This is a genomic window from Rubrivivax sp. JA1055 (assembly GCF_020966565.1).
Taxonomy (GTDB): domain Bacteria; phylum Pseudomonadota; class Gammaproteobacteria; order Burkholderiales; family Burkholderiaceae_C; genus Rubrivivax; species Rubrivivax benzoatilyticus.
This window is the reverse complement of the sequence record NZ_JAJKFP010000001.1, coordinates 397,668-454,548: the sequence shown is the minus strand read 5'-3', so window position 1 is coordinate 454,548 and position 56,881 is coordinate 397,668. Positions and strand designations below refer to the sequence as shown.

The 56,881-nt window shown below is 71.2% G+C and carries 52 protein-coding genes and 1 pseudogene (1 of these 53 running past the window's edge); 42 read left to right on the top strand and 11 right to left on the bottom strand.

All coding sequences use genetic code 11. The features are described 5' to 3' along the window. From LOC65_RS01880 to LOC65_RS01780, 21 genes are all read left to right on the top strand, one after another. A protein-coding gene (locus tag LOC65_RS01880) for a DegT/DnrJ/EryC1/StrS aminotransferase family protein (RefSeq protein ID WP_230246431.1) crosses the window boundary here: on the top strand, positions 1-326 show its end. 760 nt of this gene lie to the left of the window's left edge; only the last 326 of its 1,086 coding nucleotides appear in the window; the start codon falls outside the window, past its left edge; its stop codon occupies positions 324-326. Positions 327-341: 15 nt separating this feature from the next. Then, positions 342-1,628, top strand: coding sequence for a lipopolysaccharide biosynthesis protein (locus tag LOC65_RS01875; RefSeq protein ID WP_230246430.1), 1,287 nt, complete (start codon positions 342-344; stop codon positions 1,626-1,628). Beyond that, on the top strand, positions 1,625-2,206 hold the full coding sequence (locus LOC65_RS01870; RefSeq protein ID WP_230246429.1) for an acyltransferase: 582 nt from the start codon (positions 1,625-1,627) through the stop codon (positions 2,204-2,206). The genes LOC65_RS01875 and LOC65_RS01870 overlap by 4 nt, the downstream gene beginning before the upstream one ends. A gap of 44 nt (positions 2,207-2,250) precedes the next feature. After that, positions 2,251-3,315, top strand: coding sequence for a glycosyltransferase (locus LOC65_RS01865; protein WP_230246428.1), 1,065 nt, complete (start codon positions 2,251-2,253; stop codon positions 3,313-3,315). Beyond that, a complete protein-coding gene (locus LOC65_RS01860; protein ID WP_230246426.1) occupies positions 3,312-4,538 on the top strand; it encodes a glycosyltransferase family 4 protein in 1,227 nt (408 codons plus the stop codon). The genes LOC65_RS01865 and LOC65_RS01860 overlap by 4 nt, the downstream gene beginning before the upstream one ends. A gap of 194 nt (positions 4,539-4,732) precedes the next feature. After that, positions 4,733-5,893 (top strand): DegT/DnrJ/EryC1/StrS aminotransferase family protein, encoded by a 1,161-nt coding sequence (locus LOC65_RS01855; protein ID WP_230246424.1) that lies wholly within the window; start codon positions 4,733-4,735, stop codon positions 5,891-5,893. 24 nt (positions 5,894-5,917) lie between these two features. After that, a complete protein-coding gene (locus tag LOC65_RS01850; protein WP_230246422.1) occupies positions 5,918-6,493 on the top strand; it encodes a Uma2 family endonuclease in 576 nt (191 codons plus the stop codon). Continuing rightward, positions 6,490-7,083 (top strand): sugar transferase, encoded by a 594-nt coding sequence (locus LOC65_RS01845; protein WP_164963114.1) that lies wholly within the window; start codon positions 6,490-6,492, stop codon positions 7,081-7,083. The genes LOC65_RS01850 and LOC65_RS01845 overlap by 4 nt, the downstream gene beginning before the upstream one ends. A gap of 75 nt (positions 7,084-7,158) precedes the next feature. Beyond that, positions 7,159-9,045: a nucleoside-diphosphate sugar epimerase/dehydratase gene (locus tag LOC65_RS01840; RefSeq protein WP_230246420.1), complete on the top strand. Its 1,887-nt coding sequence runs from the start codon at positions 7,159-7,161 to the stop codon at positions 9,043-9,045. A gap of 34 nt (positions 9,046-9,079) precedes the next feature. Further along, on the top strand, positions 9,080-10,144 hold the full coding sequence (gene rfbB / locus LOC65_RS01835) for a dTDP-glucose 4,6-dehydratase (RefSeq protein WP_230246418.1): 1,065 nt from the start codon (positions 9,080-9,082) through the stop codon (positions 10,142-10,144). Further along, positions 10,141-11,040 (top strand): dTDP-4-dehydrorhamnose reductase, encoded by a 900-nt coding sequence (gene rfbD, locus LOC65_RS01830; RefSeq protein WP_230246417.1) that lies wholly within the window; start codon positions 10,141-10,143, stop codon positions 11,038-11,040. The genes rfbB and rfbD overlap by 4 nt, the downstream gene beginning before the upstream one ends. After that, positions 11,041-11,922, top strand: coding sequence for a glucose-1-phosphate thymidylyltransferase RfbA (gene rfbA, locus LOC65_RS01825; RefSeq protein WP_164963118.1), 882 nt, complete (start codon positions 11,041-11,043; stop codon positions 11,920-11,922). Between the two features lie 2 nt (positions 11,923-11,924). Then, positions 11,925-12,500 carry a dTDP-4-dehydrorhamnose 3,5-epimerase gene (gene rfbC, locus LOC65_RS01820; protein WP_009856551.1) on the top strand — a complete coding sequence of 192 codons (576 nt, stop codon included), beginning with the start codon at positions 11,925-11,927 and terminating at the stop codon, positions 12,498-12,500. Then, on the top strand, positions 12,493-13,602 hold the full coding sequence (locus LOC65_RS01815) for a glycosyltransferase family 1 protein (RefSeq protein ID WP_230246416.1): 1,110 nt from the start codon (positions 12,493-12,495) through the stop codon (positions 13,600-13,602). The genes rfbC and LOC65_RS01815 overlap by 8 nt, the downstream gene beginning before the upstream one ends. 76 nt (positions 13,603-13,678) lie before the next feature. Continuing rightward, positions 13,679-15,073: a mannose-1-phosphate guanylyltransferase/mannose-6-phosphate isomerase gene (locus tag LOC65_RS01810; protein WP_310736912.1), complete on the top strand. Its 1,395-nt coding sequence runs from the start codon at positions 13,679-13,681 to the stop codon at positions 15,071-15,073. A gap of 46 nt (positions 15,074-15,119) precedes the next feature. Then, a complete protein-coding gene (locus tag LOC65_RS01805) occupies positions 15,120-16,217 on the top strand; it encodes a glycosyltransferase (RefSeq protein ID WP_230246414.1) in 1,098 nt (365 codons plus the stop codon). Beyond that, positions 16,214-17,329 carry a hypothetical protein gene (locus tag LOC65_RS01800; protein ID WP_230246413.1) on the top strand — a complete coding sequence of 372 codons (1,116 nt, stop codon included), beginning with the start codon at positions 16,214-16,216 and terminating at the stop codon, positions 17,327-17,329. Before LOC65_RS01805 ends, LOC65_RS01800 begins: the two co-directional genes overlap by 4 nt. Before the next feature lie 6 nt (positions 17,330-17,335). Then, on the top strand, positions 17,336-18,127 hold the full coding sequence (locus tag LOC65_RS01795; protein ID WP_230246412.1) for an ABC transporter permease: 792 nt from the start codon (positions 17,336-17,338) through the stop codon (positions 18,125-18,127). Then, a complete protein-coding gene (locus tag LOC65_RS01790; RefSeq protein WP_230246410.1) occupies positions 18,124-18,801 on the top strand; it encodes an ABC transporter ATP-binding protein in 678 nt (225 codons plus the stop codon). The genes LOC65_RS01795 and LOC65_RS01790 overlap by 4 nt, the downstream gene beginning before the upstream one ends. A gap of 5 nt (positions 18,802-18,806) precedes the next feature. Then, positions 18,807-20,306, top strand: a complete 1,500-nt coding sequence (locus tag LOC65_RS01785) for a glycosyltransferase family 1 protein (protein ID WP_230246409.1) — start codon at positions 18,807-18,809, stop codon at positions 20,304-20,306. 2 nt (positions 20,307-20,308) lie between these two features. Further along, positions 20,309-21,277, top strand: a complete 969-nt coding sequence (locus LOC65_RS01780; protein ID WP_230246408.1) for a methyltransferase domain-containing protein — start codon at positions 20,309-20,311, stop codon at positions 21,275-21,277. A 161-nt stretch (positions 21,278-21,438) separates the two neighbouring features. Here the strand turns inward: LOC65_RS01780 and LOC65_RS01775 are convergent, their stop codons facing one another. The 9 genes from LOC65_RS01775 to LOC65_RS01735 all read right to left on the bottom strand — a co-directional run bounded on the left by LOC65_RS01775 (position 21,439) and on the right by LOC65_RS01735 (position 35,685). After that, positions 21,439-22,539 (bottom strand): methyltransferase domain-containing protein, encoded by a 1,101-nt coding sequence (locus LOC65_RS01775; protein ID WP_230246407.1) that lies wholly within the window; start codon positions 22,537-22,539, stop codon positions 21,439-21,441. Positions 22,540-22,684: 145 nt separating this feature from the next. Then, positions 22,685-23,494 (bottom strand): class I SAM-dependent methyltransferase, encoded by an 810-nt coding sequence (locus LOC65_RS01770; RefSeq protein ID WP_230246406.1) that lies wholly within the window; start codon positions 23,492-23,494, stop codon positions 22,685-22,687. Positions 23,495-23,537: 43 nt separating this feature from the next. Next, positions 23,538-24,437, bottom strand: coding sequence for an NAD-dependent epimerase/dehydratase family protein (locus LOC65_RS01765; protein WP_230246405.1), 900 nt, complete (start codon positions 24,435-24,437; stop codon positions 23,538-23,540). Further along, entirely contained in the window at positions 24,434-25,894 is a 1,461-nt protein-coding gene (locus LOC65_RS01760; protein WP_230246403.1) for a Wzt carbohydrate-binding domain-containing protein, read from the bottom strand. The genes LOC65_RS01765 and LOC65_RS01760 overlap by 4 nt, the downstream gene beginning before the upstream one ends. A 44-nt stretch (positions 25,895-25,938) precedes the next feature. Continuing rightward, positions 25,939-26,973 carry a GDP-mannose 4,6-dehydratase gene (gene gmd, locus LOC65_RS01755; RefSeq protein WP_230246401.1) on the bottom strand — a complete coding sequence of 345 codons (1,035 nt, stop codon included), beginning with the start codon at positions 26,971-26,973 and terminating at the stop codon, positions 25,939-25,941. 8 nt (positions 26,974-26,981) lie between these two features. Then, a complete protein-coding gene (locus tag LOC65_RS19440; protein ID WP_230269377.1) occupies positions 26,982-28,223 on the bottom strand; it encodes a class I SAM-dependent methyltransferase in 1,242 nt (413 codons plus the stop codon). 9 nt (positions 28,224-28,232) lie between these two features. Beyond that, entirely contained in the window at positions 28,233-32,027 is a 3,795-nt protein-coding gene (locus tag LOC65_RS01745; protein WP_230246397.1) for a glycosyltransferase, read from the bottom strand. Continuing rightward, positions 32,015-34,453: an FkbM family methyltransferase gene (locus LOC65_RS01740; RefSeq protein ID WP_230246396.1), complete on the bottom strand. Its 2,439-nt coding sequence runs from the start codon at positions 34,451-34,453 to the stop codon at positions 32,015-32,017. Before LOC65_RS01740 ends, LOC65_RS01745 begins: the two co-directional genes overlap by 13 nt. Positions 34,454-34,527: 74 nt before the next feature. Beyond that, the gene (locus tag LOC65_RS01735) at positions 34,528-35,685 is read right to left on the bottom strand and encodes a polysaccharide biosynthesis/export family protein (protein WP_009856519.1); all 1,158 of its coding nucleotides are present in this window, start codon (positions 35,683-35,685) and stop codon (positions 34,528-34,530) included. Positions 35,686-35,794: 109 nt separating this feature from the next. Between LOC65_RS01735 and LOC65_RS01730 the strand changes: the two genes are divergently transcribed. The 3 genes from LOC65_RS01730 to LOC65_RS01720 are packed head-to-tail and all read left to right on the top strand — an operon-like array spanning position 35,795 to position 39,337. After that, positions 35,795-36,931, top strand: a complete 1,137-nt coding sequence (locus LOC65_RS01730; RefSeq protein WP_230246395.1) for a glycosyltransferase — start codon at positions 35,795-35,797, stop codon at positions 36,929-36,931. Beyond that, positions 36,928-38,379, top strand: a complete 1,452-nt coding sequence (locus LOC65_RS01725) for a DEAD/DEAH box helicase (RefSeq protein ID WP_164963135.1) — start codon at positions 36,928-36,930, stop codon at positions 38,377-38,379. Before LOC65_RS01730 ends, LOC65_RS01725 begins: the two co-directional genes overlap by 4 nt. A gap of 28 nt (positions 38,380-38,407) precedes the next feature. Further along, positions 38,408-39,337 carry a carbohydrate kinase gene (locus tag LOC65_RS01720; RefSeq protein WP_230246394.1) on the top strand — a complete coding sequence of 310 codons (930 nt, stop codon included), beginning with the start codon at positions 38,408-38,410 and terminating at the stop codon, positions 39,335-39,337. Here the strand turns inward: LOC65_RS01720 and LOC65_RS01715 are convergent. Together LOC65_RS01715 and LOC65_RS01710 are read right to left on the bottom strand one after the other, a co-directional pair. Beyond that, positions 39,334-40,068, bottom strand: coding sequence for an SAM-dependent methyltransferase (locus LOC65_RS01715; RefSeq protein WP_230246393.1), 735 nt, complete (start codon positions 40,066-40,068; stop codon positions 39,334-39,336). The two genes, LOC65_RS01720 and LOC65_RS01715, sit on opposite strands and share 4 nt — an antisense overlap. A 128-nt stretch (positions 40,069-40,196) precedes the next feature. After that, positions 40,197-40,769: pseudogene (locus LOC65_RS01710) on the bottom strand (Maf family nucleotide pyrophosphatase); the annotation flags it as partial. Positions 40,770-40,875: 106 nt separating this feature from the next. Between LOC65_RS01710 and LOC65_RS01705 the strand changes: the two are divergent. From LOC65_RS01705 to era, 18 genes are all read left to right on the top strand, one after another. Next, positions 40,876-41,427: a DUF177 domain-containing protein gene (locus tag LOC65_RS01705; protein ID WP_009856513.1), complete on the top strand. Its 552-nt coding sequence runs from the start codon at positions 40,876-40,878 to the stop codon at positions 41,425-41,427. 160 nt (positions 41,428-41,587) lie between these two features. Further along, the gene (rpmF, locus tag LOC65_RS01700; protein ID WP_009856512.1) at positions 41,588-41,770 is read left to right on the top strand and encodes a 50S ribosomal protein L32; all 183 of its coding nucleotides are present in this window, start codon (positions 41,588-41,590) and stop codon (positions 41,768-41,770) included. Positions 41,771-41,882: 112 nt separating this feature from the next. Then, on the top strand, positions 41,883-42,935 hold the full coding sequence (gene plsX, locus LOC65_RS01695) for a phosphate acyltransferase PlsX (RefSeq protein ID WP_029718510.1): 1,053 nt from the start codon (positions 41,883-41,885) through the stop codon (positions 42,933-42,935). A 4-nt stretch (positions 42,936-42,939) separates the two neighbouring features. Next, entirely contained in the window at positions 42,940-43,923 is a 984-nt protein-coding gene (locus tag LOC65_RS01690) for a beta-ketoacyl-ACP synthase III (protein ID WP_230246392.1), read from the top strand. A 36-nt stretch (positions 43,924-43,959) separates the two neighbouring features. After that, the gene (fabD, locus tag LOC65_RS01685) at positions 43,960-44,898 is read left to right on the top strand and encodes an ACP S-malonyltransferase (RefSeq protein ID WP_164963138.1); all 939 of its coding nucleotides are present in this window, start codon (positions 43,960-43,962) and stop codon (positions 44,896-44,898) included. Then, positions 44,895-45,626: a 3-oxoacyl-ACP reductase FabG gene (gene fabG, locus LOC65_RS01680; protein WP_009856508.1), complete on the top strand. Its 732-nt coding sequence runs from the start codon at positions 44,895-44,897 to the stop codon at positions 45,624-45,626. The genes fabD and fabG overlap by 4 nt, the downstream gene beginning before the upstream one ends. A gap of 87 nt (positions 45,627-45,713) precedes the next feature. Next, complete coding sequence (gene acpP, locus LOC65_RS01675; protein WP_009856507.1) at positions 45,714-45,953, top strand: acyl carrier protein; 240 nt, start codon at positions 45,714-45,716, stop codon at positions 45,951-45,953. Positions 45,954-45,960: 7 nt separating this feature from the next. Then, on the top strand, positions 45,961-47,205 hold the full coding sequence (gene fabF, locus LOC65_RS01670) for a beta-ketoacyl-ACP synthase II (protein ID WP_009856506.1): 1,245 nt from the start codon (positions 45,961-45,963) through the stop codon (positions 47,203-47,205). A gap of 7 nt (positions 47,206-47,212) precedes the next feature. Continuing rightward, positions 47,213-47,674, top strand: coding sequence for a hypothetical protein (locus LOC65_RS01665; protein WP_230246390.1), 462 nt, complete (start codon positions 47,213-47,215; stop codon positions 47,672-47,674). Continuing rightward, complete coding sequence (gene rpoE, locus LOC65_RS01660) at positions 47,671-48,279, top strand: RNA polymerase sigma factor RpoE (protein ID WP_164963141.1); 609 nt, start codon at positions 47,671-47,673, stop codon at positions 48,277-48,279. The genes LOC65_RS01665 and rpoE overlap by 4 nt, the downstream gene beginning before the upstream one ends. A gap of 38 nt (positions 48,280-48,317) precedes the next feature. After that, a complete protein-coding gene (locus LOC65_RS01655) occupies positions 48,318-48,965 on the top strand; it encodes a sigma-E factor negative regulatory protein (protein WP_009856503.1) in 648 nt (215 codons plus the stop codon). Positions 48,966-48,973: 8 nt separating this feature from the next. Continuing rightward, a complete protein-coding gene (locus LOC65_RS01650; protein WP_009856502.1) occupies positions 48,974-49,960 on the top strand; it encodes a MucB/RseB C-terminal domain-containing protein in 987 nt (328 codons plus the stop codon). Positions 49,961-50,010: 50 nt separating this feature from the next. Beyond that, the gene (locus LOC65_RS01645; RefSeq protein WP_230246388.1) at positions 50,011-51,495 is read left to right on the top strand and encodes a DegQ family serine endoprotease; all 1,485 of its coding nucleotides are present in this window, start codon (positions 50,011-50,013) and stop codon (positions 51,493-51,495) included. Between the two features lie 469 nt (positions 51,496-51,964). Next, positions 51,965-53,773: a translation elongation factor 4 gene (gene lepA, locus LOC65_RS01640; protein WP_230246386.1), complete on the top strand. Its 1,809-nt coding sequence runs from the start codon at positions 51,965-51,967 to the stop codon at positions 53,771-53,773. 8 nt (positions 53,774-53,781) lie between these two features. After that, positions 53,782-54,750 carry a signal peptidase I gene (gene lepB, locus LOC65_RS01635; protein ID WP_230246384.1) on the top strand — a complete coding sequence of 323 codons (969 nt, stop codon included), beginning with the start codon at positions 53,782-53,784 and terminating at the stop codon, positions 54,748-54,750. Positions 54,751-54,790: 40 nt separating this feature from the next. Next, the gene (locus tag LOC65_RS01630; protein WP_009856436.1) at positions 54,791-55,168 is read left to right on the top strand and encodes a DUF4845 domain-containing protein; all 378 of its coding nucleotides are present in this window, start codon (positions 54,791-54,793) and stop codon (positions 55,166-55,168) included. Continuing rightward, a complete protein-coding gene (gene rnc, locus LOC65_RS01625) occupies positions 55,168-55,872 on the top strand; it encodes a ribonuclease III (protein ID WP_230246383.1) in 705 nt (234 codons plus the stop codon). The genes LOC65_RS01630 and rnc overlap by 1 nt, the downstream gene beginning before the upstream one ends. Positions 55,873-55,888: 16 nt before the next feature. Further along, complete coding sequence (gene era, locus LOC65_RS01620) at positions 55,889-56,878, top strand: GTPase Era (protein ID WP_230246382.1); 990 nt, start codon at positions 55,889-55,891, stop codon at positions 56,876-56,878. The last annotated feature ends 3 nt before the right edge of the window (positions 56,879-56,881 follow it).

Below are 56,881 nucleotides of genomic sequence, written 5' to 3'. Positions count from 1 at the left end.
TCGGCGCGCGCTACCGCGAGCTGCTGGCCGGCGTCGAGCAGGTCACGGTGCGCCCCGACCGCAACTCGGTCTACGCCCAGTACACGGTGATGGTCGACGAGCGCGAGGCGGTGCAGGCGGCGCTGAAGGCCGCCGGCGTGCCGACCGCCGTGCACTACCCGGTGCCGCTGCACCACCAGCCGGCCTACGCCGCCTACGCCACGCCCGACGCCTGCCCGGTGGCGGCACGCCTGGCGCAGCGTGTGCTGAGCCTGCCGATGAGCGCCGACCTCAGCGAGGCCGACCAGGACACCGTCGCCGCGGCGCTGCGCCGCGCGCTGGCCTGAACCCCGGCACCCCCGATGAGCCGCGCCGTCGCCCGCGGCACCGCGATCAACCTCGCGGCCCGGCTGGCCGCCGTCGGCCTGGTGCTGGCGCTGACGACGGTCGCCGCACGCCTGGGCACCGAGCAGCAGGGCGTGTTCGCGCTGTTCACCAGCGTCGAAGGGCTGCTGCTGGCGCTGATGTCGGGCTTCGGCATCGCGCTGGCGCGCCGCGTTTCGCACCACGGCGAATCGTCGCCGGCGCTGCTGGGCGCGGTGGTCCTGGCCTGCGTCGCCGCCGGTGCCGTGGCCGGGCTCGGGCTGTGGCTGTTCTCGCGGGTCGGCCCGCCGGCCTACGCGTCGCTGTGGATGCTGGCGCTGGCCGCGCCGCTGCTGCTGCTGGCGCCCAACGTCGCCGGGCTCTGGCTGGGGCAGGGGCGCATGGCGCCGATGGCGCTGGTCTCGGTGGCGCCGCCGGCGCTGGCGCTGGCGGCGCTGGGTGCCGTCGCGCTGGCCCAGGCGCTGGCGCTGCCGGCGCTGCTGGCCTGCTGGGTGGCGGCCAAGGTCACGGTCGGCCTCGTGCTGCTGGCGCTGCTGGCGCGCGGCGGCCGGCTGGCCTCGCCCGACCTCGGCGCCTTGCGCGCCGAGCTGCCCTTCGTCGCGACGATCGCGCTGACGAACCTGGTCTCGCTGGCCAACTACCGCGTCGGCCTGTTCGTCGTCGAACGTGTGCTGGGGCTCTCGGCGACCGGCGTCTATTCGATCGCGGTGATGGTCGCCGAGCTGCTGTGGTTCGTCTCGGGCTCGCTGACCCAGGCCGTCTACGGCCGCATCGGCACGCCCGACCGCGAGCGTGCCGCGCAGACGACGCTGCGGGCGCTGCACCTCAGCTGGCTGGCGCTGCTGGTGGCGGCGCCGCTGCTGTGGGGGGCGGCGGCGCTGATCCTGCCGCGTGCGCTGGGGCCGGCCTATGCCGCGAGCCTGCTGCCGCTGGCGCTGCTGCTGCCTGGCGTGCTGGCTTTCGGCGGCGCGTCGGCGATGTCGGCCTTCTTCACCAACCACGCCGGCCAGCCGCAGGTGCCGGCGCGCATCGCCGCCGGCTCGCTGGCGGCGAACGCGGCGCTGTCCGTGCTGCTGGTGCCGCACTGGGGCGCGGCGGGCGCGGCGCTGGCGGCCTCGCTCGCCTACGGCGTGTCGGTGCTGCTGCTGGCACGGCGTTTCGCCGCCGCGGCCGGCTGGCCGCTGGCGACGGTGCTGCGCCCCGGCCGTCACTGGGCCGACGGGCTGCGGGCGCTAGCATCCCGCACCGGAGGTCCAGGGCGATGAAGGAGACGCTGCAGCGCTGGTGGCGCACGCTGTTCGGCCCGCGCATGTTCTACGGCTGGCGCCGCGGCGACGGCGTCTGGCTGGCCCACACGCGCATCAGCGGCGCTTCGCGGCTGGAGGCGCCCGAGCGGCTGCAGATCGAGGACCACGTCTACATCGGCCCGTTCAACTTCATCGACGCCTCGGGCGGGCTGACGATCGGCGAGGGCTGCCAGATCTCCACCCACTGCGTCGTGCTCAGCCATTCCAGCCACCAGGCCGTGCGCCTGGCCGGCCGCCGCTACTGGGGCGAAGCCGACCCGCCCGGCTACCGGCGTGCGCCGACGGTGATCGGCGCCTACAGCTTCATCGGCGCGCACAGCGTCGTCGCGCCGGGCAGCCGCATCGGCCGCGGCGTGCTGGTGCGCGCCTTCAGTTATGTCAGCGGCGAGGTGCCCGACTTCGCGATCGTCGCCGGCCAGCCGGCGCGCGTCGTCGGCGACACGCGCGAGGCCGACGAAGCCTGGTTCGCGGCGCACCCCGACGCCCGGGCCGACTACGACGAGTGGGTGCGGCGCACCGGCGTGGGCGGCTCCTGAGGGCGCGCGGTCGTCCTGACGCGCGCCCGAGCGTTCAATCTTCGATGACATCTCCCATCCGTTACGCGCTGATCGGCGACGCCGAGAGCCCGCACCTGCTGAAGTGGGCGCGTGCGCTGGCCGCGCTGCCCGAGCTGGAGCTCTGGGTCGCGTCCAGCCGTGGTTTCCTCTCCGGTTTCGACGGCATCGTGCCGCCCGCGCGGCGGCTGGCGCTGGCCACGCGGCCCGACGTCGGCGGCGGCAACATCGGCCTGCTGAAGCAACTGCCGCGGCTGGCGCGCTGGCTGCACCGCGTGCACCCCGAATGGCTGCACGCGCACTACCTCACCTCGCACGGCACGCTGGCCTGGCTGGCGCAGCGGCTGTACGGCGTGCGCGGCCGGCTCGTCGGCTCGGCCTGGGGCAGCGACATCCTCGTTGCACCGCAGAAGAGCACGGCGCTGCGCGCGCTGACACGCCGCGTGCTGCGCGCCTGCGTGCTGACGACCAGCGACTCGCAAGCCATGGCCGAGAAGATGCGGGCCCTGGGGGCCTTCGACATCATGGTCTTCCCGTTCGGGCTGGAAACCATGCCGCCGGTGCCGCCGCCCAAGGAGACCACGCTGTTCTTCGCCAACCGCGGGCTGGAGCCGATCTACGCGCCGGAGCGTGTGCTGCAGGCCTTCGCCGCACTGCCGGGCGACGAGCTGCGCCTGGTCGTCGCCAACGACGGCTCGCTGCGCGCCGAGCTGCAGGCGATGGCGGATGCACGCAGCACCTTCGTCGGCCGGCTCGACGCCGACACCCAGGCCGGCTGGTATGCCCGCGCGCTCTGGTACCTGAGCCTGCCGACCAGCGACTCGGTCTCGGTCTCGGTGCTGGAGGCGATGGCCCACGGCTGCATCCCCATCGTCTCGGACCTGCCGGCCAACCGCGAGCTGGTGCGCGACGGCGACAACGGCATCGTGCTCGCCGCCGGCGAGCGCCTGACACCCGAACGCCTGGCGCCGCTGGCCGCACGCGCCGACGCCATCGCCGCCGCCAACCGCGCGTGGGTCGAACGCGAGGCCTTGTTCGCGCCGCGCGTGCGCGCCTTCGTCGACCGCCTGCTGGCGCTGGAGCCGCGATGAAGCTGCTGGTGCTGAACCACTACGTCGGCTCGCCGGCAATGGGCATGGAGTACCGGCCGTATTACCTGGCGCGCGAATGGGTGCGTGCCGGGCACGAAGTGCTGCTGCTCGGGGCCGACTTCTCGCATGTGCGTACCCACCAGCCGCCCGCCGGGGACCAGCGTGTCGACGGCATCGGCTACCGCTTCTACAAGACGCCGCCGTACCAGGGCAACGGCCTGGGGCGGGTGAAGAACATCTGGGCCTATCTGCGCGCCGTCTGGGCCGACACGCCGCGCATCGTGCGCGAGTTCCGCCCCGACGTCGTCGTCGCGTCCAGCACCTACCCGATGGACATCTGGGTGGCGCAGCGCATCGCGCGCCGTGCCGGCGCGAAACTCGTCTACGAGGTGCACGACCTCTGGCCGCTGAGCCCGATCGAGCTGTCGGGCATGTCGCGCCGGCACCCGTTCATCATGCTGTGCCAGGCCGCCGAGGACCACGCCTACCGCCACGCCGACCGCGTGATCTCGATGCTGCCCAAGGTGCATGGCTACATGGCGTCGCGCGGGCTGGATCTGGCCCGGCTGCACGTCGTGCCCAACGGCATCACGCTCGACGAATGGGAGGCCGAGCCGCCGCCGCTGCGCGAGGACGTCGCCGCCGCGCTGGACGCCGCGGCCGCCGCCGGCACCGTGGTCGGCTATGCCGGCTCGATGGGGCTGCCGAACGCGCTGGACACGCTGCTCGACGCGGCGAAGCTCGTGCAGCACGAGCCGCTGCGTTTCGTGCTCGTCGGCAGCGGCCACGAGCAGGCGCGGCTGGCGCGGCGCGTGGCCGACGAAGGCCTGGCCAACGTGACGATGCTGCCGACTATCCCCAAGGCCCAGGTGCCGGCCTTTCTGGCGCGCTGCGACATCGCCTACATCGGCTGGCAGCGCGTGCCGATCTACCGCTTCGGCATCGCGCCGAACAAGCTGATGGACTACATGATGGCGCGCCGCGCCGTGCTGCATTCGGTCGAGGCCGGCAACGACCCGGTGGCCGAGGCCGGCTGCGGCCTGACCGTCGCGCCGCAGGACCCGGCGGCCGTCGCCGACGGTCTGCGCCGGCTGGCCGCGCTGCCGGCCGACGAGCGCCGCGCGTTGGGCGAACGCGGCCGCGCCTTCGTGCTCGCGCATCACACCTACCCGGTGCTGGCGCGGCGCTTTCTCGACGCGGTGGGGCCAGCCGCGGTACGGTGAGCGGCGGAGGGGGCAGCGGCGGTGGGGTCAAGCGGCGGTGGGGTCAGGTCCTCACGGGACCTGACCACAGGCTTCCGCGGGACCTGACCCCAGGCTTCTGCGCCACCGAGGCGGTCCGGGGTCAGGTCCTCTCGGGACCTGACCCCAGGCTTCCCTTGCGACAATCCCGTCTTCGCTCCCCACGGAACCGCCGCGTGACCCAGCCTTTCCTCCCCTTTGCCCTGCCGGAAATCGGCGAGGACGAGATCGCCGAAGTCGTCGACACGCTGCGTTCCGGCTGGGTGACCACCGGCCCCAAGGCGCGCCGCTTCGAGCAGGACTTCGCCGCTTTCCTGGGCGGCGAGCAGTACCACTGCATCGCCGTCAACTCGGCCACCGCCGGCCTGCACCTGGCGCTGGAGGCCGCCGGCGTCGGCCCCGGCGACGAGGTCGTCACGACGACCTGGACCTTCACCGCCACCGCCGAGGTCGTGCGCTACCTGGGCGCCGACGTGAAGCTCGTCGACCACGATCCGGCGACGCTGAACATCGACCCCGCCGCCATCGAGGCGGCGATCGGCCCGAGCACCAAGGCCATCCTGCCGGTGCACTACGGCGGCCTGGCGGCCGACATGCCGGCGATCCTGGACATCGCGCGCCGCCACGGCCTGAAGGTCGTCGAGGACGCGGCGCATGCGCTGCCCACCACCTGCGGCGGCGCGCTGGTCGGCACGCTGGCCAGCGACGCCACGGTGTTCAGCTTCTACGCCAACAAGACCATCACCACCGGCGAAGGCGGCATGCTGGTCACGCGCGACGCCGAACTGGCCAAACGCGCCCGCGTGATGCGCCTGCACGGCATGAGCCGCGACGCCTTCGACCGCTTCACCGCCAAGGTGCCGAGCTGGTACTACGAGATCGTCGCGCCCGGCTTCAAGTACAACCTGACCGACATCGCCGCGGCGCTGGGCATCCATCAGCTCAAGCGCGCCCACGCCTTCCAGCAGCGCCGCGCGGCGATCGCGGCGCGTTACGACGAGCTGCTGGCCGGCCTGCCGCTGCTGCTGCCGCCCCAGCCTGCCGCCGGCGACCTGCACGCCTGGCACCTGTACCCGGTGCGGCTGACCGACGAGGCCGGCGTCACCCGCGAGCGTTTCATCGAGCGCATGTTCGAGCAGGGCATCGGCTGCAGCGTGCACTACATCCCGCTGCACCTGCACCCGTACTGGCGCGAGCGCTACGGCCTTGACCCGGCGCAGTTCCCGCGTGCCCAGCACACCTACGAACGCATCGCCAGCCTGCCGATCTACACCCGCATGGACGACGCCGACGTCGAGTGTGTCGCGGCGGCGGTGCGCGTCGCGCTGGGGCGCTAGGATGGCGCCACGGAGGTGCCTGCGATGAACGTGCTCGCCAAGCCTGTGCTCGGTCTGGAAGCCTTTCTCGCCTGGGAGAACGAACAGCCCGAGCGCCACGAGTTCCACCGCGGCGAGGTGTTCGCGATGGTCGGGGCTCGGCGTGTGCATGCCGTCGTCGTGCACAACATTGCACGCGAGATCGGCAATCACCTGAAGGGCTCGGGCTGCCGCGCTTTCTCGGAGTCCGCCAAGCTCCAGATCGGCGACGACACCGTCCTGTATCCCGACGTCTTCGTCACCTGCGACCAGGCCGACCTGGCCACCGACATTGTCTTCCGTTCGCCGCTGCTCGTCGTCGAGGTGTTGTCGCCGTCGACCGTCGCCTACGACCGCGGGCTGAAGTTCGCGCTCTACCGCCGCATCCCGTCGCTGCGCGAGTACCTCGTCGTCGACCCGGACTCGCGCCGTGTCGAAGCCTTCCGCCGCGACGCCGCCGGCCAGTGGTTCATCCACGACATGAGCGAGTCCGACACGCTGGAAGTCGCCTGCCTGGACGGCCGCATCCCGATGAGCGAACTCTTCGACGGCGTCGACGCGCCGCCGGCCGAGATCCGTTGACCAAACGCCTGTTCGATCTCGTCGGCGCCGCCGTCGCGCTGCTGCTGCTGTCGCCGCTGCTGCTGGCTGCGGCGCTGGCCGTCAAGCTCGATTCGCCGGGGCCGGTGTTCTTCCGCCAGCAGCGTGTCGGCCGCGGCGGGGTGCCGTTTCGCATCCACAAGTTCCGCACGATGCGCGAGGGTGCGCCGGGGCTGCAGATCACCGTCGGCGACGACCCGCGCATCACGCGTGTCGGCCGCTGGCTGCGGCGCACGCGCATCGACGAGCTGCCGCAGTTCATCGACGTGCTGCAGGGCACGATGAGCCTCGTCGGCCCGCGCCCCGAGGTGCCGCGCTACGTGGCGTTCTACCCGCCCGAACTGCGCGAGCGTGTGCTGTCGGTGCGCCCGGGCATCACCGACCCGGTGTCGCTGGCCTACGCCGACGAGAGCGAGCGGCTGGCGCAAGCCGCCGACCCCGAGCGTGAATACGTCGAGGTGCTGCTGCCGCGCAAGCTGCAGGCCGCCGCCGCGTACGCCGAGCGCGCCACGCTGTGGACCGACCTGGGCGTGCTGCTGCGCAGCGTCGGCGTGCTGCTGGGGCGCTCATAAAATGACCGGCTTGCCTTCTGCCTGGCCTTGCGCGTGCCGCCCGTGTCGAACCCCGATCGCTCCTCCGACGCGCGCGTGAGCCCCGCCGGCACTCCGCCCACCCTCTGGCACCGCCTGGACCTCGCGCTGGCGCGCATCCGCCCGCACCGCGAGCCGCTGTCGCTGCTGGTGGACGCGCTGGTCATCGCGTTCTGCTGGAACGTCACCTACCTGTTCCGCCTCGGCTTCGAGCGCTGGATCGAGGCCCGGCCGAGTTACGACCCCTGGGTGATGCTGGGCGTCGTCTGCGCCTACCTGGTGGCCTTCGCGGCGCTGCGTGTGCCGCAGGCGATGTGGCGCTTCTCCGGCTTCGGCGAGGTCCAGCGGCTGACGCTGGCCTGCGTGCTGGCCGGCAGCGTCTCGGCGGCCGTCGTCATGGGCCTGGGGCTGGCCAAGGTGCCGCGTGCGGTGCTGGCGCTGCACCCCTTCGTCGCGCTGATGGGCGTGTGCGTCGTGCGCGTGGCCTACCGCATGCTCTACGAACACGCGCGCCAGCGCATCACCGGCAGCGATCGCGAGATCCGCCGCGCCGTCGTGATGGGCGCCGGGGCCGCGGCGCGGCTGCTGCTGGCCGGCATCCGCGAGCAGGGCTGGATCGTGCTGGGCCTGCTCGACGACGATCCGGCCAAACACGGCGCACGCATCGGCGGCGTGCCGGTGCTCGGGCCGCTGGACGCCATCGCCGACAAGGCCGTGCGCGGCGCGGCCACCCACGTCGTCGTCGCGCTGCCGTCGGCCACGCGGGCCCAGCGCCGGCGGGCGCTGGACCTGGCCGCCGGCACCGGGCTGCCGGTGGTCACGGTGCCCAGCGTCGACGAGCTGCGCACCGGCCAGAGCCGCATCGAGCGGCTGCGCGAGATCGAGCCCGAGGACCTGCTGGGCCGCGAGCCGGTGCGGCTGGACGACAGCGGCGTGGCCGCGGTGATCGCCGGGCGCACGGTGCTGATCACCGGCGCCGGCGGCAGCATCGGCAGCGAGCTGTGCCGCCAGGTGGCGCGTTTCGCGCCGGCGCGCGTGGTGCTGTACGAGCTCAGCGAGTTCAACCTCTACACCATCGAGCAGGAGCTGTCGCAGGCCTTCCCGAACGTCGTGCTGGTGCGCCTGATCGGCGACGTCAAGGACCTCGCGCACCTGCGGGCGGCCTGCGCCGCCTGGCGGCCCGACGTCGTCTTCCACGCCGCTGCGTTCAAGCACGTGCCGCTGATGGAGGAGGAGCACAACGCGCTGGCCGCGCTGCGCAACAACACGCTGGGCACCTACCACGCGGCGCTGGCCGCGGCCGAGGCCGGCTGCGCGCGTTTCGTGCTGATCAGCACCGACAAGGCCGTCAACCCGACCAACGTGATGGGCGCCACCAAACGCGCCGCCGAGATGGTGGTCAGCATGATGGCGGCGTCGCACCCGGGCACGCGCTTCATGGCCGTGCGTTTCGGCAACGTGCTCGGCTCCAGCGGCAGCGTGATCCCGAAGTTCAAGGAGCAGATCGCGCGCGGCGGCCCGGTGACGGTGACGCACCCGGACATCATCCGCTACTTCATGACCATCCCCGAGGCCGCGCGCCTGGTGCTGCAGGCCGCGGCGGTGGGCGAGAGCGGCCAGGTGCTGGTGCTGGACATGGGCGAGCCGGTGCGCATCGTCGACCTGGCGCGCGACCTGATCCGCCTGGCCGGCCACACGCCGCAGGAGATCCCGATCGTCTTCAGCGGCCTGCGCCCCGGCGAGAAGCTCTACGAGGAACTGCTGGCCGACGCCGACGACACGCTGCCGACGGCGGTGCCGCGGCTGCGCATCGCGCGGCTGGCCGAGGGGCCGGGCGAGATCGGCGCGCTGCTGCGCTGGGCGGCGGCAACCGGGCAGGCACGGGACGTCGAAGTGAGGGAGACTCTGCGCCAGGTGGTGTCCGAGTACCGGCCCGCGGCGTGAAAGAATGGCCGCTGGCCCCAACCAGCGACCGAACATGACGATCCTCGTGACTGGCGGCGCCGGCTTCATCGGCAGCAACTTCGTGCTCGACTGGCTGCGTGGCAGCGACGAGCCCGTCGTCAACCTCGACGCGCTCACCTACGCCGGCAACCTGGAGAACCTGGCCAGCCTGGACGGCGACGCGCGCCACGTCTTCGTGCGCGGCGACATCGGCGACCGGGCGCTGGTCGACACGCTGCTGGCCGAGCATCGCCCGCGTGCCGTCGTGCACTTCGCCGCCGAGAGCCACGTCGACCGCTCGATCCACGGCCCTGGCGAGTTCATCCGCACCAACGTCAACGGCACGTACACGCTGCTGGAGGCCGCACGCGGCTTCTGGAGCACGCTGCCCGAGGCCGTACGGGCGCAGTTCCGCTTCCACCACGTCAGCACCGACGAGGTCTACGGCAGCCTGGCGCCCGACGCGCCGGCCTTCACCGAGACCCACCCGTTCGAGCCCAACAGCCCGTACAGCGCCAGCAAGGCCGCCAGCGACCACCTCGTGCGGGCCTGGCACCACACCTACGGCCTGCCGGTGCTGACGACCAACTGCAGCAACAACTACGGGCCCTTCCACTTCCCCGAGAAGCTGATCCCGCTGCTGATCGTCAACGCGCTCGCCGGCAAGCCGCTGCCGGTCTACGGCGACGGCCGCCAGGTGCGCGACTGGCTCTACGTCGGCGACCACTGCAGCGCCATCCGCACCGTGCTCGAGCGCGGCCGGCCGGGCGAGACCTACAACGTCGGCGGCTGGAACGAGAAGCCCAACATCGAGATCGTGCACACCGTCTGCGCGCTGCTCGACGAGCTGCGGCCCGACCCGGCCGGCCCCTACGCGCGCCTGATCACGCACGTGAAGGACCGCCCCGGCCACGACCGCCGCTACGCGATCGACGCGCGCAAGATCGAGCGTGAACTCGGCTGGCGCCCGGCCGAGACCTTCGAGACCGGCATCCGCAAGACGGTGGCCTGGTACCTGGACCATGCGGACTGGGTCGCGCGGGTGCAGAGCGGCGCCTACCGCGACTGGCTGCAGCGCCACTACGGGGAGACGGCATGAAGCTGATGCTGCTGGGCTGCGGCGGCCAACTCGGCTGGGAGCTGCAGCGTGCGCTGGCGCCGCTGGGCACGCTGGTGGCCCTGGACCGCGACACCGGCGCCGATTTCTCGCGCCCCGAGACGCTGCCGGCACTGCTGGACACGCACCGCCCCGACGTCATCGTCAACGCCGCCGCGCACACCGCCGTCGACCGCGCCGAGAGCGAGCCCGAGCTGGCGCGCACGATCAACGCCGAGGCCCCCGGCCTGCTGGCGCGCGAGGCCGCGGCGCGTGGCGCCTGGCTCGTGCACTACTCGACCGACTACGTCTTCGACGGCAGTGGCACGCATGCCCGCGCCGAGGACGCACCCACCGGCCCGCTGTCGGTCTACGGCCGCACCAAGCTCGAAGGCGAGGAGCAGGTGCGTGCCAGCGGCTGCCGCCACCTGATCCTGCGCACCAGCTGGGTCTACGCGGCACGCGGCGCCAACTTCGCCAAGACGATGCTGAAGCTGGCCGCCGAGCGCGACAAGCTGCGTGTGGTGGCCGACCAGATCGGCGCCCCGACCGGCGCCGACCTGCTGGCCGACGTCAGCGCGCACGTGTTGCGCCAGGCGATGGTCACGCCGTCGCTTGCCGGCACCTACCACTGCGTGGCCGGCGGCGAAACGAGCTGGCACGGTTATGCCCGTCTCGTCGTCGAGCACGCGCGTGCCGCCGGGCACACGCTGCGCATCACGCCCGACGCGATCGAGCCGGTGCCGACGAGCGACTACCCGACGCCGGCCCGCCGGCCGCTGAACTCGCGGCTGGACACCAGCGCGCTGCGCGAGCGTTTCGGCCTGCACCTGCCGCCCTGGCAGGACGGCGTGCGGCGCATGCTCGACGAGATCCTGACTCCCGCTGGAGACCGTTAAATGGCCCGACGCGGCATCATCCTCGCCGGGGGCTCCGGCACCCGGCTGCACCCGGCCACGCTGGCCGTCAGCAAGCAGCTGCTGCCGGTGTACGACAAGCCGATGGTGTACTACCCGCTGACGGCGCTGATGCTGGCCGGCGTCCGCGAGATCCTCGTCATCAGCACCCCGCAGGACCTGCCGCGCTTCGAGGCGCTGCTGGGCGACGGCAGCCGCTGGGGCGTGTCGTTCTCGTACTGCGTGCAGCCCAGCCCCGACGGCCTGGCGCAGGCCTTCATCCTCGGGCGCGACTTCATCGGCGGCCGGCCGAGCGCGCTGGTGCTGGGCGACAACATCTTCTACGGCCACGACTTCAACGCGCTGCTCAAGCGTGCCGACGAGCGCGAGCACGGCGCCACCGTCTTCGCCTACCACGTGCAGGACCCGGAGCGTTACGGCGTCGTCGAGTTCGACGACAACCGGCACGCGCTGTCGATCGAGGAGAAGCCCAAGGCGCCGAAGAGCAACTACGCCGTCACCGGGCTGTACTTCTACGACGAGCAGGTCTGCGACATCGCCGCCAGCATCCGCCCCAGCGCGCGCGGCGAGCTGGAGATCACCGACGTCAACGCGCGCTACCTGCAGCAAGGCGAGCTGGAGGTCGAGATCATGGGCCGCGGCTACGCCTGGCTGGACACCGGCACCCACGACAGCCTGCTCGAGGCCGGCCAGTTCATCGCCACGCTGGAGAAGCGCCAGGGGCTGAAGGTGGCCTGCCCCGAGGAGATCGCCTACCGCGCCGGCTGGATCGACGCCGCGCAGCTCGAGCAGCTGGCGCAGCCGATGCTGAAGAACGGCTACGGGCGCTACCTGATGCAGTTGCTGGACCAGAAGGCGTTCTGACGATGAAGCTCGTGAAGACCCCGCTGCCGGGCGTGCTGATCGTCGAGCCCGCCGTGTACGGCGACGAGCGCGGCTGGTTCATGGAGACCTTCAACGAGCCGCGCTGGCGCCGTGCGCTCGACGAGCTGGGCGAGCCCCAGCCGCGGCCCTTCGTGCAGGACAACCATTCGTGCAGCCATGCCGGCGTGCTGCGCGGGCTGCACTACCAGCTGCCGCCGCACGCCCAGGGCAAGCTGGTGCGGGTGGTCAAGGGCCGGGCGTTCGACGTCGCGGTCGACATCCGGCGCGGGTCGGCGCACTTCGGCCAGTGGTTCGGGGTCGAGCTGGACGCCGTGAACCGGCGGCAGATCTGGATCCCCGAGGGCTTCGCGCACGGGTTCCTGGCGCTGGAGGACGACACCCAGGTGCTCTACAAGACGACCGACGTCTATGCCGCGCCCTGCGAAGGCGGCATCCGCTGGGACGACCCCGATCTCGCCATCCGCTGGCCCTCGCTGCCCAACGGCGCACCGCCGCGCCTGAGCGAGCGTGACGCGCGGGCCGCCGCGCTGAAGGACGCCGTCGGCAGTGGTGTCTGAGCCCGGCGCGGACAGGGAAGCGCGCGTCGTCTACGTCAACGGCAAGTTCGTCGCCCAGCGCACGACTGGCGTGCAGCGCGTGGCGACGGCGCTGCTGCAGGCGCTCGACACCCGCGTGCCGGCGGGGCGCTTCGTGCTGCTGTGTCCTCCCGGCGGTGACGCGCCCGTGCTGCACAACATCGCCGTGCGCCGCGTCGGGCCACGCGGGCTGGCGCTGCACCTGTGGGAGCAGGCCGTGCTGCCCTGGGCGGCGCGCGACGGCTGGCTGCTCAGCCTGGCCGGCGCCGCGCCGGCGTTCGCGCGCCGACACCTCGCGATGCTGCACGACGCCGCGGTCTTCGACTGCCCCTGGGCCTACCGCCCCGCGTTCGTGCGCTGGTACCGCTGGCTGTTCCGCCGCCTCGGCCGCCGGGCGGTGGCGCTGCTGACGGTGTCGGAGTTCTCGCGCCAGCGGCTGCAGGCGGTGCTGCAGCCGGCAGCGCCGATCTTCGTCGTGCGCAACGGCGCCGACCATCTGCAGGATGTCGTGCCCGACGCCTCGGTGCTCGCGCGGCTCGGCGTCGCCGGCCGCCCCTTCGTGCTGGCGGTCGGCAGCAGCAATCCGTCGAAGAACCTCCCGGCCCTGGCCCGGGCCCATGCGCTGCTGGGCCCGGACGCGCCGCCGCTGGTCGTGGCCGGCGGCCGGCGCGACCGGGTCTTCGGCGACGTGCACTGGCCCGACACCCCGGGCCTCGTGCTGGCCGGGCCGATGAACGACGCCGAGCTCGTCGCGCTCTACCGCGCGGCCGACCTGATGGCCTTCCCGTCGCTGTACGAAGGTTTCGGCCTGCCGCCGCTGGAGGCGATGCAGCACGGCTGCCCGGTGATCGTGGCGCCGATCCCGGCGCTGCTGGAGACCTGCGGCAGCGCGGCGGCCTGTTTCGACGGCACCGATCCGCAGGCGATCGCCCGCGGCCTGCGCACGCTGCTGGACGATCCCGCGCGCCGCCGGGTGCTGGCGCAGCAGGGCCGCGAGCACGCCGCCACGCGCCGCTGGGATGCCGCCGCGGGCGAGTTGCTGGACGTCCTCCTGGTCACGGGCGCCGTTCCGGAGCTGTCATGAACGGCGGGGCACAATGCCCGGTTTGATCCATCTCTCAGGGAGTTCAATGCGGGGAGGCGTTGTGCAACCGGTGATCATGGCCGGTGGCTCGGGAACACGGCTCTGGCCGCTGTCGCGGGCCGGATTCCCGAAGCAGTTCCTGGTGCTCGGCGGCCACGACAGCCTGTTGCAGCAGACCGCCCGGAGGCTGGCGGCGCTGGCCGGGCCAGGCCTCGGGGTCGCGCCGGCGCTGGTCGTCGGCAACGAGGAGCACCGTTTCCTGATCCTGGACCAGCTGCGCGAAGCCGGCCTCCAGCCCGGGACCGTGCTGCTGGAGCCCGCCGGGCGCAACACCGCGCCGGCCGTCACGCTGGCGGCGCTGCAGGCGCTGGAGCAGGGCGGCGACACGGTGCTCGTGGTCACGCCCGCCGATGCGTCGATCGCCGACGAGACGGCCTATCGCGCGGCGCTGCAGCAGGCCGTGCGGCGAGCCGGCGACGGCGAGATCGTGATCCTCGGCATCCGCCCCGACCGGCCCGAGACCGGGTACGGCTACATCCGCGCCGACGGCCCGCGCGTGACACGCTTCGTCGAGAAGCCCGACGCGGCCACGGCGCAGCGCTATCTGCTCGAAGGCGGCTACTTCTGGAACGCCGGCATCTTCGTGTTGCGGGCGTCGGTGTGGCTGCAGGCGCTGCAGCGTTTTCGCGGCGACATCGCCCAGGCCGTGCACGTCGCCTGGGGCGCGCGCCGTGCCGACGCGCTGTTCGTGCGGCCGGGCCGCGACGAGTTCAGCGCCGTACCCGCCGAATCGGTCGACTACGCCGTGCTCGAGCGCTGCCCCGGCGTGCTGCCGATCGGCATGGAGATCCTGGACGCCGGCTGGAACGACCTGGGGGCCTGGGATGCCGTGTGGCAGACGCTGCCGCGCGACGCGGCCGGCAACGCCACCGTCGGCGACGCCGTCGTCGAGGACTGCCGCAACACGCTGGTGCACGCCAGCGACCGCCTGGTGGCGGCCGTCGGGCTCGAGAACGTCGTGGTCGTCGAGACGCCCGATGCCGTGCTGGTGTCGGACCTGGGGCGCAGCCAGGACGTCAAGCGGATCGTCACCCGGCTCGGCCGCGAGCAGCGCGGCGAGCACACGCTGCACCGCAAGGTCCACCGCCCCTGGGGCTGGTACGACAGCGTCGACTTCGGCGAGCGTTTCCAGGTCAAGCGCATCATGGTCAAGCCGGGCGCGAGCCTGAGCCTGCAGATGCACCACCACCGCGCCGAGCACTGGATCGTCGTCAGCGGCACGGCCGAGGTCACGATCGGCGGCCGGGTGAGCCTGCTCGCCGAGAACCAGGGCACCCACATCCCCGTCGGCGAGCTCCATCGCCTGTCCAATCCGGGCAAGGTGCCGCTGGAGATCATCGAGGTGCAGTCCGGCAGCTATCTCGGCGAGGACGACATCGTCAGGGTCGAAGACAGCTACGGCCGCGTCTGAGGCAGGCTCGATGCGGGTGCTGCAGCTCAGCAAGTTCTATCCGCCGGTGGCCGGCGGCATCGAGTCCGTCGCGTGGGAGCTCACCGAGGGCCTGCGCCGCCACGGCGTGGCGGTCGACGTCCTGTGCTCGCACTCGCGCTACCCGGGGGTCGCGGAGCCTTTGCCCGGCGGCGGCGAGATCCGCAGGGCCGGCAAGCTGGGCACCGTGATGTCGACCTCGATCGCGCCGTCGATGCCCTGGCACCTGGCCCGCATGGCCCGGCACAGCGACATCGTGCACCTGCACATGCCCGACCCGATGGCCGCGGCGGCGTTCTGGCTGGCGCGGCCGGCGTGCCGCCTGGTCGTGCACTGGCACAGCGACGTGATCCGCCAGCGCCGTGCCCTCTGGGCCTACGAGCCGCTGCAGGACTGGCTGCTCGGCCGCGCCGACGCCGTGGTGGCGACGAGCCCCCCCTACGCGCAGGCCTCGCGCCCGCTGGCCCGCTGGCGCGACAAGGTCGAGGTCGTGCCGATCGGCATCAGCGACAATCGCGGCGAGGCCTGCAGCCTGCAGGCTGCGGCGCTGCGCCGCCGCTTCCGCGACCGACGGCTGGTCTTCGCCCTCGGCCGGATGACCTACTACAAGGGGTTCGACGTGCTGATCGAAGCGGCCGCCGCGCTCCCCGACGATTGCGCAGTCCTGATCGGGGGCGACGGTGAACTGTTGGAACGCTTCAGGTCGATGGTCAACCACCTCGGCCTGGCGGGAAAGGTGCACCTGCTGGGGCACATCCCCGACCACGAGCTGGCCAGCCACTTCGAGGCCTGCGACGTCTTCTGCATGTCCTCCACGGTGCGCGCGGAAGCCTACGGCGTCGCGATGCTCGAGGCGATGGTCATGGGCAAGCCCATCGTCGCCACCGATCTCCCGGGCTCCGGCGTTCCGTGGGTCAACCGCGACGGCGAGACCGGCTTCAACGTCCCGGCCGGAGACCGTGCGGCGCTCGCCGGGGCGCTGGCCCGCCTCCTGACGGACGACGCGCTGCGCGCACGCTGCGGCGCCGCGGCACGGCGCCGCTACGAGCAAGAGTTCGGCGGCGCGCTGATGAGCACGCGCATGTTGCATCTGTACCAGCGGCTCGCGCCGCCATTGAACGCATGACGATTTCCTCCCGCCTGCAGCGCCTTCGGCGCCGTTTCGATGCCCTCTTCATCGTCACGGTGCTGATCCCCACCGCCTTGGCGGTCGTCTATTACGGCGTCGTCGCCTCCGACGTCTACGTCTCCGAGTCGCGCTTCGTCGTGCGCAGCCCGCAGCGGTCCAACCAGACCGGGCTCGGCGCCTTGCTGCAGGGCACCGGCTTCTCGCGCAGCCAGGACGACACCTACTCCGTGCACGACTTCATCCAGAGCCGCGACGCGCTGCGCGAGCTCGACGAGCGGCTGCAGCTGCGCCAGGCGTTCTCGGCGCCGGCCATCGACCGCGTCAACCGCTTCCCCACCGAACCCTGGGACGACAGCTTCGAGGCGCTGCACCGCCACTACCTGAAGCACGTCGCGATCGAGTACGACACGGTGTCGTCGATCAGCGTGCTGAAGGTCCGTGCCTACACCGCCGCCGACGCCAAGCGCATCAACGAGCAATTGCTCGAGATGGGCGAGCGCCTGGTCAACACGATGAACATCCGCAGCCGGCAGGACCTGATCCAGGTGGCCGAGAGCGAGGTGCGGCTGGCCGAGGAGCGTTCCAAGGAGGCGGCGGCGGCGCTGTCGTCGTTCCGCAGCGACCGCGGCGTCTTCGACCCGGACCGCCAGAGCGCGCTGCAGCTGCAGGGCGTGGCCAAGGTCCGCGAGGAACTTCTGGCGGCCGAGACCCAGCTCGACCAGGTGCGGCGCGTGTCGCCGCGCAACCCGCAGGTCTCGGTGCTGCAGGCGCGGGTGGACTCGCTGCGCAAGGCCGTCGCCGAGGAGAACTCGCGCGTGCTGGGCCGCAGCGGCGGCCTGAGCGCCAAGTCGCCGCAGTACGACCGCCTGCTGCTGGAGAAGACCTTTGCCGACCGCCAGCTCGCCGCGTCGCTCACCGCGCTGGACACGGCGCGCAACGAGGCGGCGCGCAAGCAGCTCTACCTGGAGCGGCTGGTGCAGCCGAACGAGCCGGACCGGGCGGTGGAGCCGCGGCGGATGCGGGGCGTGCTCACGGTGCTGGTGGTCGGCCTGCTGCTCTGGGGCGTGGCCGGTCTCGTCGTCGCGAGCGTGCGCGAGCATACGGAATGAGCCGGCATGGAGTCGCGTGAATCGTTGAGGGCCTCGTTCGCCATCCAGCGGCGCGTGGTCTGGGCGCTGATGATGCGCGAGGTCATCACGCGCTTCGGGCGCGAGAACGTCGGCGTGCTGTGGCTGGTGGCCGAACCCATGCTGTTCACGCTCGGCGTGACCGCACTCTGGTCGGCGGCCGGCATGCACCACGGCTCCAGCCTGCCCATCGTCGCGTTCGCGATCACCGGCTACTCGTCGGTGCTGATGTGGCGCAACACCGTGGGGCGCTGCACCAGCGGCATCCAGAGCAACCTCAACCTGCTGTACCACCGCAACGTCAAGGTCATCGACGTCTTCGTCACCCGCATCCTGCTCGAGGAGGCTGGCGCGACGGCTTCGTTCATCGTGCTGGCCGCGGTCTTCATCGGCGTGGAGTGGATCGGGCCGCCGCAGGACCCGCTGCTGGTCGTGTTCGGCTGGCTGCTGCTGGCCTGGTTCGGCGCCGCCCTGGCCATGGTCGTCGGCGCCGCGACCGCCTACAGCGAGGTGGTCGAGCGCTTCTGGCATCCCTCGGCCTACCTGCTGTTCCCGCTGTCCGGGGCGGCCTTCATGGTCGACTGGCTGCCGACCGCGGCGCAGAAGGTCGTCCTGCTGCTGCCGATGGTGCACGGCGTCGAGCTGCTGCGCGAGGGCTACTTCGGCAACGCCGTCAGGACCCATTACGACATCAGCTACATGTGCATGGCGAACCTGGTGCTCACCCTGATCGGGCTGTTCCTCGTGCGCGATGCCGGCAACCGGGTGGGGTCGCGTTGATTCGCCTCGAACAGGTCTGCAAGAGCTACGGCACCCGGCTGGGCCGGCGCCGGGTGCTCGACCACGTCGACATGACGCTGGAGCGGGGGCGCCACATCGGCATCCTCGGCCGCAACGGTGCGGGCAAGAGCACGCTGATCCGCCTGCTCAGCGGCGCCGAGCGGCCGACCTCCGGCCGCATCCATCGCGGCATGAGCGTCAGCTGGCCGCTGGCCTTCACGGGGGCGTTCCAGACCCACCTCACCGGGCTGGACAACCTGAAGTTCGTCTGCCGCGTCTACGGCGTCGACTGGAAGCCGCTGGTGCCCTTCGTCGAGGAGTTCACCGAGCTCGGCATCTACCTGCGCGAGCCGGTGATGCACTATTCGGCCGGCATGGCGATGCGCCTGGCCTTCGCGCTGTCGATGGCGATCGAGTTCGACTGCTTCCTCGTCGACGAAGGCATGGCGGTCGGCGACTCGCGCTTCGGCGAGCGCTGCCACGTCGAGCTGTTCCAGAAGCGCAGGGACCGGTCGTTCATCCTGGTCTCGCACGACCCGAACATCATCCGCATGTACTGCGAGCGCGCGGCCGTGCTTCACCTGGGGCACCTGTACCAGTTCCCCACCGTCGACGAGGCGTTCGCGTTCTACGAGTCGCAGTACGTCCCGCCTCCGGGGCCCCAGTTCGATTGAGCACCTTGAAAGTACTTCTGGACATGCGGCCGTCGTTCGACGGCCACAGCGGCATCCCGCAGGAAGCCCGGTTGCTCTTTCGCGGGCTGGCACGGATCGACGAGGTCGAGGTGGTCGGCCTGCTGCAGAGCGGCAACCTGGTGCTGGCGCCGGGGCTGCCGGTGGATCGCGACGGCCTCGTGTCGCGCCGCCTGTCCGCGCCCGACGAGATCGACCGGCTGTCGCGCGTGGTCGTCTCGCTGATCCAGGGGCCGATGTCGCACCGCCTGGAGTGGGCGCAGAAGACCTTCTTGCGCATCGCCGGGCCCGGCCTGGCCGCGCTCGGGTCGGCGGCGGGCCGGCGCGTGGCGCTCACCGCCTTCGACGCGCGTCACTTCCAGGACTTCGTCTGGCGAGAGATGTTCGCCAAGACCCTGCCGGCCGAGGACTTCGAGGCGGTGACGTCGCGCCAGTTCAGGGTGCTGCGCTGGCCGTGGATGATGACGAACGCCGTCGGCGTGGCGACCGCGGCGCTGGGCCATGCGCTGTATCCCCGCCTGGACACCCGCGGCCTGGACGTGTTCATCGCCGAGACGCCCTACCCGGGGCGCGTGGCGCGCGGCACGACGATGGTCGTGCGCTACCACGATGCCATCCCGCTGCTGATGCCGCACACGATCAAGCAGCGCGCCTACCACCGTGCCATGCATTACGCGGCGCTGCGCCGCAATGCCGCCGACGGTGCCTGGTTCGCCTGCGTCTCCGAGGCCACCCGTCAGGACCTGCTGACCGTGATGCCGGAGCTCGAGCCCCGCACGGTGACGATCCCCAACATGGTGTCCCACCACTTCGTCGAGGAGCGCGAGAGCGCCGACCGGGTGCCCGAGATCATCTGGAGCCGCAAGAACCGGCATGCACCCTGCGACGGCGGCGCACCGGTCTCCGACGCCGACCTCACGCAGGGGCGTCTGCCCTATCTGCTGATGGTGTCGACCATCGAGCCGCGCAAGAACCACCGCGCGCTGATCGATGCCTGGGAACTGCTGCGTGCCAACGGCCACCCGTCGCTGAACCTGGTGTGCGTCGGCGGCCTGGGCTGGGAGCACCAGGCGATCCTCGACCGCTTCTCGCCTTGGCTCAAGCGGGGCGGCGTGCACCTGCTGCACAACGTGCCTTCGGACGATCTGCGGCTGCTGTACCGCCATGCCGCGGCGACGGTCTGCCCCAGCTTCTGCGAGGGCTTCGACTTCTCCGGCATCGAGGCCATGGCGTCTGGAGGCGTCGTGGCGGCGTCCGACATCCGCGTGCACCGGGACGTCTACGGCGATGCCGCGGTCTACTTCAACGCCTATTCGCCGGCCGAGATGGCGCAGGCCATCGCCAGCCTGATCGCGGGCGAGGCGGGCGGTCTTCGCGAGGACCTGCGGCAGCGAGGCCAGGGCGTCGCCGCGCAGTACCGGCCCGACCGCGTCCTGCCCCAATGGCGCGAGTTCCTGCTGCGCCTGGGCGGGCGGGCGCAGGCCTGAACGTGCGCTCGCTGCTGCGTCGTCTCGGGAGGCGCCTGGCCGGGCCGCCGCCGCCCGACGAAGCCCGCTTCTTCGGCCCGGAGGACATCGACCACCTGGCCGAGGTCTACGCCCGCCAGGGGCCGGTCGAGGGTGGGCCGTGGGAGCCCTACCGCCATGCGCACATGGCGCTGCCCTCGTGGTTCGTGCACGGGCTCGACCCGTGGAGCGCGGCCTACCGCGCGCAGCAGATCCGGTTGTGGCAACTGGTCTGCGGCGTGGACCGCGACTACGACCCGGCGCTCGACGAGCAGGAGCACGCCTGGGGCGAGGTCGACCCGGTCAGGCAGCCTGGCTACTACGTCCGGCGTGATCCGGCGGCGGTCGCGTCGGCGGGCGACCACTGGCTCGCCACCGGCATGCTGCTCAAGCACGCCGGCGTCAAGGCGGGCGACCACGCCCTCGAGTACGGCGCCGGCTTCGCCCAGTCCGCCCTGGCGCTGGCGCGTCTCGGCGTCGTGGTCGACACGGTCGACATCTCCGCGACCTTCTGCCGCCACGTCAGCGAGCAGGCGGCCTTCTTCCGGGTGCCGCTGAGCGCGCACCACGGGCGTTTCGGACACAACCCGCATCCCGGCCGGCGGTATCGCCTGATCTGGTTCTACGAGAGCTTCCACCACTGCCTGGACTTCGCCGAGGTGGTGCCCCAGATCGCCGACATGCTGGACGACGGCGGGCGCATCGTGCTCGGGGGCGAGCCCATCGTCGAGAAGGAGTACGCCGCCGTGCCCTACCCCTGGGGCGTGCGCCTGCACAGCGAGGTGGCCGTGGTCATGCGCCAGACCCGCTGGTTCGAGCTGGGGTTTTCCGAGGCCTTCCTCTACGAGCTGTTCGCGCGCTCGGGGCTCGAGGGCCGGCGCATCGACTGCCCGCCCTCGGACTTCGGGCGTCTCTACGTCTTCGAGCGGGCGGCCCGGGGCGAGCGCCGCTGACGCGGGCGCCGGGAACGACTCGGCCCGCCTGGCGGCACCCGGTCGGACCGCGCGACGCGTGCGTTTCGACGGACGCCATCGTCGGCGCGTTCGTCTTGCATCGTGGAGCCCGGTGCCGGCGCGCGACCTCGCTGCAATCAGCGATCTTGAGGGACGCGGCGTTACTTCTGGCCGCAGCCGGTCGGCAGTATCAAGGCGCCGAACCGCAGCAGGGCCGCGCCGCCTTCGCCGATGGCCCGGCATTCAACGGCGGTGGTGTAGCGGTCGATCTCGAAGGCCAGCCTGACCGTTTGCCACCCCAGTCCCGCCTGCATCGGCACCGAGGTCTCGGCGTGGGTCACCTTCCCGAAGTTGGAGCAGACGTCGAACCTGAGCGCGCCGCCGTCTCGCTGGGCCTCGAAGTGGAACTCGCTCACGTAGCGTCCCGGTGCGAGCGGAATGTACGGGCCATGGAAGATGTACCCGGACTGACCGTCCACACGCACGATGGCCTCCGAGCCGCCGGCTCCGACCGGTTCGCCGTTGATCAGGCGATAGCGGGATCGCACAAAACCCGGGAACTGCCGCATGAAGACGCTGTCAGCCTTGGACTTGAAGTCGGGCGACACCGGGCCGCTCTTCGTGGCCGTCAGCCACCAGATGAAGGATTCGCGCGGCAGCGTCTCTGCGCGCGCCAGTCGCGTTTCGATCTCGTCTTCGCTGGTGCAGTGGTCGATCGCCAAGACCCGGCCCTCGTCGTCGAGACAGTGCCAGATGCCATGCACCCCGGTGACCGTGAATCCTGCCGCCGTCACCAGTTCCCGGGCCTCGTCGACGGTGAACTCGAGCACGTGCTCCGGCTGCGAGTAGGACAAGTGCTGGGTGATGGCGCGGTTGGGGGAATCGATGCAGAGCGTGCCGCCGGTCTTGAGGACACGATTGGCTTCCGACAGAAAGCCCACTACGTCCTGCGGAAACAGATGCTCGATGTTCTGGCCGGAGAACAGCACGTCGGCCGACTCGGTGGCGACACCGGTCATGTTCGACACGCTGGCGGCGATCCACTGGACGTTCCTCGGCAGACCATCCGGCTTCGGCGAGTAAAGCTCCACGCCGACGTGCCGGCCGATCGGGCCAAGGGCCTTCTCGACCCAATCGAAGTACCAGAGTCCCGAGCAGCCCGCGGAGCAGAACACGCCGACCCCGCGTGGCAGGCGCTCCAGCATCTTGGTGCGACTCGCATGCAAGATCTCACCGAAGTTCGAGACTTGGAAGCTGCTCATGTTGGTCAGTCAGTTGAAGGGGCGAAAGGGAACTCCGCTGGGGACCGGGCACGCCTCGGTGCGGATGTCGACAGATTGGCGGGAAAGGCTCCCGGGGGCATGCCGGTGACGAAGCCGTCTCCGGCGAGCGAGAGAGTCTAGGGGCTCAGTTGGCCGCATGCGGCCCCGCGCACCGGAACAGCAGGAACGCGCCGTACGCGCCTCCGTGGTCGGTGAGTTCGACGTGGACGCGCTCCACGCCGGCCTCGCGCAGCACGAACATCAGCTCGCTGAGGTTGTAGAAGTTCATCTGCATTTCCGGGTCGCCGTCGGGAGCCGCGCCCGAGGGAGGCGGAGGCGGCGGCACGATCGCGGTCTTCACCCGCGAGAGCAGTTGTCGCAGGCGGCTGCGGGCTTGGGGCGGCGGGGGGGCTGGAGGTTGGCCGAAGCGCTCGGGAAAGGCGTTCCAGCCGAACGTGACGTGCAAGGCCCCCACGCCCCCCGGACGGATGCGCTCCACCAGGCGGCAGAACAGCGCCCGGCCGCGTGCCAGCTCGATGTGCTGCAGCACGATGCACGAGTGCACCAGGTCGAACTGTCCCTGAACCTGGGTCAGCTCGTCGTCCGAGGCGACCAGCTGCACGTTGTGCACGCCGGCCGAGCTGCAGTTGCGCGCCGCCTCGGCGCGCATCGACGGCGAGACGTCAACGCCGACGGCCTCGTCGGCCAGCTGGGCGAACGGGATCAGCACCCGCCCCACGCCGCAGCCGAAGTCCAGCACGCGGCGGGGCTGGAACCCTGCCAGCACGTGCGTGCGCACCAGGCCCAGCACGTACTCGGCGTGCAGCCGCCCGGACTCCAGAAACTCCTGGCGGTGGGCATCGCTGAGATTGCCGCGGCGGTACTTCTCGTGCGTCAGGACGCCGAAGTACGGGTCGCGCGCGCCCCAGCGTTCCCACTCCTCATCGGTGCTCATAGCGTTGTTCAGCAGTAGGGCGCGGCAGTTGCCGTGCCGCGGTTCAGGTCAGCATCCAGGCCAGCGTCGAGCGGAGGTCGGGGCCGTCGACCGGGCCGATGTGCGACTCCAGCAGGGCCTTGCTGCCCATCAGGCGCTTGACCTCGTTGGGCCGCACGAAGGCGGGGTTGACGTGGACCTGGGGCGTCCAGCCGGTCAGCTCGCTCACCATCTGCAGGATCTCGCGCAGGCCGTAGGCCCGGCCCGAGCAGATGTTGAAGGTCCGGCCGGGCGCCGGCTTCTCGAGCAGGCGCCGGTAGACCTCGGCCACGGTTCGCACGTCGGAGAAGTCGCGTTCCACGTCCAGGTTGCCCAGCTCGATCACCGGCGCGCGACGCTTGCAGTGGTCGACGATCTTCGGCAGCACGAAGCTGGCGGCCTGCCCGATGCCGATGAAGTTGAACGGCCGGACGACGGTGATCGGCAGCCGGTCCAGCCACAGCCGGGCCATCTGCTCCATCGCCACCTTGCTCACGGCGTAGTCATTGGCCGGCGCCACCGGCACCGACTCGTCCAGCACCGGCACCGCGGCGTTGCCGTAGACGTTGGCGCTGCTGGCCAGGATCACCGCCTCGGGCACGCGGGGAGCACCATGCAAGGCTTCCAGCAGGTGGTGGGTTCCGATCAGGTTGGTGCGGTAGATCGCCTCCACGCTCCCGTGGGCGACGAACGAGATGGCCGCGAGGTGCACCACCGCGTCGGCGGCGCAGGTCGCGGCCACACGCCTGAGTCCGTCCGGGTCGTCCAGGTCGGCGTAGTGGATCTCGTGGCACGCAGGCAGCGTGGCGTCGTCGGCCAGCCGCTCGCGCAGCAGCCCGATGACCTCGTAGCCGTGGGCCCCGAGCTCCGCGGCAAGGTAGCGGCCCGCGAAGCCGTCGGCGCCGGTGAGCAGTACTCGTTTCATTCGTGGAGTGTCACGTCGGTCGTGGCGCGGCGGCCCGGTGACGAGGCCGGGCGCATGGTGATCGCGGCGACGAGATCCCGGCTGCCGACGCCGTTGCGCTTCATCGGCGGCAGGACCTCGAACCGCAGCGTGGCGTGGCGCCAGCACAGGTCCTGCCAGGCGCCGTTCTCCAGGACGGAGAAGCTGAAACCCACGGTGTAGGCCCCCGCCTCCAGATCGGCCAGCAGCCGGTGTGTCGCCGTGTAGCGGCCGGGGCCGGCGGTGATCGACCCGCAGTCGAGCATTTGTGTGTTCGTCCCGTAGGCCAGGCTGCCGTCGGACTTGCGGACGTGGAGCCCGGCGACGAGGCCCGTGAGCTTGCGGCGGATCTCCACCTGCACTTCCATCGTGACGAGGCTGCCGGTCGTGATCGTGCCGCCCGGCCGCAGTTCGGCCCCGACGATGCACACGTCGCCGTCGAAGTCCGTTTGTGGGGGCGCCGGGGCGGCGCTGGTCAACTGGGCGATCAGTTCGGTCGCCACGTCGACGACGGTCCGGTCGGGCCCGGGCTGCCCGGCGCCGGCCAGTCCGTGCGGAGGTGCGAAGACGATGCCGAACTGGCGTTCCAGGTAACGCGTGTGCGGTGCGGCGCTCTCGACGATCGCGGCGTGCAGGCCGTCCGGGATGCCGCCCTTCGGTCCTCCCAGCAGCGACAGGGCGGTCGAGAACCTGACATGGAACGCCTCGCCGACCGGCGACTGCGCGAGGCAGCGTTCGGCCAGCCTCTGCCCGACCTCCATCGCCAGGGCGGAGAGCGTCGGGTTCTCGCCCTCGCGGCCCAGCGACCGCAGCAGCATCGTCGTGGCATCGTCGAGCCCGAGGAACCTCGCCACGTCGCTCACCACGTCGCCATCCGCAAGCCGGCTGCGATCGAAGGCGTGGACGCTCAGGTTGTCGAGGCCGAAGGCGCCCGCCAGCGCCTCGTAGTAGTCGGCGTAGGGGCAGACGGGCACCGGCTCCCAGGGCGCGACGCCCGAGCGCACCCGTTGGCTCGCCGCGCTCAGGGCGTAACCCAGCGGCTCGCGGCAGTATCCGAGCACCTCGACACGGTCCGACCAGGTCCGCAGGTACGCGGCCAGGTTCCGCAGCCCGCCGGCATCCAGGCTGGCAAAGCCCTCGTAGGACAGCAGGACGGTCCCGCACGCCGAGGACCGGAACTCGTCCTCCATCCCGGCGAGGTACTCGGCGTCCTGCCTCGCGCGCGATGCCGGGTCCAGCCGGCCGCTCAGCACGTTGTAGATGTACTGCTCGGGCCGCTCGGCGAAACACGAGCCGAGCTGGGCGTGCCACCCCCCGCGGGGGTAGAGCACGCCAGCCTCCGCGATGGCCTCGCGGCCAAGGTCGAATGCGGTCTGGATGGCCGTGGAGCCGGTCTTTTCGGGCCCGACGTGGACGACGATCCGGGAGAAACGCTTCATCGCTCCCGGCTCATCCGCTGGCTGAGCTCCATCGACATCGGTCCTTACCAGGAGGCGCCCCGGCGATTGCGGTCGATGTCCGCCTTCACCATCATGTCGCAGAGCTGTTCCAGCGTGGTCTGCGGCTTCCAGCCCAGCACCCGCGCGGCCTTCTCGGGGTTGCCGATCAGCAGGTCGACTTCGGCCGGACGGTAGTAGCGCGGGTTGATGCGCATGATGAGCTGGCCGGTCTTCTTGTCGACGGCGGTCTCGGCCTCCGCGTGACCGGCGAACTCGGGCTCGAACCCGGCCGCGCGCGCGACCATGGTGACGAAGTCGCGCACGGTCTCGGTGCGGTTGGTCGCCAGCACGAAGGTGTCGGGCGCATCGGCCTGCAGCATGCGCCACATGCCCTCGACGTACTCCTGCGCATAGCCCCAGTCGCGCTTGGCGTCGATGTTGCCCAGCTCGAGCGGCCCCGCCAGGCCCAGCTTCAGCTTGGCCATGCCGTCGGTGATCTTGCGCGTGACGAACTCCTTGCCGCGCAGCGGAGACTCGTGGTTGAACAGGATGCCGCTGGACGCGAACAGGTCGTAGCTCTCCCGGTAGTTGACCGTCATCCAGTGCGCGTAGAGCTTGGCCACGCCATACGGGCTGCGCGGGTAGAACGGGGTCGTCTCGCTCTGGGGGATCGCCTGCACCTTGCCGAACATCTCGGACGTGCTGGCCTGGTAGAAGCGGATCTTGCGGTCGACGATGCGCACCGCCTCGAGCAGGTTGGCCGCGCCGATGCCGGTGATCTCGCCCGTGGTCAGCGGCTGCTCGAAGGACACGCCCACGAAGCTCTGCGCCGCGAGGTTGTAGACCTCCGCGGGCTCGGCCGTCTGGAGCAGCCGGATGCAGGTGCTCAGGTCGGTCAGGTCGAACTCCACCAGGTGGAGGTTCTCGTGGCCCGCCACGCCCAGTTCCTCCAGGCGCCAGAAGTTGACCGAACTCGTGCGGCGGAAGGTGCCGTAGACGCGGTAGCCCTTGGACAGCAGCAGCTGCGTGAGGTAGGCGCCGTCCTGTCCGGTGATCCCGGTGATGACTGCAGACTTCATGGCCGCGCTCAGATGATCTCGATTTCGGGGAACGGGAAGATGAACCGGCCGCCGTTGGCCAGGTACTCCTTCTCGCGCCGCAGGATGCCGTCCTTGAAGTGCCAGGGCAGCACGAGGAAGTAATCCGGCTTCATCGCGCGGGCCTCGGCCTCGGAGACGATCGGGATGTGCGTGCCCGGAGTCACGCGGCCGAACTTCTCCTCGTTGACCTCGGCGATCGCCGGGATGTCCTGGGCGGTGAGGCCGCAGAACTGCAGCGTCACGTTGCCCTTGGTCGAGGCGCCGTAGCCGAGGATGCGCTTGCCGTCGGCGTTGAGCGAGCGGATGAGTCGGGTGAGGTCCTCGCGGTGGCGGAACACGCGCTCCTCGAACTCGCGGTAGGGCCGCGGCGTGTTCAGCCCCATGCGGTCTTCCTGCGCGAGCAGCCATTCGATGACCGCGCGGTTGGGCTTGATCGTCTTGTTCTCGGCGCGGGCGGCCGTGACGGCGAAGCTGCCGCCGTTGATGCCGTTCATCACGACGTCGACCAGCTGCAGGCCGGCGGCCTTCAGGATGGTCTGGACCACGTGGAGCGAGTAGTACTCCAGGTGCTCGTGGCAGATCGTGTCGTAGGAGTTGGTGCGCAGCATCGACGGCATGTAGCTCTGCTCGAAATGCCAGATGCCGTCGTCGGCCAGGATCGACGCGATCTGCTGCGCGAACGCGATCGGCGACTCGAGGTCGTAGAACATCGCGATCGAGGTGACGATCTTCGCCTGTTTCGTCGGCTCGACGCTGCGGTATGCCGCGGCGGAGAAGAAGTCCGGCACCAGCGACACGTCGGCCGGGTAGTAGCTGGAGAACTTCTTGCCCGTCGGGTCGATGCCGATCCGGCGCAGCCCCGACGTCGTGTAGGCCTTGAGCGTCGTCGCGTCGTTGCTGCCGATGTCGACGATGACGTCGCCGGCAACCGGCTTGGCCAGGCGCTCCAGGTAGGCGACCTTGTCGGTGAGGTGGTTGACCATCGACTGGTTCAGGCCCGAGCGATAACCGTAGTTGTCGCCGTACATCTCCGAGGCCTCGTACGAGTGCTTGAGCTGCAGCAGCCCGCTGCTCGGGCACCACACCAGTTCCAGCGGACCGACCGTCACCGGCTCGGACACCGAGCGCGGGAAGACGCCGGTCAGCGCCTGCTGGCCCAGGTTCAGCACGGAGACCAGGTCACTGCCACCTCCGACGCGGCAAGTCTTGATTTCTGAGTAGGCAGACACTCTCTTCTCCTAATTGATCCAATCGTCTTCGAGGATGACCTTGCACAGCGCTTCGGCGCTCTGCGCCCAGGTCAGGCGAGGCATGCTCCGCGTGTCCGGCACGCCGCCGCTGCGGCAGGCCGCCCACCAGGCCCGCACGGTGTCGGCGACCTGCTCGGGGGCGAAGCCGGGCACGTAGGTCGCGTACGGGCCGCAGATTTCCCTGAACACCGGGATGTCCGAGCATACGACGGGCGTCCCGTGGTTGGCCGCCTCCACGAGGGGCAGGCCGAAGCCCTCTCCCCTCGAGAGGAACATCAGCCCGGCGGCCTTGTCGTACAGCGCCTGGATGTCCGCGTCGCTGGGGTGCTCCAGCAGGTGCAGCCGCCGTCCCTGCTCGGGATGGCGGCGCATCTCCTCCATCAGCGACTCGCGCAGCCAGCCGTGTTTGCCGGCGATCACCAGACCCAGCTCGCTGCCTTCGCTCCAGAGGCGCTCCATCGCGCGCAGCACTTCGTCGTGGCACTTCCGGGGCTCGATGGTGCCGACCATCAGCAGATAAGGCCGTTGGCCCAGGCGCTGCACGGCCGGGGTGTCGTGAACCGCGTCGGGCGTGTCGGCAATGTCCGAGCCCAGGTGCCAGTAGCCCAGCTTCGGGGTGTGCCGCAAACCCTGCGTTTCCCCGATGAACACCTGGAGATCGTCAGCCACGGCGCGCGAGATGCCGATCAAGGCGTCGCTTGAGTTGATCGCATCGGTTGCCCAGGCGCGGAACCAGGCCGCGCCGCCCTCCACCACGCATTCGGGCGGCAGCCGCAACGGAAGCAGGTCATACACGACGGTCACGACTCGGGCGCCGGCGGCCCTGGCCCGCCCGAACTCGGCGTGGAACTCGGAGTAACGAGCCCAGGACGAGTCGAGCATCAGCAGGCAGTCTCCTCGGGCGAACTCGACATGACGGTTCCGTTCGACCGCATCGGCCTCTGCCGGATGCAGCAGCCCCTTCGAGAGGAGCCAGTCCGATGCCACCTGCAAACGGCCGTCGACCAGCCTCACGGCGACGGCCTCCACTCCGGCCGCAGCGCTCGTGTACATGTGGTGGACGATCTTCTTGACCACCCGCGGAATGCCTGTCTCGTGATCCTGGGCGGCGATGTAGCTGACGTCCACGAAGATCCGGCGGCGGCCGAACGTCACGGGCCGCGTTGCCTCGAGGATGTCGGCGAAGGCGTTGGTGGCGCGGTAAGCGTCCTCGGTCCTGGCCAGAAGCGGGGCGGCGGCGGTGGCCGCGTGCGTTTCCCGCGCCGCCTCGGCGCGGGCCATGAACTCGTGGATCGCCGCCGCGTACAGGCCTGCGCACCGCGCCGGATCGTGTTCCTCCCGCACGTGGTGCAGCCCGCGCTCGGCGAAGCCGGCCCGGGTGGGCTCGGACGCGGCGAGCCGGGTCAGGGCGGAGGCGATCTCCTCCACCGACGGGTCGGCGGAGATCTTGACGACCACGTCGTCCGGATAGTCGCGGTAGCTGGCATCGTCGTTGACGATGACCGGCACGCCGTGGGCCAGGCAGTCCAGCACCCCCTTGGGCGTGCCGCCGCGGCTCTTGGTGCGCAACTGGATCGCGATGTCGGCCACGTGCAGATGGTCGGCGTAGTCCGCTTCGTCGAGGAAGCCGGTGATGCGGATGCGCTGCCCCAGCCCGGCCGCGGCGATGTCCTCGGCCAGCGTCTGTCCGAAGGGGTCGCGCGCGAGTTCGCCGACGTACAGCAGGTGCACGCGAGGATCGTCCCGCAGGTCCGAGGCCAGGAAGGCCTGCAGCAGCCGGTCGCCCCACTTGGTCCACGCGACGTGGCCGAAGGTGGCGATGACCAGCGCGTCCTCGGCGATGTCCAGCCGGGCGCGCAGTTCGGCCCGGCCGGCGCGGGCCCGCTCGGGCCTCGGGACCATCTGGGGAATGGTCCGGTACGGCGCTGCCCAGCCTTCGGGATGGTGGCGTCGTGCCACCTCCAGGTTGAACGGCGAGTGCGAGATCACGCCCAGGGCGCGGTCCAGCACCTGCTTCGTGCACGGCAGCTCGACCATCGTGCCGCCATTGGGTTCCGGGTGGCGCATCGCCGGGGCGTAGAAACGCCGGGCCTGTGCCCCGTGCACCGCGACCATCGTGCGCGGGTAGCTGCCGGAGTCGCCGAGATGGAAGTCCAGGTAGCCGTAGAGGCCGCTCAGGAAGGCGTCGTGCAGCCCCACCACGCCCGGGAAGCGCTCGAGCAGCGGCAGCATGTAGCGATGGAACTCGGAGTTGCCGAACTCGTAGAGGATGGCGTCGTACAGGTGCGCGACACGTTCGAACTCGCTCGCCTGCAGGACGGGGAACGTGGCCGTCAGGGCGCTGTCGCTCACCGCGTAGCCGTCGACCACGAGGTCGATGTCGAAGTGACGCGCCAGGAAGGGGAGGAACTTCGCGTTGTAGTCGGCGATGCCGGAGCGGCACGGCGGCAGCGGCGTCAGCACGGCCAGCCGCTTGCGGGGCACCCAGCCGCTGACGGCCGCGCTCGTGCCCTGCTGCGTGTGCCGCTGCACCGCCTCGGCCATCGCCTCGACGGCGAGGCCGGCGCTGCGCTGCCAGGTGAACAGCGGGGCGCGGCGGTGGCCGTGCTCGCGCAGCTCGGCCGCGTAGCCTTCGTCGGTCAGCACCTTGGTGATGGCGCCCGCGATCGAGCGGCCCGAGGCGGCGTCGAACATCGCGTCGGCACGGCCGATCAGCTCGCGGATGCTGGAGTTGTCACCGCCGATCGTCGGCGCGCCGCAGGCCATCGCCTCCAGCACCGGCAGCCCGAGGCCTTCGTAGAGCGAGGGGAACAGGAAGACGTCGCAGGACTGGTAGAAGCCGACCAGATCGGCCTCGGGGACGAAGCCGGTGATCAGCACGTCGCCCTGCGCCAGCCCGGCCCGGCGGGCCTCGTCGAGGTACATCTCGCGGCGCGACGGGTCCATCGAGCACACGATCACCAGCTGCGTGTGCAGGCGCAACGGGGCGGGCAGCTCGGCGTAGCCGCGGATGGCCCCGCCGATGTTCTTGCGGTGATCGTCGCCGCCCGTGTACAGCACGAAGCGCTCCCGCAGCCCGTACTTCGAGCGGATCGCGGCGCGCGTGGCCGCCGGGTCGGCCGCCGGCACGAACTGCGGGCCGATCCCGCCGTGGATCGTGACGATCCGCCGGGGTTCGATGCCCAGCAGGTCGATCGCGTCCTGGCGCGAGGACTCCGAGATGGCGAGCAGCAGGTCGGCCTGGCGCAGCCAGTCCAGCCGCGCGTGATACCAGCGCGCGAACTCGTCACTCTGGAAGTAGTGGTCCTGGAACAGCAGCGGGATCAGGTCGTAAAGCGTCGCCGAGACCACCTGCCCCGGCGCCTTGGCGGCGTGCGAGGGCAGCGCCACGCCGTCGCCGAAGCCCTCGAAGACGTGCGACACGTGCAGCAGGTCCGCCTTCAGCGGGGCCAGCCGGTGCGCGAGCAGCAGGCCCTCCAGCTCGTCGCGTGGCCCGCCGTGGTGCTTGCGCCGGCCGAAGGCGTCGGGCCAGGCCGGCAGCTCGACGACACGGTGGCCGCCGAGGCCGCGCAGGGCCGGGCGGTGGGGCAGGCCGCTGCCCAGCACGCCCCACAGGTCGACCGCCTCGCGCCGGGCGAGGATCGCCTCGAACAGCGACTGCGAGTACCGTCCGACGCCGCGATGTGCGGACCCGGCGGTCTGGCAGGCTTGAAGGTCGAAGATCCAGCGCTGGCTTCGCGATGCGAACGGCCCGGTGCTGTTCGATGCCGTCAGGTCTTCCATGCCGAAGCCTTTCGCAAGAGGTCCAGACGGAGGTCGTGCGCGGCCGGCTGGTCCGCGCCGGACGGCACGTCCGCCGGCGCCACGACAGTCCCCGGGGCAGGCTCGCCGCCGTGCTGGATGCGCGCGTGCAGCATCGCCATGCCGGCGGCGACCTCGTCCTGGCGCTCGCCCAGGCGCCGCAGCGTGGCTTCCATGCGCTCCTGACGTTGGCGGACGTCTTCCACCGACGCCTGGACCTGGCCGAGCATGGCCCGCACGGCGTGATGCAGGCCGATCGACTGGCTCACGAAGGCCCGCGTCGGGTCATGCGCCGGGGCCGGCCGCAGAAGACCGAGCAGCGGCCCGGCCACCGGCAGCCGGGACCAGCGGAGCCGTCGGCGTGCGGCGGCCAGCCCCGGGATCTCGACGCCGGCCTTGCGTCCCTCCTCGGAGTCGGCCATGGCGGCCAGCACGACGATCTTGTCGACGCCGGCGCGCATCAGCTGGACATAGTTGCGCTCGCCCTCCGGGTCCGGCTCCCGCTTGAGGATCGTGCGGTAGGCGGCGTAGACGAATTCCAGGTCGTCGAGGACCAGAAGTTTGTCGAGCACGGGCATCTCCGGTGAGCAAGGCGTCGGCACGGGCGGCCGCGCGGATGAAAGGGGAGGGGGCGGCGTGGCCGCATCGGAACTCGCGGCCCCGCGAGCTGCCGGCTCCGGGAACCGGCCGAGCCAGTGGAGCAGGCGGCCCGCCGTGGTTTCCTTGAGTTGCTGCAGGGCGTGCGCGGCGTCGGCGAGCTCGGCTGCCAGCGCACGGGACTCGGCCTCGCGCTGCGCCAGCGTCTGCCGCAGGGCGGCGACCTCGGCGGCGCGGCGCGCCTGGTCGTCCCGGTGCGACTGCGCCAGAGACTCCAGTTCGAGCGTCTGCGCCGCTTCGAGCTCGCGCACCCGGGTGTTCAGCGCCTGCTCGGCGCTGGCGGCTCGGCCGCGGTCGGCCTCGGCTTGCGCCTGCTGGCGACGCAGCTCTTCCTGGGCGAGCCCGAGCTGGGACCTCAGTTCGTCGCCTTCGTGCCGCAGCGTGCGGGCCAGCGTCTCGCCTGCCTGGATGGCGTCGGACAACCGGTCCTGGGCCACGGCCAGCGATTCGGTCGCGCGCTGGTACTGATCCCGCCAGTGCGCCGCGTCGTCCTCGCTGCGGCGCAGCGCCTGCGTCGCGGCCTGCAGCGCCACGGCGGTCTCGGCCTGCCGTTCCGACCAGGCCCCGAGTTCGCCTTCCAGGCGCCTGATCTCGATGAGTGCCTGCTGCCGGGCCTGCTCCGAGGCCGCGATGCGCTGCTCGGCGCGCTCCGTCTGGAGCCTCGCCGCCTCGTCGGCGAGGCGCACCGTGTCGGCGATGCGCTCGATCGCCTCGGACTGCACCTCCTGCAGCGTGCGGCGGTGCTGGTCGACCAGTTGCAGGCGCGCCTCGGCTGCGTCGAGCATGGCGCGCGCCAGCGCCCGGTCGCTGCCGGTCTGCAGCGACGCCGACTCCTGCCGCGCGTCCTCGAGGGCGGCGGTCAGCGCCGCGGCCTGCTCGGCGAGCGTCTGCACCTGTCGGATCGTCTCGCCGTGCCGGCCCTCCAATGCCGCCAGCTGCTGCCGGCAGGCCTCGAGCGAGGCTGTCGATGCGGCGTCGCGTGTCTCGGCTTCGGCCCGTGCGGCGGCGGACCGTTCGGCCTCGCCGCGCCAGCGCGCCTCCACGGTGGCGTGGATGTGGGACGACGCCAGGCCGCTGACGGAGAACCCGTCGAACACGTTGGGCGGTGTCGACAGCGCCGCCTTGAGGTCGGCGCGTTCCCGCACCACGTAGAAGCGGTTGAGACCGTCGAAGTAGGCGGGCTCGTACCCGCGCTCGAGCAGCAGGTGTTCCCACTGGTCGCTGCTCTCGACCTGGGACATCGGCAAGGTGCTCTCGACGACCACCACCAGCGGGCGATGGGCGTTCGAGCCCCAGCTCAGCAGGGCGCGCCGCTCCGCCCCCTCGATGTCGAGCTTCAGCCAATGGATGATCTCGCTGCGGCAGGCGTCGAACACCATCTCGAGCGTGATGCCGACGACGGCGGTCTCGCGGACCTGAAATCCGTTCGCCGCATGGCGCGCCGCGATCTCCGGGTCGATCGTGGAGATGCCGGTGCCCTCGATCTCGAAGAAGGGCTGCACGGATGCGCCGTCGCTGACGGCCGCCTGGATCACCAGATCACCCGGCCGGGCTGCCTTCAGCAACCCGGCATAGTGCGTCGACGCCTCGACGTGGACGCCCCGCCAGCCCGCCTCGTGGAAGGCCTGGCTGACCGAGTCGATCACCGGGTCTTGCGCCCCCACGTCGATGTAGACACCCTGGGCGACGCCCTTGAAGGCGCGCCAGAGCATCACGTCCTCGAAGTTCTGGGCGTAGGAGACGAAGGCCATGGGCTAGGTCGGTCGCCGTGGTCGATGGCCGGCAGTCCGTCGACCCCGCCCCGGTCGGGGGGCCGGGCGCGCCTTCACCGCGTCACGCTGATCGTGTTCAACACCGGATACACCACCGAGAACACGAGATTCAGGAACTTCTGCAGCTCGGCCGCCGGCGCGTTGCTGACGAAGACCACGTCCTTGTTGGCGACCGGGAAGCTCTGCATGACGAAGAAGCTCGCCGGGTCGCTCATGTCCAGGCGGTAGACCACCGGCACCAGGCCGTCGGGGGTGGTGCCGACCGGCTGGCGCGGCCATGCGAGCGCGTCCTCGCGCTCGAAGCGGAAGACGAAGACCCCTTGCGCGTTGGCGCGCGAGTCGACCAGGCCGCCGGCACGCGCCAGCGCCTGCGCCAGCGTGATGCCCTGGGCCTCGAAGGCGACTTCCTCGTTCTTGCCGGTCGCCCCCAGCGCGGTGAACGACAGCGGCTGGAACATCGCCGTGACGACGTCGCCCGGCTGCAGCGGCACGTTCTGCGCGGGGTCGCGGATGATCTGGTCCAGCGGCAGCGCGGCCACGGTCTTGCCGCGCGTCACCTGCAGCGTCATCTTGTGGACGGGCTGGCGCACGCCGCCGGCCATCGCCAGCGCGTCCAGCACGCGCTCGCCGCCGGCCGTCAGCGGCATGCGGGTGCTGGTGTTCACCTCGCCGACCACGGTCACCGTCGACGAGACGTTGCGCACCACGCGCACCAGCACCTCGGGCTGGTTGGCCTTGCCCTTCAGGCGCGACACGATCGTGGCCTCCACGGCCTGCGGTGTCAGGCCGGCGGCGGGGATCCGGCCCGCGAAGGGCACGCTGATCTGGCCGTCGCGGTCGACCACCTGGTCGGGCAGCGTCGTCGCGCGCACCGTCGAGGGGTTTCGCGGGTCCACCGCGCCGCCGCCGAACAGCGTCGCCGGCGGGGCCTCCCAGACACTGACCTCGAGCATGTCGCCCAGGCCGATCGTCGTGGCCACGCGCTGGCCGCCCAGCACCTCGGAGAACAGCGAATGGCGGCGCTGGTCGAGCAGGCGCCGGGCGACCTTCGCGTCGATGTCCACGACCTGCACGGCGCGGCTCGCGACCTCGGCGGTGGTGTTCTCGATCGCGCTGCGGCTCGGGCCGGAGGTCGGCAGCTGGTGCGAGCAGGCGCCGAGCAGGGCCGTCGACAGGATCAGGGGCAGGAGCGGTCTCGAGGAAGCCGACATGGTTCTCGTGCAGGAGGTGCAGGCGCCCTATCGTATCCGAGCCATCTTGACGTTTCGCATACACGCCGGCGTCGGCATTGCGTCATGGCCCCATGCCTAGAATCTTCCGGTGCAGCCGATGCTCGTCGCTTTCGCCGTCTCCGTCGTGTTCACCTTGTTGCTGGTGCGCTCGGCCAAGGTTCACGCCCATCGTTCGGGAGACCGCGACTTCTCCAAGCCGCAGAAATTCCACGCGGTGGCAGTGCCGCGAATCGGCGGCCTGAGCATCGTGCTCGCGCTGATTTGCGCCTGCCTCGTCATCGGCTACGAACACGGCGCGCCGTCCGGCCGCCTCGGCCTGCTGCTGATGCTGTGCGCGGCGCCGGCCTTCCTCGCCGGCTTCGTGCAGGACCTCACCGAGGCGGTCACGCCGCGGGGCCGGCTGGTCGCGACGGCGGTGTCGGCGGCGCTGGCCTTCCATTTCATGGACGCGGCCATCCGTTACACCGCGATACCCGGGCTGGACTGGTTGGTCGGCTTCTGGTTCGGGTCGTTGGTGCTGACGGTCTTTGCCGTCGCCGGCATCGCCAATGCGCTGAACATCATCGACGGATTCAACGGCCTGGCGTCGATGTGCGCGATGCTGATGCTGGCGGCCATCGCCTACGTCGGCTTTCAAGTCGACGATTCGCTGATCGCGCTGCTTTCGCTGGCCGGCATCGGGGCCGTGCTCGGTTTCTTCCTGTGGAATTTCCCGTCCGGGCTCATCTTTCTGGGTGATGGCGGCGCCTATTTCCTCGGGTTTTTCGTCGCCGAGGTTTCGATCCTGCTGCTCGTGCGCAATCCGGAGGTTTCGCCGATCTTCCCGCTGCTGGTCTGCATCTATCCGGTGTTCGAGACGCTGTTCTCGATCTATCGGCGCTGGTTCCTGCGCCAGCAGCCGGCGCACATGCCGGACGGCATCCACCTGCACTCTCTGGTCTACCGCCGGGTCATGCGCTGGGCCGTCGGCGACCGCAGCGTGCAGGCGCTCACCAAGCGCAACTCCCGTACCTCGCCGGTGCTCTGGGCGCTGTGCATGTGCTCGATCGTGCCGGCGATGGCGTTCTGGGACAGCACGGTCACGCTGGGGGCATTCCTGCTGGTCTTCGCGCTGCTCTACCTCGGGCTGTACTGGGGGATCGTGCGATTCCGCTCGCCACGGCTGCTGCTGATGCTCGGGCCCCGGCGCGCAAAGCCCGATGCCTGCGATAATCGGCGGAAATGACCGATTCCACTGCGGACAGCGCGGCTGCCACGAGCGCCCCGGCGCCGCTCTTCGACACCCTCGCCCTCGACCCCAAGCTCCTGCGCGCCGTCGCCGACGCCGGCTACCGGGCCATGACCCCGATCCAGGCCAAGGCGATCCCCATCGTCCTGGAAGGCCGTGACGTGATGGGCGCGGCGCAGACCGGCACCGGCAAGACCGCCGCCTTCACGATCCCGCTGCTGCAGAAGATGCTGCGGCACGAGAACACCAGCATGTCCCCGGCGCGCCACCCGGTGCGCGCGCTGGTGCTGGCGCCGACGCGCGAGCTGGCCGACCAGGTGGCCGCCAACGTCAAGACCTACGCCAAGCACACCCGGCTGCGTTCGGCGGTGGTCTTCGGCGGCGTCGACATGAAGCCGCAGACCGCCGAGCTGAAGGCCGGCGTCGAGGTGCTGATCGCCACGCCGGGCCGGCTGCTCGACCACATCGAGGCCCGCAACGCGGTGCTCAACCAGGTCGAGTACGTCGTGCTCGACGAAGCCGACCGCATGCTCGACATCGGCTTCCTGCCCGACCTGCAGCGCATCCTGTCGTTCCTGCCCAAGACGCGGCAGACGCTGCTGTTCTCGGCCACCTTCTCGCCCGAGATCAAGCGCCTGGCCGGCAGCTACCTGCAGGACCCGGTGACGGTCGAGGTCGCGCGGCCCAACGCCACCGCCTCCACCGTCGAGCAGCGCTTCTACGGCGTCGGCGACGACGACAAGCGCGCCACCGTGCGCCAGATCCTGCGCCAGCGCGAGCTGTCGCAGGCCATCGTCTTCGTCAACAGCAAGCTCGGCGCGGCGCGCCTGGCGCGCTCGTTCGAGCGCGACGGCCTGAAGACCCAGGCGCTGCACGGCGACAAGAGCCAGGACGAGCGCCTGAAAGCGCTGGCCGCGTTCAAGGCCGGCGAGGTCGACCTGCTCGTGGCCACCGACGTCGCCGCGCGCGGCCTGGACATCGCCGACCTGCCGGCGGTCTTCAACTTCGACGTGCCGTTCAACGCCGAGGACTACGTGCACCGCATCGGCCGCACCGGCCGCGCCGGCGCGTCGGGCCTGGCGGTGACGCTGGTCACGCGCGACGACACGCGGCTCATCGGCGACATCGAGAAGCTGATCAAGAAGAAGATCGAGATCGAGCCCTTCGAGATCGAGGACGACCGTGCGCGCCGCCCGCGCCGCCGTTTCGACGAGGAGCGCGAGCTGGCGCCGCGTGCCGAATCGGTCGAGCGCGCCCCGCGCCGCGCCGCGCAGCCGCCGGCCGACCCGATCTTCGACCGGCCCTACGAGCCGTCGCCGTCGGCGGCGCCCGCCGCCTCCGACGCCGCGCCGGCCGCCCCGGCGGCGGCCCCGGCGCGCGCGGCGGCCTCGCCCAACATCCGCCCCAAGCGCAAGGTCGCCGCGCTGCTCGGCGGCGGCCGCTGACGCTGCGCGGCCGGCGTCCCCGCACGCCGTGATCGTCGTCTGCGGCGAGGCCCTGATGGATGTCTTCGCCGCCGGCGAGACGCCCGCCGGGTTGCTGCTCGACGCCCGCTGCGGCGGGTCGCCCTTCAACGTCGCGATCGGCCTGGCCCGGCTGGGCCGTCCTGTGGCCTACCTCGGCGGGCTGTCGGCCGACGCCGCCGGGCGCCGGCTGCGCGCCGCGCTCGCGGCCGAGGGCGTCGACACGCGCCTGGCGCCCGAGCTCGACGCGCCGACGACGCTGGTGATGGTCGACGTCGCGGCCGACGGCCGGCCCGGCTACCGTTTCCTCGGCACCGGCGCCGCCGACCGGCTGCTGCCGGCGTCGGCGGCGGCCGCCTTGCCCGAGGCCGCCCGGGTGCTGCAGCTCGGTTCCTACGCGCTCGTCGTCGAGCCGGTCGCCTCGGTGCTGCGCGCGCTGGCCGAGCGCGAGCACCGGCGCCTCGTCGTGGCCTGCGATCCCAACGTGCGCCCGGGTGTCGAGCCCGACGTGGCGCGCTGGCGCGAGGCGCTCGAATGGATGGCGCCGCGCTGCCGGCTGCTGAAGGCCAGCGACGAGGACCTGGCCTGGCTGTATCCGAGGGCCGACCCGGCCGACGTCGCGCGCGGCTGGCTGGCGGCGGGTGTCGAGCTCGCCGTCGTCACGCGCGGTGAACGCGGCGCCAGCGCCTGGACGGCCACGGCCGAGGCCCACCGGCCGGCGCCACCGGTGGTGCTGGCCGACACCGTCGGCGCCGGCGACACGGTGCAGGCGGCGCTGCTGGCCTGGCTGGCCGAACGCGACCGGCTGCAGCCGGGCGGCCTGTCGCTGGAGGCGGCGGAGCTGGACGCGGCGCTCGGTTTTGCGCTCGGCGCGGCGGCCCTGACCTGCTCGCGCCGCGGCGCCGACCTGCCGCGCCGCGCCGAGCTGCCGCCGGCTTAGCTGCCGAGCAGCGAGAAGACCGCCGGCAGCCGGTCGGGCATGTCCTGCGGCCGGGCTCGCCAGTCGGCCACCGGCCCGCTGCGTGTCCAGCCGCCGGGCAGCGTCAGCCCGCAGGCCACGGCCAGCCGCGTCGTCGGGGCCAGTGTCGCGGTCAGCGCCGCCAGCATCGCGGCATTGCGGTACGGCGTCTCGATCAGGATCTGCGACTGGCCCAGGCGGCGCGACGCGGCCTCGAGCTCGCGGATGCGCGCCGCGCGTGCGCCGGCGTCCTGCGGCAGGTAGCCGACGAAGGCGAAGTTCTGGCCTTCCAGGCCGCTGGCGGCCAATGCCAGCATCAGCGAGCTCGGGCCGGTCAGCGGCAGCACCGGCACGCCGGCGCGGTGGGCGGCGGCCACCAGCGCCGAGCCGGGGTCGGCGACGGCCGGCAGCCCGGCCTCGGACACCAGGCCCAGGTCGTGGCCGGCCAGCGCCGGCGCCAGCAGCGCCTGCCAGGCGGCCGCCGGCACCGGCTCGCGGCTGCCCTTGCGCGGGCGCGGCAGCTCGGTGATCGTGATCTCCTGCAGCGGCCGGGCCAGCGGCACGACGGCGCCGACGCGCTTGAGCAGCGCGCGCGCGCTGCGGGCGTCCTCGGCGGCCCAGTGCGTCAGCGTCGCGGCGCGGCGCAGCACGCCCAGCGGCAGCACTTCCTGCAGGTCGATGGTCTCGGCGCCGAGGTCCAGCGTGTTGGGCACCAGCAGCAGCGTGCCGGGGCGGGGTGCCGCCGCGCTCGTGCCGGCGGCGCTCTCCGGGGCTCCCGTCGGTCCGCCGGGCCGGAACGAGCCCCGGACAAGTTCTGGGGGCTCGTGGCGGCCAGCGGGTCCAGCCCGGCCTCGCGCAGCAGCGTGCAGGTGCGGATCAGCGGCAGGCCGACGAGCGCCGTCGGGTCGTCGGACTGGATGGCCTCGAGCAGCGCGATGCCCAGCGCCTCGCTCTTGGCGCTGCCGGCGCAGTCGTAGGGGCGCTCGGCTTGCAGGTAGCGCTCGATCTCGGCGTCGCCCAGGGCGCGAAAGCGCACGCGCACCGGCGCCAGCAGCACGCGGGCGAAGCCGGTGTCGGCGCGCGCGACGGCCACCGCGGTCTGGAACACGACCTCGCGCCCGCTCATGCGCTGCAGCTGCTCGCGGGCGCGTTTGTGCGTGCCGGGCTTGCCGATCGGCTCGCCGGCCAGGTCGGCCACCTGGTCCGAGCCGATGACGACGGCCTGCGGGTGCAGCGCGGCCACCGCCCGGGCCTTGGCCAGCGCCAGCCGCAGTGCCAGCGCGGCGGGGGCTTCGCCGGCGGCGGGGGTCTCGTCGACCTGGGGCGCGACGACGGTGAACGGCAGGCGCAGGCGCTCGAGCAGCTCGCGCCGGTAGCGCGAGGTCGAGCCGAGGATCAGCGGCGGAGTGTCCATGTCCCGGATTGTCCCATCCGCCTGCGGCCCGGCCGGCGGCTACACTCGGCGCCCCCGGACCGACATGCGACTGTCACATGGCGCGCGGCCCGGCAACCCCCGAGACATGGCCCGCGAGAAGAATCACGACCCCCGACGCCTCGACGTGCGCGCTTTTGCCGCGGCCGGCGCCACGCTGTCCGACGCCTGGCCTCAGGCCGGGTTCGAGCGCCTGGGCGCCTCGCTGATGCCGGCGGCCGCCGATGCGCCCGCGCCGGTCGAGTGGCGTGCCGACGGCGAGCTTCGCCCGGTCGTCGGCGGCGCGCCCGAGACCTGGCTGCGCCTGGCCGCCACGACCACCGTGCGCCTGCAGTGCCAGCGCTGCCTGCAGCCGGTGGCCGAGCCGCTGGCCGTCGATCGCTGGTTCCGCTTCGTCGACAGCGAGGAAGAGGCCGCCCGGCTCGACGAGGAGCTCGAGGACGACGTGCTCGTCGCCGCGCGCGGCTTCGACCTGCACGGCCTGCTCGAGGACGAGCTGATCCTCGCGCTGCCGCTGGTGCCGCGGCACGAGGTCTGCCCCGATCCGCTGCCGATGTCCGCCGGCGACGAGCCGCTGGCCGACGAGCCGGCGGCCAACCCGTTCGCGGCGCTCGCCGCGCTCAAGCAGCGTCCGGATTGATCCGGCATGGATTTCAGCTTGCGCGGCGTGCTACACTGGCGGGCTTTGCGACGGTTGCGACATGGCTTCCGGCGCAGTCACAGCTTTTTTGCCGGCCGAATCGAGCGTGTCGCTCGGCTCGCGAGGACCGTAGTTCCGGCGCCGATCCCAGGAGATTGTCATGGCCGTCCAGCAGAACAAGAAGTCGCCGTCCAAGCGCGGCATGCATCGCTCGCACAACGCGATCGCCGCTCCCGGCACGGCCGTCGAGCCGACGACCGGCGAGGTGCACCTGCGTCACCACATCAGCCCGACCGGCTTCTATCGCGGCCGCAAGGTCCTGAAGACCAAGGCCGACGCCTGACGTCCGGCCGGGTGCCTCGGCGCCCGCTGATCCTCGTGTCCACGCCGTCCGCGGCGTGAGTCCAGGGTTTAGCTCTCCCGTGTCTTCGCATCCCGCCCTGGAGCCGCTGCCGCTGGTCCGCATCGCCGTGGACTGCATGGGCGGTGACCACGGTCCTTCGGTCACCCTGCCGGCCTGCCGCGCGTTCCTGGAGCGGCATCCCGCGGCCGAGCTCGTGCTCGTCGGCACCGCCGAGGCGCTGGCCGCCGCGGCCGGCCTGCCGCGCACGCGCTGCGTCACGGCCACCGAAGTCGTGTCGATGGACGACCCCGTCGAAGTCGCGCTGCGCAAGAAGCGCGACTCGTCGATGCGCGTGGCCATCGGCCAGATCAAGCTCGCCGACCCGGCGCTGGCGGCGCACGCCTGCGTCAGTGCCGGCAACACCGGCGCGCTGATGGCGGTGTCGCGCTATCTGCTGAAGACCTTCGACGGCATCGACCGCCCGGCGATCGCCGCGCTGCTGCCCAACGCCCGCGGCCGCTTCACCAAGGTGCTCGATCTGGGTGCCAACGTCGACTGCTCGGCCGAGCACCTGCTGCAGTTCGCGGTGATGGGCAGTGCGCTCGTCTCGGCGCTGGATGGCATCGACGAGCCCAAGGTCGGCCTGCTCAACATCGGCGAAGAGACGATCAAGGGCAGCGAGACGATCAAGCGTGCCGGCGAGCTGCTGCGTGCGGCGCATGCCGGCGGCCACATCAACTTCCACGGCAACGTGGAGGGCAACGACATCTTCAAGGGCACCACCGACCTCGTCGTCTGCGACGGCTTCGTCGGCAACGTCGCGCTGAAGACCTCCGAAGGTCTGGCGGGCATGCTCTCGCAGATGATCAAGGAGGAGTTCACGCGCAGCGCGTGGACCAAGCTGGCCGCGCTCGTCGCGATGCCGGTGCTCAACCGCTTCAAGGCCCGCGTGGACCATCGCCGCTACAGCGGCGGCGCGCTGCTGGGCCTGCGCGGACTCGTCTTCAAGGCGCACGGTTCCTCGGACGCGCTGGCGTTCGAGACGGCGCTGGCGCGGGCCTACGACGCCGCGCGCAACCGCCTGCTCGACCGCGTGCACGACCGCATCGCGGAGACCCTGCAGGCCATGCCCTCCGGCGACACCGCGGCCCCCCAGGCCGCCTGAACGCGTGACCGCAGTACCGTACTCCCGCATCACCGGCACCGGCGGCTTCCTGCCGTCGCGCCGCATCACGAACGACGACTTCGTGCACATGCTCGCCGCGCGCGGCATCGAGACCAGCGACGCCTGGATCGTCGAGCGCACCGGCATCCGTGCCCGCCACTTCGCCGACAACGGCGTCAACTCGAGCGACCTCGCGCTGGAGGCCTCGCGCCGCGCGCTCGAGGCCGCCGGCCGCTCGGCCGCCGACGTCGACCTGATCATCGTCGCGACCTCGACGCCGGACATGGTGTTCCCGTCGACGGCGACCATCCTGCAGGCCAAGCTCGGTGTGCACGGCTGCCCGGCCTTCGACGTGCAGGCGGTGTGCTCGGGCTTCGTCTACGCGCTGACCGTCGCCGACGCGATGATCCGCGCCGGCAGTGCGCGCTGCGCGCTCGTCGTCGGCGCCGAGGTCTTCTCGCGCCTGCTCGACTTCAACGACCGCACGACCTGCGTGCTCTTCGGCGACGGCGCCGGCGCTGTGGTGCTGGAAGCCAGCGACGTGCCCGGCATCCTGGCCACCGAGCTGCACGCCGACGGCCGCCACGCCGGCATCCTCTGCGTGCCCGGCACGGTGTCCGGCGGCCAGGTGTCGGGCCTTCCGCTGCTGCGCATGGACGGCCAGGCGGTCTTCAAGCTCGCCGTCGGCGTGCTGGAGAATGCCGCCCGCGCGGTGCTGGCCAAGGCCGGCCGCAGCGAAGCCGACATCGACTGGCTGATCCCGCACCAGGCCAACATCCGCATCATGAACGGCACCGCGCGCAAGCTGAAGCTGGCGCCCGAGCGTCTCGTCGTCACCGTCGACGAGCACGGCAACACGTCGGCGGCCTCGGTGCCGCTGGCGCTGGACGCCGCGGTGCGAAGCGGCCGCGTGCAGCGCGGCGAGACCGTGCTGCTCGAGGGTGTCGGCGGCGGCTTCACCTGGGGCGCGGTGCTGCTCGACTTCTGAGCCGCCGAACCCGTCCGACGACAGGAGACACACAAGATGGCTGAGTTCGCATTCGTCTTTCCCGGCCAGGGATCGCAATCGGTCGGCATGCTCGACGCCTGGGGCGATCACCCCGCCGTGCGCGCGACGCTCGAAGAGGCGTCGGCCGCCGCCGGCCTGGACGTCGCCGCGCTGATCCACGGTGGTCCCAAGGAAGCGCTGGACCTCACGGTCAACACGCAGATGGTGATGCTGGTCGCCGGCGTCGCCAACTACCGTGCCTGGCTGGCCGAAGGCGGCGCCGCTCCGTCGGCCGTCGCCGGCCACTCGCTGGGCGAGTACGCGGCGCTGGTCGCCGCCGGTGCGCTGACGCTGGCCGACGCGGTGCCGCTGGTGCGCTTCCGCGCCCAGGCGATGCAGGAAGCGGTGCCGGTCGGCGCCGGCGCGATGGTCGCCGTGCTCGGCCTGGACGGCGACGTCGTGCGCGCCTGCTGCGAGCAGGCCGCGCGTGATGCCGGAGAGTGTGTCGCCGCCGCCAACTTCAACGACCCCAAGCAGACCGTCATCGCCGGCACCAAGGCCGCCGTCGAGCTGGCCGCCCAGGCGCTGAAGGCCGCCGGCGCCAAGCGCACGCTGCCGCTGCCGGTGTCGGCGCCGTTCCATTCGGCGCTGATGCAGCCGGCCGCCGAGCGCCTGAAGGAAAAGCTGGCGACGACCCCGGTTGCCGCGCCGACCATCGCCGTCGTCAACAACATCGACGTCGCCGTCGAGACCGACCCCGAGCGCATCCGCGACGCGCTGTACCGCCAGGCCTTCGGCCCGGTGCGCTGGGTCGAGGTGGTGCAGGCGCTGCGTGCGCGCGGCTGCACGGCCGTGATCGAATGCGGCCCGGGCAAGGTGCTGTCGGGCCTGGTGCGCCGCATCGACGCCGAGATCGCGTCGACGACCATCCTCGACCCGCAATCGCTGGCTGCCGCCAAGGAACTCCTGCAATGAGCGACACGCAACGCATCGCCCTCGTCACCGGCGCCTCGCGCGGCATCGGCCGCGCCATCGCCGCCGCGCTGGCGGCCGACGGCTTCCGGGTCGTCGGCACCGCCACCAGCGAAGCCGGCGCCGCCGCGATCGAGGCCGCGCTGCCCGGCGTGCAGGGCAGGGTGCTGAACGTCACCGACGCCGCCGCGTCGGATGCGCTGATCGACGCCCTGGTCAAGGAACACGGCGCGCTGCACGTGCTCGTCAACAACGCCGGCATCACCCGCGACACGCTGGCGATGCGCATGAAGGACGAGGACTGGGACGCGGTGCTGGACACCAACCTGAAGGCCGTCTTCCGCCTCAGCCGCGCCGTGATGCGGCCGATGATGAAGCAGCGCTGGGGCCGCATCGTCAACATCACCTCGGTCGTCGGTGCCTCGGGCAACGCCGGCCAGGCCAACTACGCCGCCGCCAAGGCCGGTGTCGCCGGCATGACGCGTGCGCTGGCGCGCGAGCTCGGCAGCCGCAACATCACCGTCAATTGCGTCGCGCCCGGCTTCATCGCCACCGACATGACCGAAACCCTGCCCGAGGCGCAGAAGGCCGCGCTGCTGGCGCAGATCCCGCTGGGCCGCCTGGGTGCGGCCGACGAGGTCGCGCACGCGGTCGCCTTCCTGTGCAGCGAGAAGGCCGCCTACGTGACCGGCACCGAGCTGCACGTCAACGGCGGCATGTACATGGCCTGACAAAGGCCGCCGTTCGTCAAAAATCCGGCCCCTGCCCCACCGGTAGAATCGTGGGCTGTTTACCGATACACCCCTCCTGGAGGAGTCATGAGCGATATTGAAGCCCGTGTCAAGAAGATCATCGCCGAACAGCTCGGCGTGCCCGAGTCGGACGTCACCAACGAGAAGGCCTTCGTGGCCGACCTGGGTGCCGACTCGCTCGACACGGTGGAACTCGTGATGGCGCTCGAAGACGAGTTCGGCATCGAGATCCCGGACGAGGAAGCCGAGAAGATCACCACGGTGCAGCTCGCGATCGACTACGCGGTCGCGCACCAGAAGGCCTGATCTGCGCATGAGCAGGCGCAGAGTCGTCGTCACCGGCCTCGGGCTCGTCAGCCCGGTCGGCAACTCGGTGGCCGAAGGCTGGGCGAACATCGTCGCCGGCAGGAGCGGCATCGGACCGATCACGAAGTTCGATGCTTCCGCGTTCGCCTGCCGCATCGCCGGCGAGGTGAAGGGTTTCAACGTCGAGGACTACATCCCGGCGAAGGAAGCCCGCCACATGGACACGTTCATCCACTACGGGATGGCGGCCTCGATCCAGGCGGTCCAGGACGCGGGTCTGCCGCAGGGCAGCGAGCTCGATGAAGCCGCGGCCGAGCGCATCGGCGTGATGGTCGGCTCGGGCATCGGCGGTCTGCCGATGATCGAGCAGACCCAGGCCGAGTACGGCGCCCGTGGCCCGCGGCGGATCTCGCCGTTCTTCGTGCCGTCGTCGATCATCAACATGATCTCGGGGCACGTGTCGATCCGTTTCGGCTACACCGGCCCGAACCTGTCGATCGTCACCGCCTGCACGACCGGCCTGCATTGCATCGGTGAAGCCGGCCGCATGATCGAGTACGGCGATGCCGACGTGATGATCGCCGGCGGCGCCGAGTCGACCGTCTCGCCGCTGGGCATCGGCGGTTTTGCTTCCGCGCGTGCGCTGTCGACCCGCAACGACGACCCGCAGGCCGCGTCCCGCCCCTGGGACAAGGATCGCGACGGTTTCGTGCTGGGCGAAGGTGCCGGCGTTCTCGTGCTCGAGGAGTACGAACACGCGAAGAAGCGCGGCGCCAAGATCTACGCGGAGCTCGCCGGTTTCGGCATGGGTGCCGATGCGTACCACATGACCGCGCCGAACGTCGACGGCCCCAAGCGCTCGATGAAGGCGGCGCTGCGCAACGCCGGCATCAACGCCGACGAGGTGCAGTACCTCAACGCGCACGGCACCTCGACGCCGCTGGGCGACGCCAACGAGACCAACGCGATCAAGCTCGCGTTCGGCGACCACGCCCACAAGCTGGTCGTCAACTCGACCAAGTCGATGACCGGCCACCTGCTGGGTGGTGCTGGCGGCGTCGAGTCGCTGTTCTCGGTGCTGGCGCTGCATCACCAGGTCTCGCCGCCGACGATCAACCTCGTCAACCCGGATCCGGACTGCGATCTCGACTACTGCGCCAACGAGGCGCGGGAGATGAAGATCGACATCGCCGTGAAGAACAACTTCGGGTTCGGCGGCACCAACGGCACGCTGGTGTTCCGCCGCGTGTGACGAGCGCGTGCGCCATCCGCCGCCGGTCGCCGTGACCTGCTCGGGTGGCGTGCCCTGGCGCGCCGCCCAGGCGCTGCTCGTGGCGGCTGCCGCGGGCTGCGCCTGCGCCTGGCTGCAGGCGCATCTCGGTGACGGCCACCCGTCGCCGGCGCTCGCGCTGGCGGCGGCGCTGCTGGCCGCTGCGACGGCCTGGGCCGGGGCGTCGCCTCGGCCGCTGGCGCTGCGCTGGGACGGCAGCGCCTGGATGGCCGCCGACTCACCCTGCCGCCCCGAGGTCGCCATCGACCTCGGCGGCTGGATGCTGCTGCGCCTGCGTCCGGCGCGCGGCCCGGCGCGCTGGGCCGCGGTCGCCGCCGGCGACGCCGGCGACGCCGGTGGCCGATGGCATGGGCTGCGCACCGCGCTGCATGCCCGGTCCGCCGTCCCCGACACCGACCCGCAGCGCGCGAGCGCGCGCGCTGCGCCATGAGCGACGCCGACGCCGACGTCCTGCTGGTCGAGCGCGCCCGGCGCGGCGACGTGCGTGCCTTCGAGATGCTGGTCGTCAAGTACCAGCGGCGCATCGAGCGCCTCATCGCGCGCATGGTGCGCGACGACGCGCTGGTGCAGGACATCGCGCAGGAGACCTTCATCCGCGCCTACCGCGCGATCGCCCAGTTCCGCGGCGAGAGCGCGTTCTACACCTGGCTCTACCGCATCGCCGTCAACACGGCGAAGAAGTCGCTGGTCGAGTTGCGCCGCGACCCCCTCGTCTCGGAGGGCTCGCTGGCGTCTCGTGACGACGGCGATGAAACTTCTCGTGTCGAAAACGAACTAAGCGATGGCGCGACCCCCGAATCCTTGCTCGCAAGCCGGGAGATCGCGTCTGCCGTGAACGCGGCGATCGAGGCCTTGTCGGAGGATCTCCGTCAGGCCATCACGCTGCGCGAGATCGAAGGTCTGAGTTACGAAGAGATCGCCGACGTGATGAACTGCCCCATCGGAACCGTGCGTTCGCGCATCTTCCGGGCGCGTGAGGCGATCGCCACGCGGCTGCGGCCGCTGCTCGACACCCGCGAGGGCGAACGCTGGTGAACCCGGCCGTCCTCGCGAAGCAACCACCGATTGACCCGATGAACCAGAACCGCTCCAGCGCCATGCCTCCCGCGGATTCCACAGCGTCCCTGCTGTCGGCCCTGGCCGACGGCGACCCGGATGCGCTGGACGAGAGTTGCGCGCGCTGGCGTGACGACCCCGAGGCCCGCCGCACCTGGCATGCCTACCAGCTCATCGGCGACGTGATGCGGTCGGAGGACCTGGCGAGCACCGCGTCGCGCGACGCCGCCTTCCTCGCCGGCTTGCGCGCGCGCCTGGCCGAGGAGCCGGTGGTGCTGGCGCCCGAGCCGATCGAGCGGCCCCCGGTCGCGGTGCCTCCCGCCGTCGCGGTCACGCGTCGGCGCCACGGCTGGCTGGCGCCGGCGGCGGTGGCCGCGGGTTTTGTCGCCGTGGCCGGTGTCGTCGTCGTCACCCGCATGTCCTCGGTGCCTCCCGGCGGCGCCGTGCTGGCCGACGCTCCGGCGACGCCGGGTCTGAGCCTGGCGACGACCGGCGCCGCCGCGCCGCGCGCGCTGGTCGTCGAGGGCCGGCTGATCCGCGACGCGCGCCTCGACGCCTACCTGCGCGCGCACCGCGACGCGATGGCCGGCGGTGCGGCGGCGTTGCCCGGCGGCGTGCCGCGCAACGTCGAGGTCATGGCACCCGAGACCGCAGCCTCGCGCTGAGCCCGCCGATGCGTTCCGTCGTCCGGCGCTGGTTGCCGATCGCCTCGCTCGCTTCCTTCTTCGCTCCCTTCGCCCTGGTCTCCGCCGTCGCGGCGCCGCCGGATGCGCGCGCCTGGCTGACGCGCATCCATGCCGCGGCCTACGAGCGCAACTACCAGGGCACGCTCGTCGTCAGCGCCAACGGCGTGGTGTCGAGCTCGCGCATCGCCCACTTCGCCGTCGGCTCGCAGTCCTTCGAGCGGGTCGAGGCGCTGGACGGGCGCCAGCAGCGCGTCTACCGCGTCAACGACTCGGTGCACACGATCTGGCCGCAGGCCGGCGTCGCCGTCGTCGAGGAGCGCCCCGCGGTGACCCGGCTGCCCGGTTCGCGGCGCAGCGTCGACCCGCGGGCGCTGGACTACTACGACGCCAAGCTCGAGGGTGTCGAACGTGTCGCCGGCCGTGCCGCCCAGGTGCTGCTGCTGCAGCCGCGCGACGCCTGGCGCTACGGCCAGCGGCTGTGGGCCGACCGGGCGACCGGGCTGATGCTGCGCGCCGACATCGTCGGCCCCGACCGCACGGTGCTCGAGTCGACCGCGTTCTCGGCCGTCGAGCTGGGCATCCGGCCGCAGCCCGAGACGGTGACCCAGCCGCTGCGCAAGCTCGACGGCTACCGCGTCGTGCGCACGCAGCAGCAGCCGACGCAGCTCGAGGCCGAGGGCTGGACACTGGAGCATCCGGTGACCGGCTTCCGCCTCGCCGGCGTCGTCAAGCGCCCGCTCGATGCCTCCAGCCGCGAGGAGGTCGTGCAGGCCGTCTACACCGACGGTTTGACGCACGTCTCGGTCTTCATCGAGCCGTCCGACGCCCGCCGCGACTACGCCGACCTGTCCGGCCACGTCGGCGCCACCGGCACGCTGCGCCAGCGTCGCGGCCTGCACTGGATCACCGTGATGGGCGACGTGCCCGCCGCGACGCTGAAGGTTTTCGCCGAGGCGCTGCAGCGCCGGCGTTGAACGCCGGCCGTCGCGCCCCCCGTTTTCCTGGCAACCCTCGCAACCGTCCCATGACCGACCGAACGATCCCTGCCGTTTCCGCCGCCGGCCGCGTCGCGCCGGTGCTGGCCACGCTCGCGCTCGCCGCGGCCGTCGCCTGGCCCGGGGTGGCCGGCGCGCAGCCCGCCGCCGCGCCGGCGGCCGCCCCGATCGCCGCGCTGCCGGACTTCAGCGAACTCGCCGAGCGTGTCGGCCCGGCCGTCGTCAACATCCGCACCACCGAGCGGGTGCGCTCCTCCGGGGCGCGCGAGCTCGATCCCGGCTTCGAGGAGTTCCTGCGCCGCTTCGGCATCCCGCTGCCGCGCTCGGGCCCGCGCGGTGGCGACGGCGACGACGAGGCATCGGGCGGGCAGACCCAGCCGCGCGGCGTCGGCTCGGGCTTCGTCATCAGCTCCGACGGCTACGTGATGACCAACGCCCACGTCGTCGACGGCGCCGAGGAGGTCATCGTCACGCTGACCGACAAGCGCGAGCTGAAGGCGCGCATCGTCGGCGCCGACACGCGCACCGACGTCGCGGTCGTCAAGATCGACGCCACCGGGTTGCCGACGGTGAAGATCGGCGACGTCGGCCGGCTCAAGGTCGGCGAATGGGTGCTCGCGATCGGCTCGCCCTTCGGCCTGGACAACACCGTCACCGCCGGCATCGTCAGCGCCAAGCAGCGCGACACCGGGGACTACCTGAACTTCATCCAGACCGACGTCGCGATCAACCCCGGCAACTCCGGCGGGCCGCTGCTGAACCTGCGCGGCGAGGTCGTCGGCATCAACTCTCAGATCTACAGCCGCTCCGGCGGCTTCATGGGCATCAGCTTCGCGATCCCGATCGACGACGCGATCCGCGTCGCCGACCAACTGCGTGCCACCGGGCGTGTCGTTCGCGGCCGCATCGGCGTGCAGATCGCGCCGGTGACCCAGGAGGTCGCCGAGGCGATCGGCCTGGGCAAGCCCGCCGGCGCGCTGGTGCGCAACGTCGAGAAGGGCGGCCCGGCGGACAAGGCCGGCGTCGAGGCCGGCGACATCATCACGCGCGTCGACGGCAAGCCGGTCGAGCGGTCGGGCGAGTTGCCGCGCATCGTCGGCGCCATCAAGCCGGGCTCGCAGAGCACGCTGACCGTCTTCCGCCGCGGCGCCCCGCGCGACCTGAAGGTGACGGTGGCCGAGTTCGAGGACGACCGTCCGGCGCGCGCCGGCGCGGCGCCGGGCAGCGCCCCGGCCGCCAAGAGCGTGCTCGGCCTGACCGTGACCGAACTCGGCGAAGCGCAGAAGCGCCAGCTCGGCGTGCGCGGCGGCGTGCGTGTCGACACGGTGGAGGGCGCCGCGGCACGTGCCGGCCTGCGCCCCGGCGACGTCATCCTGGCGCTGGACAACACCGACATCAGCGACGCCCGCCAGTTCCAGGCCCTGGCCGCCAAGGCCGAGAAGTCGCGGGTCGTCAGCGTCCTGGTGCGCCGCGGCGACGCGGTGAACTACTTCGTCATCCGCCCGTCGCGCTGAACCGGCGCCGCCCTGCGACCGCAGGGCGGCCGTCGCCTGCCTCTCGCCGGACGGCGAAACGTGAGTGCATCCTCACATTCAATCTCCGTCTTCCGGCACCGCGCGGCGCGCGCACTAGAATCGCGCCCGTTCCGCGTCGTGTCGAGGCGCCGGCCGCCCGCGGCGGGCGGCGCCTGCGGCCCGGTGCGGGGTGGCGTCGCAGCGTGTGGACAACGTGTGGACATGTCGATCCGATGACCGGGCCCGAAGCCCCGGGAAACGGTCGGCGGAGGGCTTGCCGGCGGTGCCTTTTGGCTACAATGGACGCCCAACAAGCAGTTGCCATACGTTCTGTTGGAAGGCGCGTCACCTCTTGGACGTGCCTTTTTTTTGTTTCCGGCGCGGCATGCACGAGGGCGGTTTGCGCCCCAGCGATGCCGGGTCCGGCCCTGGTGACAACCCGCGCCGCGACCGCCGGCTGGTGAGCCGCATGAACCACATCCGCAACTTCTCGATCATCGCCCACATCGACCACGGCAAGAGCACGCTGGCCGACCGCATCATCCAGCGCTGCGGCGGGCTCTCCGACCGGGAGATGGAAGCCCAGGTGCTCGACTCGATGGACATCGAGCGCGAGCGCGGCATCACGATCAAGGCCCAGACGGCGGCGCTCGAATACAAGGCGCGCGACGGCAAGGTCTACAACCTGAACCTGATCGACACCCCCGGGCACGTCGACTTCTCGTACGAGGTCAGCCGTTCGCTGTCGGCCTGCGAGGGCGCGCTGCTCGTCGTCGACGCCAGCCAGGGTGTCGAGGCGCAGACGGTGGCCAACTGCTACACCGCGCTGGACCTCGGCGTCGAGGTCATCCCGGTCCTCAACAAGATGGACCTGCCGCAGGCCGACCCGGAGAACGCCAAGGCGGAGATCGAGGACGTCATCGGCATCGATGCCACCGACGCCATTCCCTGCTCGGCCAAGACCGGCCTGGGCATCGACGACATCCTCGAAGCGGTGGTGCACCGCATGCCCGCGCCGCGCGGCAACCCCGACGGCGCGCCGCGCGCGATGATCATCGACAGCTGGTTCGACAACTACGTCGGCGTCGTGATGCTGGTTCGTGTCGTCGACGGCGTGCTGAAGAAGGGTGACCGCATCCGCATGATGGCGACCAACGCCGTCTACCCGCTCGAGCAGATCGGCGTCTTCACGCCCAAGTCGATGCCGCGCGAGGCGCTCAACGCCGGCGAGGTGGGTTTCCTGATCGCCGGCATCAAGGAGCTGCAGGCGGCCAAGGTCGGCGACACGATCACGCTGGAGAAGAAGCTGCCGAACAACGCCGGCCCGGCCAGCGAGCCGCTGCCCGGCTTCAAGGAGATCCAGCCGCAGGTCTTCGCCGGCCTGTACCCGACCGAGGCCAGCGAGTACGACCAGCTGCGCGACGCGCTGGAGAAGCTGAAGCTCAACGACAGCTCGCTGCGCTACGAGCCCGAGGTCAGCCAGGCGCTGGGCTTCGGCTTCCGCTGCGGCTTCCTCGGCCTGCTGCACATGGAGATCGTGCAGGAGCGGCTGGAGCGCGAGTTCGACCAGGACCTGGTGACCACCGCGCCCAGCGTCGTCTACGAGGTCGAGCTGAACGACGGCACCGTGCTGCAGGTCGAGAACCCCAGCAAGATGCCCGACATGGGCCGCATCCGCGAGATCCGCGAGCCCATCGTCACGGTGCACCTGTACATGCCGCAGGACGCGGTCGGCCCGGTGATGACGCTGGCCAACCAGAAGCGCGGCATCCAGCTGAACATGGCCTATCACGGCAAGCAGGTCATGCTGACCTACGAGCTGCCGCTGGCCGAGATCGTGCTGGACTTCTTCGACAAGCTGAAGTCGGTGAGCCGCGGCTACGCCTCGATGGACTACGAGTTCAAGGAGTACCGCGCGGCCGACGTCGTCAAGGTCGACATCCTGATCAACGGCGACCGTGTCGACCCGCTGGCGATGATCGTGCACCGCGCGCAGAGCCAGTTCCGCGGCCGCGCGGTGGCGGCCAAGATGCGCGAGCAAATCCCGCGCCAGATGTACGACGTGGCGATCCAGGCGGCGATCGGCGCGAACATCATCGCCCGCGAGAACATCAAGGCGCTGCGCAAGAACGTGCTGGCAAAATGCTATGGCGGCGACATCACGCGCAAGCGGAAGCTGCTCGAGAAGCAGAAGGCGGGCAAGAAGCGCATGAAGCAGATCGGCTCGGTCGAGGTGCCTCAGGAAGCCTTCCTCGCGATCCTCCAAGTGGACGACTAAACACCTTGATGAGCACTCTGACCGCCGTCCTGTACGGCGCCCTGGTCGTCTATCTGGGCGGCTGGTTCCTCGGGCAGTGGACGGGCAACTTCTCGCTGCTGCTGTTCCTCCTCAGCGCCGTCACCCTCTGCTACTGGCTGGCCGAGCGCTTCCATTTCCGTCCGGCGCGCGAAGCCGCGGCCGCGGAGCTGGAGCGCCAGGACGCGGCGCGCCGCGAGGACCTCGCGCGCCAGGGCATCGCCAAGGTCGACGGCGACGTCGGCGCGGCCAAGGAGAAGATCCTGGCCCAGCCCTGGTGGCTGGACTGGACCGCCGGGCTGTTCCCGGTGATCGTCGTGATCTTCCTGCTGCGCTCGTTCATGTTCGAGCCGTTCAAGATCCCGTCGGGCTCGATGATCCCGACGCTGCTCGTCGGCGACCTCATCCTCGTCAACAAGTACCACTACGGCATCCGGCTGCCGGTGATCAACAAGAAGATCATCGCCAACCACGACCCCGAGCGCGGCGACGTCGTCGTCTTCCGCTACCCGGTGGACCCGCGTGTCGACTACATCAAGCGCATCGTCGGCGTGCCCGGCGACGAGATCCGCTACGCCGACCAGAAGCTCTACGTCAACGGCCAGCCGGTGCCGGTGACGCCGCTGGGCGAGTTCTACAACGAGGACCGTCTGCTCTACGCGCCGATGTTCTCGGAGAAGCTCGGCGCGGTGGAGCACCGCATCCTCGTCGATCCCAAGCGCCCGGCCTTCTACGGCCCGGAGCCCAAGTCGTTCCCGATGCACGAGAATTGCCAGTACACGGCCGAAGGCGTGACCTGCAAGGTGCCGCCGGGACACTATTTCGCGATGGGCGACAACCGCGACGACTCGCAGGATTCGCGCTTCTGGGGATTCGTTCCGGACGAGAACATCGTCGGCAAGGCATTCTTCGTCTGGATGAACCTGGGCGACCTGGGCCGCATCGGAGCCTTCCACTGAGCGGCCCGGCCCTCGACACGGCGTACAACGAGAGGCGAACATGACTCCGGTCCCGCGCGCGCCGCGCGCCAGCCAACGCGGCATCACCTTGTTCGGGCTGCTGTTCTGGGCCTTGACCATCGGCTTCACCGGCTACGTGCTGGTGCGCGCGGTGCCGACGGTCAACGAGTACCTGACGATCAAGCGTGCCATCGAGAAGGTCGCCGCCGGCCAGCCCGCCACGGTCAGCGACGCCCGCACCGCGTTCGACCGACAGAAGGAAGTCGAGTACTCGATCACCTCGATCGACAGCAAGGACCTCGAGATCACGAAGGAGAACGACAAGGTCGTCATCGCCTTCGCGTACGACAAGGAAGTGCCGCTGATGGGCCCCGTGTACCTGCTGATCAAGTACGAGGGCCGGGCCAAGGCACCTTGATGGACGCCCGTCACGACGCCCTTCAGCAGCGCCTCGGTCACCGCTTCACGCGGACCGCGCTGATGACGCGCGCGCTGACGCACCGCAGCTGGGGCGCGGAGCACAACGAGCGCCTCGAGTTCCTCGGCGACTCGGTGCTCAACTGCGCCGTCTCGGCGCTGCTGTACGAACGTTTCTCCGGCAGCGACGAAGGCGACCTGACGCGCGTGCGCGCCCACCTCGTGCGCGAGGACAGCCTGCACCGCGTGGCGCTAACGCTCGGCCTGCCCGAGGTGCTGCGCATGTCCGAAGGCGAGATGCGCGGCGGCGGCGCCCAGCGGCCGTCGATCCTCGCCGACGCCGTCGAGGCGCTGATCGGCGCGATCTTCCTCGATGGCGGCTTCGATCCGGCGCTGGCCACCGTGCGCCGCCTCTTCGGCGAGGTCATCGCCGCCACCGAGGCCGACGCCTGGAGCAAGGACGCCAAGACCGAGCTGCAGGAATGGCTGCAGGCGCGGCGCCTGCCGGTGCCGGCCTACCGCATCGTCGCCACACGCGGCGAGAAGCACGCCCAGACCTTCGAGGTCGAGTGCGCCGTCGCCACGCTGGGCCTCGCCGAACGCGGCGAAGGCCGCTCCCGCCGCACCGCCGAGCAGGAGGCCGCACGCCGCCTGCTCGAAGGTCTCAAGGCCGACGACAAACCCGGCGGCCCCCTGCGCTCCTGAAGCGCCCGCCCACGCGATGAACACCACCCCCCCTCCGGGCCACGAAGCGCGGGACGACTCGTCGTCCCAGGCTTACGAACTGCCCCCGATCCCGCCCGCGCCGGCTGTCGTCGAGGGCCAGCGCTGCGGCCTGATCGCCATCGTCGGCCGCCCCAACGTCGGCAAGTCGACGCTGCTGAACGCGCTCGTCGGCCAGAAGATCAGCATCACCTCGCGCAAGGCGCAGACCACGCGCCACCGCATCACCGGCATCCGCACGGTCGGCGCGACGCAGTTCGTCTTCGTCGACACGCCGGGCTTCCAGACCACGCACTTGAAGCGCCACAGCGGCGCGATGAACAAGACGCTCAACCGCACCGTCACCGCCTCGGTGGCCGACGTCGACGCGGTGCTGTTCATGGTCGAGGCCGGGCGCTTCGGCCTCGACGACGCCAAGGTGCTGGCGCTGCTGCCGCCGGACAAGCCGGTGATCCTGGTCGCCAACAAGCTCGACGCCGTGCGCCGCCGCACCGACATCCTGCCCTGGCTGAAGAGCATGCAGGAGCGCCACGCCTTCGCCGAGTACGTGCCGATGTCGGCCACCACCGCGGCCGACGTCGAGCGCCTGTTCGCCATCGTCGAGCCGCATCTGCCCGAGCAGCCCTGGTTCTACGAGGAAGACGCGCTGACCGACCGCAGCGACCGTTTCCTGGCCAGCGAGATCGTGCGCGAGAAGCTGTTCCGCCTGACCGGCGACGAGTTGCCGTACTCGTCGACGGTGGTCATCGAGAAGTTCGAGGAAGAGGGCAACCTGCGCCGCATCGCCGCGACCATCGTCGTCGAGCGCGACGCGCACAAGGGCATGGTCATCGGCGAGGGTGGCGAGCGCCTGAAGCGCATCGGCACCGAGTCGCGCCAGGAGCTCGAGCGCCTGCTCGACGCCAAGGTCTTCCTCGAGCTCTGGGTCAAGGTGCGTTCGGGCTGGGCCGACGACGAGGCGCACCTGCGCAGCTACGGCTACGAGTGACGT

Coding starts and splice junctions, on each gene's coding strand:
- LOC65_RS01860 (WP_230246426.1), top strand. CDS start 3,312: ATGAAGCTGCTGGTGCTGAACCACTACGTCGGCTCGCCGGCAATGGGC.
- fabG (WP_009856508.1), top strand. CDS start 44,895: ATGAGCGACACGCAACGCATCGCCCTCGTCACCGGCGCCTCGCGCGGC.
- rpmF (WP_009856512.1), top strand. CDS start 41,588: ATGGCCGTCCAGCAGAACAAGAAGTCGCCGTCCAAGCGCGGCATGCAT.
- LOC65_RS01875 (WP_230246430.1), top strand. CDS start 342: ATGAGCCGCGCCGTCGCCCGCGGCACCGCGATCAACCTCGCGGCCCGG.
- LOC65_RS01705 (WP_009856513.1), top strand. CDS start 40,876: ATGGCCCGCGAGAAGAATCACGACCCCCGACGCCTCGACGTGCGCGCT.
- LOC65_RS01630 (WP_009856436.1), top strand. CDS start 54,791: ATGACTCCGGTCCCGCGCGCGCCGCGCGCCAGCCAACGCGGCATCACC.
- LOC65_RS01655 (WP_009856503.1), top strand. CDS start 48,318: ATGAACCAGAACCGCTCCAGCGCCATGCCTCCCGCGGATTCCACAGCG.
- LOC65_RS01865 (WP_230246428.1), top strand. CDS start 2,251: ATGACATCTCCCATCCGTTACGCGCTGATCGGCGACGCCGAGAGCCCG.
- LOC65_RS01770 (WP_230246406.1), bottom strand. CDS start 23,494: ATGAGCACCGATGAGGAGTGGGAACGCTGGGGCGCGCGCGACCCGTAC.
- LOC65_RS01760 (WP_230246403.1), bottom strand. CDS start 25,894: ATGAAGCGTTTCTCCCGGATCGTCGTCCACGTCGGGCCCGAAAAGACC.
- LOC65_RS01745 (WP_230246397.1), bottom strand. CDS start 32,027: ATGGAAGACCTGACGGCATCGAACAGCACCGGGCCGTTCGCATCGCGA.
- fabF (WP_009856506.1), top strand. CDS start 45,961: ATGAGCAGGCGCAGAGTCGTCGTCACCGGCCTCGGGCTCGTCAGCCCG.
- LOC65_RS01800 (WP_230246413.1), top strand. CDS start 16,214: ATGACGATTTCCTCCCGCCTGCAGCGCCTTCGGCGCCGTTTCGATGCC.
- LOC65_RS01645 (WP_230246388.1), top strand. CDS start 50,011: ATGACCGACCGAACGATCCCTGCCGTTTCCGCCGCCGGCCGCGTCGCG.
- LOC65_RS01765 (WP_230246405.1), bottom strand. CDS start 24,437: ATGAAACGAGTACTGCTCACCGGCGCCGACGGCTTCGCGGGCCGCTAC.
- rfbD (WP_230246417.1), top strand. CDS start 10,141: ATGAAGCTGATGCTGCTGGGCTGCGGCGGCCAACTCGGCTGGGAGCTG.
- LOC65_RS01725 (WP_164963135.1), top strand. CDS start 36,928: ATGACCGATTCCACTGCGGACAGCGCGGCTGCCACGAGCGCCCCGGCG.
- LOC65_RS01735 (WP_009856519.1), bottom strand. CDS start 35,685: ATGTCGGCTTCCTCGAGACCGCTCCTGCCCCTGATCCTGTCGACGGCC.
- lepA (WP_230246386.1), top strand. CDS start 51,965: ATGAACCACATCCGCAACTTCTCGATCATCGCCCACATCGACCACGGC.
- LOC65_RS01650 (WP_009856502.1), top strand. CDS start 48,974: ATGCGTTCCGTCGTCCGGCGCTGGTTGCCGATCGCCTCGCTCGCTTCC.
- acpP (WP_009856507.1), top strand. CDS start 45,714: ATGAGCGATATTGAAGCCCGTGTCAAGAAGATCATCGCCGAACAGCTC.
- LOC65_RS01795 (WP_230246412.1), top strand. CDS start 17,336: ATGGAGTCGCGTGAATCGTTGAGGGCCTCGTTCGCCATCCAGCGGCGC.
- lepB (WP_230246384.1), top strand. CDS start 53,782: ATGAGCACTCTGACCGCCGTCCTGTACGGCGCCCTGGTCGTCTATCTG.
- LOC65_RS01850 (WP_230246422.1), top strand. CDS start 5,918: ATGAACGTGCTCGCCAAGCCTGTGCTCGGTCTGGAAGCCTTTCTCGCC.
- LOC65_RS01810 (WP_310736912.1), top strand. CDS start 13,679: ATGGCCGGTGGCTCGGGAACACGGCTCTGGCCGCTGTCGCGGGCCGGA.
- rpoE (WP_164963141.1), top strand. CDS start 47,671: ATGAGCGACGCCGACGCCGACGTCCTGCTGGTCGAGCGCGCCCGGCGC.
- fabD (WP_164963138.1), top strand. CDS start 43,960: ATGGCTGAGTTCGCATTCGTCTTTCCCGGCCAGGGATCGCAATCGGTC.
- LOC65_RS01740 (WP_230246396.1), bottom strand. CDS start 34,453: ATGGCCTTCGTCTCCTACGCCCAGAACTTCGAGGACGTGATGCTCTGG.
- rfbB (WP_230246418.1), top strand. CDS start 9,080: ATGACGATCCTCGTGACTGGCGGCGCCGGCTTCATCGGCAGCAACTTC.
- LOC65_RS01870 (WP_230246429.1), top strand. CDS start 1,625: ATGAAGGAGACGCTGCAGCGCTGGTGGCGCACGCTGTTCGGCCCGCGC.
- LOC65_RS01775 (WP_230246407.1), bottom strand. CDS start 22,539: ATGAGCAGCTTCCAAGTCTCGAACTTCGGTGAGATCTTGCATGCGAGT.
- gmd (WP_230246401.1), bottom strand. CDS start 26,973: ATGAAGTCTGCAGTCATCACCGGGATCACCGGACAGGACGGCGCCTAC.
- rfbC (WP_009856551.1), top strand. CDS start 11,925: ATGAAGCTCGTGAAGACCCCGCTGCCGGGCGTGCTGATCGTCGAGCCC.
- rfbA (WP_164963118.1), top strand. CDS start 11,041: ATGGCCCGACGCGGCATCATCCTCGCCGGGGGCTCCGGCACCCGGCTG.
- era (WP_230246382.1), top strand. CDS start 55,889: ATGAACACCACCCCCCCTCCGGGCCACGAAGCGCGGGACGACTCGTCG.
- rnc (WP_230246383.1), top strand. CDS start 55,168: ATGGACGCCCGTCACGACGCCCTTCAGCAGCGCCTCGGTCACCGCTTC.